Here is a 57,671-nt window from a genome sequence, read left to right as displayed (position 1 = left end):
TAGAAGTGGGTTTAGGTGGGCGTTTCGATGCTACCAATATTGTTACCCCGTTTGCTAGTGTGATCACCACCATAGATCTAGATCATAAAGAGTACCTTGGTGATACGCGCGAGCTTGTGGGTTATGATAAAGCAGGAGTTTTCCGTACTGGCACTCCTGCCATTGTCGGCGATTTAAATATACCACACACAGTGACCGACTACGGTCATGAAATTAATGCGGTGATGCATTTATCAGGGCGAGACTTTAGATTTAAAGAGCATACGCAAAGTTTTAGTTGGCAATATCAAGCTCATCACTTTGAGTTTGCTAAACCATCAATCCCATGCCAAAACGCGGCAACGGCACTAACCACATTAGCTGTGTTAGATTTATTACCTAGTGAGGCGGTGATCCGTAATTGTTTAGCTAATTTAGTCGTTGAGGGGCGTTTTCAGCAACTAAGCAGCGCACCTATGGTCTATACTGATGTGGCACATAATGCTGAATCTGCACGCTATTTAGCGCAAAAGTTAGCAGGGCTTCGTGATCAAGGCTTTAAAGTTCATGCGTTAGTCGCTATGCTGGCTGATAAAGACAAAGTCGCTGTATTAAATGAAGTTAGCCCAGTAATTGATGCGTGGTGTTTAGCCGGACTTAATTGTTTTCGTGGCGATAAAGTAGAGAATTTAGCTAAATCTATTGCTGCGGTCGATACAGATGCACCGATTGCACACTATCAAACTGTTGATATTGCGCTGGATTGTGTATTACCCGAGCTCGACGATGAAACGGTGCTCATTATATTCGGCTCCTTTTTTACTGTTGCAGCGGCCATAAATTATTGGAAAAAATAGAGAGGGATCAGGTGAACTCAGGCTTTATAAATCGTTTAGTCGGCACAACTATTGTGGTGATTGCAGCTATCGTGTTTATTCCTAATATTCTTGATGGCGAAAAAGTACATTACAAAGAAGGCTTTAAAGCCATTCCGGAACGTCCTGAATTCACAACTATTGACTTGCAAGATTCAATTGATGATCAAGTGGCTAACGCACAGCAGCCAAATGAAGAGCCTGAGGAAGATATATTGCCAGATGATGGCCTACTCTCAAGTTCTTCTGAAGCGGTTGTAGAGACGACGCCAGTAGCGCAAAAAATGGTTGAAGCATCGACTGAGCAAACTACTGTAGCAAAGACTAAAGCACAGCCTGTTGAAAAAAAGTCTGAGCCAGCACGTAAGCCTGAAGAAAATTTATCGAAAATGGCGTATGTAATTCAGTTGGGGAGCTTTTCGCATAGTGCTAACGTCAAATCACTACAAGCGAAACTAAGTAACAAAGGGTTTAAAACCTTTACCCGTCCAGTTAAAACACCAAATGGTACTTTAACCAAAGTTTTTGTGGGTCCGTCGCTTGATAAAGCACAGCTTGAGAGCAAACTCCCTGAATTAAAAGCGCTTACTAAACTGAACGGAAAAGTTACCCAATTTGAAGTCGCAAAATGATCTGGCATTTAGTGCTGACCTCTTATAGAATGCGCCCCAAATTAACGACTAGTTGGTTCATATGATCTGGGTTGATTACGCCATCTTTGGCATTATTGCACTGTCTACTATTATCGGTTTAATTCGTGGCTTTATAAAAGAAGCAATGTCTTTGGCTGTGTGGGCTGGTGCATTTATCATATCTAGCTTATTTTACCAATATTTAGCATCATTCCTAACCAGTATTTCTGAACCCCTTTTAAGAAATGCAGCGGCCATTGCCATATTATTCTTTGCGACGCTATTGTTAGGCGGATTGTTAAACTACCTTCTAGGTGAGCTTGTACAACGTACTGGTTTGTCTGGCACAGACCGTGTCTTTGGCATTGTCTTTGGTGCACTTCGTGGCGTGTTGGTCGTGAGCGCGTTACTCTTCTTTCTTGATGCTTTTACTGGTGCACCCAATACGCACTGGTGGGGTAACTCTATTTTGATCCCAGAATTTGGCTTTGTTGTTGAGTGGTTTTTTTCATACCTCGAAAACAATTCTAGCTTTTTAAATTCGGTCAACCGTTAATCGGCGAGGAAAAATTTCATGTGTGGTATCGTTGGAATAGTCGGAACATCTCCTGTAAATCAGGCGATTTATGATGGCTTAACTGTTTTGCAACACCGTGGCCAAGATGCCGCGGGCATCATTACCATTGAAAACAACACCTTTAGTTTACGCAAAGCAAATGGCTTAGTGAAAGATGTATTTCACACCCGCCACATGAAGCGTTTACAAGGCACTATTGGTATCGGCCATGTACGCTATCCGACAGCTGGTTCTTCTAGCTCGTCTGAAGCGCAGCCGTTCTATGTTAACTCACCGTTCGGTATTGCTTTAGCACACAACGGTAACTTAACCAATGCAGAGCAGCTTAAAGAGCAATTGTTCTGTGAAGCACGTCGCCACGTTAACACAACCTCAGATTCTGAAATTTTACTTAACATCATGGCTCATGAATTAAGTAAACCAAATAAACTGTATCTTGACCCTGAAGATATTTTTAACGGTATCACCGAAGTTATAAATAAAGTTCAAGGCGGTTACGCAACCATCGCTATGGTAATCGGCCATGGTATTATCGCGTTTCGTGACCCAAATGGCATTCGTCCATTGGTGTTTGGTAAACGTGAAACTGCAAATGGCACTGAGTATATGTTTGCCTCTGAAAGCGTTGCGTTAAAAACCGATGGTTTTGAATTTGTGCGTGATGTAGCCCCTGGTGAAGCGATATATGTTACTGAAGGCGGTGAGTTTTACTCACAAACATGTGCCGATAAAGCATCGTATTCACCGTGTATTTTTGAGTTTGTATATTTTGCTCGTCCAGATTCAAACATTGATAATATGTCTGTTTACGCTACACGCGTAAATATGGGCACTAAGCTTGGCGAAAAAATAGCTCGCGAATGGGCTGATAAAGACATTGATGTTGTTATTCCGATCCCAGAAACATCATGTGATGTGGCATTGGAAATCGCGCGTGTACTTGATTTGCCATATCGCCAAGGGTTTGTTAAAAATCGTTATATTGGCCGTACGTTTATCATGCCTGGTCAGGAAATGCGTAAAAAGTCAGTACGTCAAAAACTCAATGCAATTGACCGTGAGTTTAAAGGTAAAAACGTATTACTCGTTGATGACTCGATTGTACGTGGCACTACGTCAGCGCAAATCGTTGAAATGGCGCGTGAGTCTGGTGCTAAAAACGTTTACTTTGCTTCTGCTGCACCTGAAATTCGTTTCCCTAATGTCTATGGTATTGATATGCCATCGGCGGCTGAGTTGATTGCTCATGGGCGTGAAGTTGAAGATATTAATGCAAGTATTGGCTCTGATGGTTTAATCTTCCAGTCGTTACCTGATTTGATTGCTGCCGTAGCGCTGGAAAACCCAGAAATCACCAGATTTGAAACGTCAGTATTTGATGGTCAATATATTACCGGTGGTATCGATCAAAATTATTTGAATCGTATCGAACAGCTGCGCAATGATTCGGCAAAAAGTAGTCGTGAAAGTGCCATGTCTGCTGGTTTAGAGTTGCATAACCAAGAAGAAAACGGCTCAGATTAATTTCTGCCTAGCGAAATAAAAAAAGGAGCTAAATTTAGCTCCTTTTTTGCGAAGGAAAGAAAATAATAACACTACTTTATACTACATTTACAGCTTCTAACGTTGAACTAGGTATTATGTAAAGGTTGGACTTACAATACCGTTGGTCCACAATATGGCGGTGACAGCTAAAATAATCACCAGTAAAATTAATCCGCAAGTTACCACAGAGCTTGCGTAAATAAAGCCACGCTCTTGCGGTATATGCATCAAAATGGGCACGCCGGTATAGAGTAAGTAGACCGAGTAGCCTAATGCGATCAAACCCGCACAGACAACAAACCATAACTCTGGCCAAAATGCCGCCAATGCTGACATAAATACTGGTGTTGAAGTATACGCTGCAAGCTCTAAGGTTTGGGTAAACGTTGGTTCTGCACCAAAAGTCACAGCCATCCAATGCGCTAAATAAGCCAGCGCAAACACACCTACAATCAAAGCGGCATACATAGCAGCGGCAATCAGTATTGCACTATCGTGGGTTAAAAATACCGGGTTGCCAGCCCCGATGCTCCAGCCTAAATAAACGGACGAATAATAGCCCATTGCTGAAGGAAATAACGCTATCAGTAATATATGTGACAGGCTATATGTTAAGCTTTCGTGGCGGTTATCTATTGTTTGCCACTCTTCGAGTGGATGGGCGTATAAGCCCCATAGGTGATTTAGTATCATTGCGTGCTCTCCATAAAAGGATAAATTACTGTTTGGTTATAGTTGGTTTGTTTTTTATACAGTCTATTTATTTATGGTTCAGTAATAGGCGCTTGTCAAGAAGCCGCAATGTGTAGTGTATTATTAAGTGTTGGCACTTTTTTAATTATTTCCTTCATATAAGATGCTCTTACTTGATATGTGCTGCGCTCTGGGTAGTTTTTAGCTTCGTTATCTGATTGTTTTGAGCTCGTTGTTAAGTACTCTTTTATGTTGATTTTTTCATCAGGATCTACATTACCTCCGCCAAAAGAAAGAATATTAAGTTTCGACTCTAAATTAAGCATTTCTTCTCTTTTTCTAGATATGATCGGATTACCAGCTTGATCTCGTCTTACTGGTTCTTCACTGCCGAATTTTTGTGTGTATTCACGATCCATATCGTTAGCAGTTTTAACAATGTAATGTAGTTCATTGGTACTCATGTTAGTAAAATCAAATTCATCATTTTTAAAGAGTGTAGCGTAAGCACTGCCTTCAATTAACGATAAATTAGAGAGTTGCTCTTGTTTTTCTATCGTTTTTTTAGGTGGTGCCTCAATATTTACACTGAGTTTTACACCTGTCTCTTTAGTATTTTTTTGCTCAGAGATATTCCCATTATCAGTTTTTGTAAAAGTAGTGGCTTTATTAAAGAAATTAGGTAGAGGTAGATACAGCAACGCTGTACCCGCCAGCAACCTTTTTACCATCGCTATCAATTAACGTGACACTAAATTTATGCCCTTCATAGTTTCTTAAAATGGCAAAACTTTGAAAATTTCACTACTAACTATTCCTTTATGAAAATTATTTTAAAAGCGATATAAACTTGAATATATTGAAGTAATGACAAACTGAAGAAGTTACCAATATATAGGTTAGAACTTTTAGCTTTAACTCAAACAACTTCATTGTGTTTGAAAACTTATAAAAATCAAACCTCTATCATTAAAACTGATTGTTATCAGCCTTAAAAAGTTACCATGTTTTTTACTTTTTGTCTCTAAATTACATCCAAAAGATAAGTTCGAACTTTCCATTTTTAAAGCAAGCTTCTTTAAAGTGTTTTTATACGATGACTAAGTTCAGATTAACAAAAGAATTTCAAATTTAATTAAAGCTTCTAGAGAGCCTTAAATCTGTTTAGCGGTTGTGCTTGATATATTAAACACCAGTACATTTTCGTGTTAAAATTATCGCCATGCTTAAATAGGTTGAACTTAACACAATGTACACAGAATTATTGGCGCCAATTCACTCATTTTTAATGTGTGAAACTCCCGATGAGTGGGTTGAACAGGCGACCAAAAAAGAAAATTTACCCATCATATTAATTGATCATTTAATTTGTGAGCTAAAAGCGGCGCAATCTGCGATGTTTTTAATCCGTAAGTATGTCGTGGACAAAGAAAGCAGTGATGCCTTACTTGAGTGGCTAAAGCCTTTTGAAACGCTGATTTACAAACGTGAGGGGAACTGGCGTGATCTTGCGGTTAAAAACAAACTGACTAAATCAATGATCCCTAAATCAGATTCTACTTACGGGCAAGACTTGGTTGATAAAATGGTGATGTTGATCAAAGAAGAGCTGCACCACTTTTATCAAGTATTAGAGATCATGGATGAATACGCAGTTGAGTATCAAAGTATTACGCCGTGTCGCTATGCTAAGGGTATGCTACGACATGTAAAAACCTTTGAGCCAGATGCGCTGGTTGACAAGCTTATAGTGGGTGCTTACATAGAAGCTCGTTCGTGCGAACGTTTTGCCGCGCTTGCCCCACATGTTGATAAGCGTTTAGGTGATTTTTATATTTCGTTATTGCGCTCAGAGGCACGCCATTACCAAGATTATTTAACTCTTGCCCAAGAAATTGCTGGTTTTGATATCACCGAACGGGTTAAAGAGTTTGGCGAAATTGAGGCGCAGCTAATTACATCTTTGGATAATGATTTTAAGTTTCACAGTGGTACGCCGGTAAATAAAAGCGCTTAACCAACAGCAACATTTTTGCTGCAGCTTTATCATCAAAAGTGTTTTTATGCTCAGTCTTAGCCTTTGAAAAGCCATGGCGTAGAAGAGCTTGTGCAGCCTCACCATTATTTATATTGGATTGACTGTCTTGTTTGCAACTGTGGATGATTGTTTAACCAGTACTCACGACTTTTTGGTGCCTGCGATAAATCAACGCGGCCAAGCGGTATGGCTTGCGTAAAGTAAACAAATAAGTATGAAAAATAACTTAAGCATTACGACTGTTACTAGAAAACGAACAATATCGTAAGCGTAGACAACTTTTTATATTTGTTCGAATGGCTCACTTACTAATTTTTGTGTCTGTGCGGTAACGACTAAATAAGAGCCTTGAGTATACCAATCCCCCAACACTGTGCGAGTGAGTGTTTGCTTATCTACTTCATAATGATGCACATTAGGACGATGGGTATGGCCATGGATCATATGTTTTACTTGGTGTTTTGCAAATGTTGCTAGTACCGCTTGTTCAGTAACGTCTAATATTTCAAGCGCTTTACCGGTTTGATTTTGCTTTGATTTTTCTCTGGCATTTTGCGCAACTTTGCGACGATACCACAATGGCATAGCAAGCATTAATCTTGGCCACCACCAACTGCGGCCTTTTTTACGAAACTTTTGATATGCAATATCCTGTGTGCACATTTCATCGCCATGCAAAATGACGGTGGGAGTGCCATATAAGTCAATTACCAGCTGTTCAGGTAATAAAGTCATTCCTGCTTGTTTGGCGTATTTATCGCGCATAATGAAATCACGATTGCCATGTACAAAATATACTGGGGTGCCGTTATCACTCACTACTTTTAAATGCTTTGCAACTTCAGTTGAGAGTGCAGTTACATAGTCATCACCCACCCATACTTCAAAAAAGTCACCGAGTATATATAGCGCGTCTACATCCTTATTAATAATATGCGTGTCTAAAAACTGATAAAAAGCGGCACTGATATCTGGGCGATTTTCACTTAAATGGAGGTCGGCAATAAAGTAGGTTTGGCGAGTCATAGGTAAGTCTTTTAAAAATAAATAAAGCGGGCATATATGCATAGCATAAATACCCGCTAAAACGCCACGTTACGTGGTTAAGCGTACTATTAGTTTACAGTTACACTTGTGATGATAACGTCATCAAGAGGTACGTCTTGATGAAAGCCTGTGCTACCTGTAGCAACGGCTTTAATTTTTTCTACTACGTCCATGCCTTCAACAACTTCAGCAAATACACAGTAACCCCAGCCTTGAGATGTTTCACTGCTGAAGTTTAAGAAGTCATTGTCGTTCACGTTAATGAAAAACTGGGCTGTTGCTGAATGTGGATCAGGAGTACGTGCCATAGCAAGCGTACCAATCTTATTAGAAAGGCCATTGTTTGCTTCATTTTGAATAGGATCATGCACTTCTTTTTGTGTCATACCAGGCTCAAAACCACCGCCTTGTACCATGAAACCATCAATCACACGGTGAAAAATAGTGCCGTCGTAAAAGCCTGCGTTAGCATACTGTAAAAAGTTTTTAACTGTGTTTGGCGCATCTTCTTTGTGCATGTTAATGGTGATATCACCAAAATTTGTGTGTAGAACAACCATGTGGTTTCCTATTAGCTGATTTATTTAGCGCTATTTTATCTTAGTTAGCTAAGATTAACAAAGTGCTTATTCAATTGATAAAGCGCTAGAGCAGGGGCTTTTCAAGTGTTAACATAGCGATTCAGTAAATAGTCAAGGACTTAAAATAAATGGTAAATATATACAACACACTCACGCGTCAAAAAGAGCAATTTAACCCTATGGTCGATGGCAAGGTCGACATGTATGTGTGTGGTATCACCATTTATGATTACTGCCATATTGGTCACGCTCGTACTTTTGTAGGTTTTGACGTTATTGTGCGCTACTTACGTCATATTGGTTACGATTTAAAATATGTGCGTAACATTACAGATATCGACGATAAAATAATTAAACGGGCGAACGAAAATGGTGAGTCAATAAATGACTTAACTGTTCGTATGACTAAAGCAATGCATGAAGATTTTGATAGCCTTAACATGCTACGCCCAGATATTGAACCAACAGTTACAAGCCATATAGATGAAATTATCGTTATGGTTAAGCGCTTGATTGAAAAAGGCCATGCCTATGTTGCAGCCGACGGCGATGTTTTGTTTGATGTATCAACGTTTGAGCAATACGGTGCACTTTCTCAGCAAGATTTAACGATGTTGCAATCAGGCTCTCGCGTTGAAGTAGCACAAGATAAAGACGATCCACTTGATTTTGTGTTATGGAAAAAAACTAAAGCAGGTGAGCCATCATGGTCATCACCGTGGGGTGAAGGGCGTCCGGGTTGGCATATCGAATGTTCGGCAATGAGTTCAAAGCACCTTGGTGAGCATTTTGATATTCATGGCGGTGGCTCTGATTTACAGTTTCCGCATCATGAAAATGAAATAGCGCAATCGTGCTGTGCAAATAATGGTGAGTACGTAAATACCTGGATCCATACGGGTATGGTGCAGGTAAACAAAGAAAAAATGTCTAAATCATTAGATAACTTTTTTACTGTGCGCGATGTACTTAAAGAATATGACACGGAATCTGTTCGTTACTTTTTAATTTCAGGCCATTACCGCAGCCAACTAAATTATTCGCAAGAGAATTTAGACCAAGCGCGTTCATCACTTGAACGTATTTATACAGCGCTTCGTGATGTAGAACCTGTAGAGTGCGATTTAGAAGGCAATGAGTTTGTTGCTAAATTTAGAAAAGCCATGAATGACGACTTTAATACACCTGAAGCTTTACCAGTGTTGTTTGAATTAGCTAAAGAGCTGAATCGCTTAAAAGACACTGATGCAGCGCAAGCAAGTAAATTAGCATTTGTACTGCGCAGCCTTGGTGAAGTATTAGGAATTGCACAACAAGCACCTGAGGCATTTTTACAAGGTGCCCAAGCAGATGACGAAGTTGCCCAAATAGAAGCGTTAATAGTTAAGCGTAATGAAGCGCGAGCAAGTAAAGATTGGGCTGCGGCTGATGAAGCGCGTGATGCTTTAAATGCGCTTGGGGTGATACTGGAAGACTCTGCAGGTAAAACTACATGGCGTAAAGCGTAATTACCTAACTAGCGCTAGTCAAATAGGTATTACTGAACAAGTCGTTTTTTAGTCAGTATTATATTAGTAAGTTATTATAAAGGGTTGCCTATTTGGCAGCCTTTTTATTTTTTCTAGCTTGACCTCAACTTAACTTTAGGTTTTACCTTTGCGGTTCTTAGTTATTTTGAAAGGAATGAAATGAATATTTTTCTTGCCATGATCCCTGCTTTTTTATGGGGCACCACCTATGCGGTCACTAAATATGCCACCCCTGATTGGCCGCCGATTTTACTTGGTGCGATCCGCGCACTACCAGCCGGTATATTATTATGGTTTATCAAACCATCTTGGCCAAAGCGCAATCAATGGCGCGGCCTCATGGTATTAGCGTCAGTAAATATTGCGCTGTTCTTTAGCTTTATTTTTGTGATGGCGGTTAACTTACCTGCTGCAATAGCGGGAGTGGGTATGGTATCTGTTCCTGTAGTTGCACTTGTATATGCGTGGTTAATTAAAGGGCAACGCCCCGCATTAATACAATCACTTTGTGCAGCGGTATTAGTGATACTGGCTTGGTGTTTATTTGATCCCCAATATGTCGTACTAAACTTCCTCGGTGTGGCAGCTTTACTCGGAGCTTTATTGACAATTGTAGTGGGCAGTACATTAGTGAAAAAAATCACTATACATATCCATTGGTGGACTGTGCTGACTTGGCAATTGATCATTGGCGGGGCGATTTTGACTGCGGCTGCAGCGACTCAAGGTTATTTTATTGCACCAGATGCCTACCATGCTTTAGGCAGTACATTTACTGCAAGCCAATGGTTTGTACTCTTTTGGTTAGTGGTGCCCAATACGGCGATTGCCTATGCGCTCTATGTTTGGTTGCTTGGGAGAATGACGGTGGTTGAATTTACATTCGGCACTATAGCAAATCCAATCGCAGGTATTATTTGTGCTGTGCTGTTATTGGGCGAGCAATATCAATTGTGGCAATACATGTTCATGACATTAATGATTTTCTTCTCTGTGCTACCGCAATTGTTAAAGCTAACACAGCGATGGCGAACAGCTAAATTGACGTAACTTAGTTAACAAAAAAAGGTTGCTAAACAGCAACCCTTTTTTACATAAATAAAATCAAAAATTGATAGTCTCTTAGCTGTGATATTTTTCACAGGCTTCAAGGGTGTTTTCAATCAAGCTTGCGACTGTCATTGGACCTACGCCGCCAGGTACTGGCGTGATGAAATGTGCTTTTTGTTCAGCGATATCATACTGTACATCACCGACTAATTTGCCGCTATCTAAACGATTAATGCCTACATCGATCACAATTGCACCTTCTTTAACCCAATCTCCAGGAATAAACTCAGGTTTACCAACGGCCACAACTAACAGATCAGCACGGCGTACATGAGTTTCTAAATCTTGCGTAAATTTATGACATACAGTTGTAGTACAACCAGCTAATAATAGTTCTAATGCCATAGGTCGCCCAACAATATTAGAAGCGCCAACGACAACCGCGTGCATACCTTTGTACTTAACACCGGTCGAATCAAGTAGTGTAATAATACCTTTTGGCGTACAAGGTCGAAGGGCTGGCATACGCTGTGCTAAACGGCCAATGTTATAAGGATGAAAGCCGTCAACATCCTTGAGTGGAGTGATATGCTCAAGGATTCTTTCAACATCAAGACCAGCAGGAAGAGGAAGTTGTACTAAAATACCATCAACTTGTGTATCGTTGTTGAGCTCATCAATTAAATCTAATAATGCTTGCTCGTTTGTATCTGCTGGTAAATCAAATGATTTAGAAATAAAGCCAACTTCTTCACAGGCTTTACGTTTTGAACCTACATAAACTTGGCTTGCAGGATCTTGCCCTACAAGTACAACTGCAAGTCCAGGTGCGCGCAAACCGTTTGCTACACGCTCACTTACTCTTTGTGCTACTGCACTGCGTACTTGTTTAGCTATTGCCTTACCATCGATGATGTTTGCCGTCATGGGTGACCTTTAATTGGGGTTAGTTAACTTAATACCGATACTTTAAAAACGCATGCATACAGAAATTGGGGTAATATAATGCTAATAAAGAACGCGTTCTCTATTACTCGTTTTTAGTATGCTTACTATTTTCGCAGAAAAGCGCTAATGCGCCAAGTTGCTTTTCTGATATACCCGCTAATTATATAAAACAGTTGGAATTTTAACTGAACCTCACAATATTTAACCATTATGAACTAAAAATGACCGATTGATTTATTTTCTTAAAAAAAGGTTTGACCTGACACGGTCAAATCACTATTATGCACCCCGTTGTTAGCGAGGTCACTTGTTAATAATAGTAAGCATCGGCGATTAGCGCAGTTTGGTAGCGCACTTGGTTTGGGTCCAAGGGGTCGCAGGTTCAAATCCTGCATCGCCGACCACTTTCTTAATTATAAAAAGTTATGATAATTAGTTTGGGTATATCCCATGCAGTCATAGGTTGAATACTGAAAGCAGACCGCTTTCTATTTATAATAGATTGGCTTATTGGTAAACTATGAAGTTTTCGATGCGCCCATAGCTCAGCTGGATAGAGCAACGCCCTTCTAAGGCGTCGGTCGAAGGTTCGAATCCTTCTGGGTGCACCATTTGAAAACATGTAAATATAGCGGTGGTTGTAGCTCAGTTGGTAGAGCCCCGGATTGTGATTCCGGTTGTCGTGGGTTCGAGCCCCATCAGTCACCCCATTTACAAAAAAGAATATCGGCGATTAGCGCAGTTTGGTAGCGCACTTGGTTTGGGTCCAAGGGGTCGCAGGTTCAAATCCTGCATCGCCGACCACTTTCTCAAAAAGTGGTCTCAAATACAAAGTTTGAGTGTTCATTAAAATGAAGTTTATCACCTCAATATCGGCGATTAGCGCAGTTTGGTAGCGCACTTGGTTTGGGTCCAAGGGGTCGCAGGTTCAAATCCTGCATCGCCGACCACTTTCGTTAATTATAAAGTTTAGTGATTTTTGGTTTGGGTATATCTCATGCAGTCGCAGGTTCAAATCCTGCATCGCCGACCACTTTCGTTAATTATAAAGTTTAGTGATTTTTGGTTTGGGTATATCTCATGCAGTCGCAGGTTTAAATCCTGCATCGCCGACCACTTTCGTTAATTATAAAGTTTAGTGATTTTTGGTTTGGGTATATCTCATGCAGTCGCAGGTTCACCCCTTGCATCGCCGACCACTTTCTCAGCATCTAATATCTATATGAATTGTTTATTAACTAAAAGTTTCATTATTCTCTTCCTGATAGCTTAACCGCCTACATTTTACCCATTCCCCTCTATAATCCGTGATCTGACCAAATAATTTCCCCCTAGGCTCGACTATCATAAATATTAGGTTATAATGCCGCGTCTATTGTTTAACATAGTGCCCGAAGGGCAAAGCAGCATTGGTATCTTATAGTGGAGATGGGGTTAATAAGTCGCTTAAATGACTTTAAACGTGCCAAAACGCATAGTGATCACCGTGTTTGTAAGGAAGGCGAACAGTCGCCAAAATTGAAGATTGAGGTATATCATGCAAGTTTCTGTTGAGACGACTCAAGGCCTTGAGCGCCGTCTGACCATCATCGTTCCTGCAGAGAACGTTGAGACCGAAGTAAAAAAACGCTTACAACAACTGTCTAAAACCCAGCGTATTGATGGTTTCCGTCCTGGTAAAGTACCAACGTCTGTAATCAACAAACGTTACGGTGGTGCAGTTCGTCAGGAAGTTGCTGGCGAAGTAATGCAGCGTAATTTTTATGAAGCTATTGTAGCTGAAAAAATTAACCCAGCTGGCGCACCAACATTTGCACCTAAAGCACTTGAAGCAGGTAAAGATTTAGAATTTTCTGCAACATTTGAAGTTTACCCTGAAGTAGAAGTTCAAGGTTTAGACAAAATTGCTGTTGAAAAACCTGCTGTAACTGTAACTGACGAAGATCTAGCTAACATGCTAGAAACTCTTCGTAAGCAACACGCAGATTGGGCTGACGTAGATACAGCTGCTGGCGAAAAAGACCGTGTAACGGTTGATTTTGTCGGTACTATCGACGGTGAAGTATTTGAAGGCGGAAAAGCTGAAGACTTCCCATTAGAGCTTGGTCAAGGTCGTATGATCCCAGGTTTTGAAGATAATATCGTAGGTAAAAAAGCAGGTGAAGAAGTTGTTTCTGACGTAACTTTCCCTGAAGATTACCATGCTGAAAACCTTAAAGGCAAAGCAGCTCAATTCACTATCACAGTGAAAAAAGTTGAAGCGCAAGAACTACCTGAACTTAGCGAAGAATTTGCAACTAAGTTTGGTGTAACTGAAGGCGGCGTTGATGCTCTTAAAGAAGAAGTTAAAAAGAACATGACACGTGAACTTGACCAAGCGGTTAAAGCGAACGTGAAAGACCAAGCAATTAAAGGTCTTTTAGCTAACAACGAAATCGACGTGCCTAAAGCGCTAGTAGATCAAGAAATTGATGCATTACGTCAACAAGCTGCACAACGTTTTGGTGGCGACGCTAAAAACATGCCTGAGCTTCCAGCTGAATTGTTCCATGAGCAAGCAGTAACACGCGTTAAGACTGGCCTATTATTAGGTGAAGTAATTAAAGCGAACGAGATCAAGGTTGATGATTCAAAAGTTGAAGCATTAATTGCAACAGTAGCTTCTGCATACGAAGATCCAACAGAAGTGGTCGAATACTACAAAGCAAATGATCAACTTATGCAACAAATGCGTAATGTAGCAATGGAAGAGCAGGCTGTTGAAGCTATTTTAGCTAAAGCAAATGTGACTGACGTTGAAAAAGCATTTGATGACATCATGAATCCACAGCAAGGTGCTTAATAAGTCATTGACTTAATCCCTCGCTAACGATTAAATGGCTCGTGTTGCTCTGTATTATGCAGTGTGCCCGAGCCATTTTAGGTTGTGGCCTTCAATTTCGCCAAAAAATAACTATGCTTTTCTTAATAGTAAGGATAAGTATAAGCGTATAAGGAATAAGATAAATATGAACACTGGTATTACAGATCCACTCAATGCATTAGTACCTATGGTTGTTGAACAAACAGCGAAAGGCGAGCGCTCGTATGATATTTATTCGAGACTATTAAAAGAGCGAATCATTTTTTTAACAGGTCAAGTTGAAGACAACATGGCTAATCTGATCTTAGCGCAAATGCTATTTTTAGAATCAGAAAATCCAGAAAAAGACATTTTTTTATATATTAATTCGCCAGGCGGCTCAGTGACTGCGGGGATGGCGATTTATGACACCATGAATTTCATTAAACCAGATGTAAGCACAATTTGTGTTGGTCAAGCGGCGAGCATGGGTGCATTCTTATTAACAGCTGGTGCAAAAGGAAAACGTTATTGTTTACCTAATTCACGGGTGATGATCCACCAACCATTAGGCGGTTTCCAAGGTCAAGCTTCTGATTTTGAAATACACGCCAAAGAAATTTTGTCTATTAAAGATAAACTAAACCGTTTAATGGCAGAGCATACCGGCCAACCATTAGATGTGATTTCAAAAGATACAGATCGTGATAACTTCATGAGCGCCAGCCAAGCTGTTGATTATGGCTTAGTTGATGCGGTGTTTACTAGTCGCGACAGCAAGTAAAAATATAAGCTGGTAACTAACAGTACTAGCTTGAGCTGTTTACACTGTGAAAACCACTATTTTTTGGTATAGTTAAGCGTATTGAAATAGCTGCTAAGTAGTTTGGCAGCCAACGAATAAGATGAGGTAGTTGAATGTCTGACACTCCTACAGACGGCGACAAAAGTAATAAATTGTTATACTGCTCTTTTTGTGGCAAAAGCCAGCATGAAGTTCGCAAGTTAATTGCTGGCCCTTCAGTATACATTTGTGATGAATGTGTTGAGCTGTGCAACGACATTATTAGGGAAGAGATCAAAGATATTGCGCCAAAGCACAATACCTCAGATAAACTGCCTGCACCAAAAGAAATTCGTAATCATTTAGATGATTATGTTATCGGTCAAGAGCACGCCAAAAAAGTACTGTCAGTAGCGGTTTACAATCACTACAAACGTTTACGTAATCAAACCGGTAAAACGGATATTGAGTTAGGCAAAAGTAATATCTTACTTATTGGCCCAACCGGCAGTGGTAAAACATTATTAGCTGAAACGTTAGCGCGTTTATTAGATGTGCCGTTTACAATGGCTGATGCAACCACACTAACTGAAGCTGGTTATGTGGGTGAAGATGTTGAAAACATCATCCAAAAGTTACTGCAAAAATGTGACTACGACGTTGAGAAAGCACAACGTGGTATTGTTTACATCGATGAGATTGATAAAATTTCACGTAAATCAGATAACCCATCAATCACCCGTGACGTATCAGGTGAAGGTGTGCAACAAGCACTGCTTAAACTGATAGAAGGGACTGTGGCATCTGTACCACCACAAGGCGGCCGTAAGCACCCACAGCAAGAGTTTTTACAGGTCGATACCTCTAAAATCTTATTTATCTGTGGCGGTGCATTCTCAGGTCTTGATAAAGTGATTGAGCAGCGTAGTCATAAAAATACTGGTATTGGTTTTGGGGTTAACGTAAAAGAGTCTGCGGCGAGCCGATCTTTGAGTGAAACATTTAAAGATGTTGAGCCAGAAGATTTAGTGAAATATGGTTTGATCCCTGAGTTTATTGGTCGTTTACCTGTAGTGGCAACCTTAACTGAACTTGATGAGTCGGCTTTAGTGCAAATTTTAAATGAGCCTAAAAACGCCCTAACAAAACAGTACGGTGCATTGTTTGGTATGGAAGACGTTGAACTTGAGTTCCGTGATGACGCACTGCGTGCTATCGCTCATAAAGCGATGGAGCGTAAAACTGGCGCACGTGGTCTTCGTTCAATCGTTGAGGCGGTATTACTTGATACTATGTACGAACTTCCTTCAATGGAAAGCGTCAGCAAAGTAGTGATTGACGAAACCGTGATAAAAGGTGAATCAGATCCTATTTTGATTTATCAAAGCGCTAGCCAAGATAAAGCAGCATCTGAGTAAAACTCGCTCAGTTTGATAACAAAAAGGAGCCTAGTGCTCCTTTTTTTATAATTTATTTAATCCAGTTGCGTTAAATTGTTGAACTTTACCTAGGTTATCCCCATATACTTGAGTAATCTTTAAAATAAATGAAGAGCGAAGAGAAAAATAATGACGCTTGAGAGAACAGATCGAGTCGAAATCCCGGTGTTGGCATTGCGCGATGTTGTGGTGTACCCGCACATGGTTATCCCGCTTTTTGTAGGCCGTGAAAAATCAATAAAATGCCTTGAAGCGGCAATGGATAAAGACAAACAAATTTTCCTGGTTGCGCAAAAAGACGCAACTGTAGACGAACCTGAGCAAGACGATATTTATCGCGTAGGTACGATTGCCACCGTTTTACAACTACTCAAATTACCAGATGGCACAGTTAAAGTACTGGTCGAAGGCACGCAACGCGCGAAACTAGAAAGCTTTATTGATAATGAAGACTTTTTTGTTGCTAATGCGCAGTTTATTGGCTCAGAAGAAGTAGATGAGCAAGAGCAAGATGTATTTATTCGCAGTGCTATTAGCCAGTTTGAAGGCTATGTAAAGCTTAATAAAAAAATACCACCAGAGGTGTTAACCTCGGTCAGTGGCATTGATGAAGCGCCGCGCCTTGCCGATACTATGGCAGCGCACATGCCACTGAAAGTGCCTGAAAAGCAAAAAGTACTCGAAATCACCAATGTTACAGAGCGTCTAGAATACTTAATGGCGTTGATGGAAGGTGAAATCGATTTACTGCAAGTTGAGAAAAAGATCCGTACCCGGGTTAAAAAGCAGATGGAAAAGTCGCAGCGCGAGTATTACCTCAATGAGCAAATGAAAGCCATTCAAAAAGAATTAGGCGAGCTTGACGATGTACCTGACGAATTTGAAGCACTGAAAAAGCGCATTGAAGGATCAGGTATGAGCAGCGATGCGCAAGAAAAAGCCAATTCTGAGTTAGCTAAACTTAAAATGATGTCGCCAATGTCGGCTGAGGCCACTGTTGTGCGTTCATACATAGACACACTCATTAATGTGCCATGGAAAAAGCGTTCAAAAGTTAAAAAAGACTTAGCAGGTGCGCAAAAGATTTTAGACAGCGACCATCACGGTCTTGATAAAGTCAAAGAACGCATCATTGAATACCTCGCCGTGCAACAGCGTACCAATAAACTCAAAGGTCCAATTTTGTGCCTAGTGGGTCCACCGGGTGTTGGTAAAACGTCACTTGGTCAATCTATTGCTCGCTCAACAGGGCGTAAATACATTCGTATGGCACTAGGTGGTGTACGTGATGAAGCAGAAATTCGTGGTCACCGTCGTACTTATATAGGTTCGATGCCAGGTAAGTTGATTCAAAACATGAGTAAAGTGGGTGTTAAAAATCCATTATTCTTGTTAGATGAAATCGATAAAATGTCAGCAGATATGCGTGGCGATCCAGCATCAGCATTACTAGAAGTACTTGATCCTGAGCAAAATAGCCACTTTGCAGATCATTACTTAGAAGTTGATTACGACTTATCTGATGTAATGTTTGTCGCTACATCAAATAGCTTTAACATTCCTGGTCCGTTATTGGATCGGATGGAAGTGATCCGCTTATCGGGTTATACCGAAGATGAAAAGCTGAATATTGCCAAAGAGCATTTAATTGTTAAACAAGTTAAACGCAATGGCTTAAAAGATGGCGAATTAATCATTGAAGACAGTGCAATTATCGGCATTATTCGTTATTACACGCGTGAAGCGGGTGTACGTAACTTAGAGCGTGAAGTGTCTAAGTTATGCCGCAAAGCGGTTAAAAATATCTTGCTCGAAAAAGGCACTAAAGTAGTGACTATCGACGATAAAAACTTAGAAGAGTTTTTAGGTGTGCAACGCTTTGACTATGGCAAAGCTGAAGACGGTGACCGCATTGGTCAAGTAACAGGTTTAGCGTGGACTGAAGTGGGTGGCGATTTATTAACTATCGAATGCGCTGCTGTGCCAGGCAAAGGTAAATTAAGTTACACCGGTTCATTGGGTGATGTGATGCAAGAGTCGATTCAGGCAGCTATGACAGTTGTACGTAATCGTGCTGATGAATTTCGTATCAATAGTGATTTTTACGAAAAACGTGATATTCACGTTCACGTACCGGAGGGGGCAACTCCAAAAGATGGCCCAAGTGCAGGTGCGGCGATGGTAACGGGTTTGGTATCAAGTCTTACAGGTAACCCAGTACGTGCTGATGTTGCTATGACGGGGGAAATCACCTTACGTGGTGAAGTATTACCTATTGGTGGCTTAAAAGAAAAACTGTTAGCCGCTCACCGTGGTGGTATTAAAACGGTTATTATTCCAAAAATTAACGAGCGTGACTTAAAAGAGATCCCCGACAATGTATTGGCAGGACTCGATATTCACCCAGTTACCTGGATTGATGAGGTTTTAAAACTGGCTTTAGTACACCCAGTTGAGAGTTTTTCAGTCGAAACATCAAAAAACCAGTAAAAAACCGAAAAAAGTGCTTTAAAGGGCTTTTCAAATCTAGATGGTATGATAAGTTAAGCACTGGCTTTCAAGCCGAGGCCTTATGTGGCCTAGGCTGAAGAAAAATTACAATCGTATGGGCATGAAAAAGTTTGCTCTAAAATTTTCAAAATAGTGATGTTAGTTTAAAAAACAATCGCTCTTGATAATAACAATGAAAGAGGATGATATTGTGAATAAATCTCAATTAATCGATCAAATCGCAGCTGATGCTGACATTTCTAAAGCGGCTGCGGGTCGTGCACTTGATTCATTTATCGAGGCTGTTTCTGGCGCTCTTAAAGATGGCGATTCAGTTGCATTAGTTGGTTTTGGTACTTTCTCAGTACGTGAACGTGCTGCACGTTCAGGCCGTAACCCACAAACTGGCGAAACAATTCAAATCGCTGCCGCGACTATCCCAGCTTTTAAAGCCGGTAAAGCGCTTAAAGATGCATGTAACAGCTAATCACTGCTCTTTAGTGAGTTAGTTTGGTAGTGTAAGAAGTTAATCGCTTTTACAGCTTAATTAACTATCTTTCTCGCCAATTGCTTCAAGTAAAAAAGCGTATCTGGTAAGATACGCTTTTTTTACATAAGCAAGGCGATTTCTGCCTCGAATAGAATAGAGATAAATAAATGCTTGAGAAAATCAGAGAAGGTTCACAAGGACCGGTAGCTAAAATTATTTTAGGCGCGGTGATTTTATCTTTTGCCTTAGCAGGGATCGGTGGTTACTTAGGTCAAACCACAGAGCAGCCCGTAGCTGAAGTAAATGGAGTTAAAATTAGCCAAACCGAGTTTAGCCGTGCGTTCCAAAACGAACGTGCACGTTTAGAGCAACAATTTGGCGAATACTTTGCACAAATTACTGCTGATCCAAATTACATGGCACAAATTCGTCAAGGCGTCATTGACCGTCTAGTACAACAAGAATTGCAAACTCAACTAGCGACCGAACTTGGCTTACGTGTTAGTGATGACAGTGTCCGCAAAGCGATTTTAGAATTGCCGTACTTCCAAATTGGTGGCAAGTTTAATAACGATCGTTATTTGCAAGTTATTCGTCAAATGAACTTCCAGCCAGATGCGTTTCGTGAATATTTACGTGCAGAAATGACCCGTAGCCAGTTGATATCAGCAGTCGCTGGGACTGATTTTGCTTTAGAAAGTGAGCTGGCTAGTGCGATTGCGCTACAGCAGCAAACACGTAGTATTGATTACGTTGTGGTTAGCAAAGAATCACTACAAGAAGGAATTGCAGTAACGGAGCAAGAAATTGCTGATTACTATGACCTAAATATGTCGCAGTTTTTAGCGCCTGAGCAAGTATCAGTAAGCTACATTGACTTAAATGCTGCAAACCTAACACTTGAAACTCATGTTAGCGAAGCAGACGTTAAAGCGTATTACGATCAAAATAGTGCACAATATGTTGAGCCTGAAAAGCGTCGTGTATCGCATATCCTAATTGATAACAGTGAAGATGATGATGCAGCAAAAGCCAAAGCTGAAGACTTGTTAGCGCAATTGCAACAAGGTAGTGACTTTGCAGCATTAGCTGAATCATCATCAGATGATATCGTCAGTGCTGAAATAGGCGGTGATTTAGATTGGATCGAACGTGACATGATGGATCCAGCTTTTGAAGATGCGGCATTTGCATTGGCAAATAAAGGGGATTTTTCAGACGTTGTACAATCTGAGTTTGGTTATCATATTATTCAGTTAACTGATATTCAGAGCCAACAAGTAAAAGCGTATGACACTGTTAAAGCTGATTTACGCGCAGAACTTGAGCGTACTGAAAAAGTAAATGCATTCTATGAAAAGCAAACAGAAATGGGCGCTATCGCATTTGAAATTTCAGACACCTTAATTGACGCTGCAGACGTTGCCGGTGTTGAAGTACAAACAACAGAACTGGTTGACCGTAATTCATTACCTGCACCGCTTAACACACCCGCTGTGTTAGCTGCAATCTTCTCACCCGATGTACTTGAAGATAAAATGAACTCTGAAGTTATCGAAGTAGGTGATGAGCATGTGGTATTAGTGCGTGTTAAAGAGCATGTACCAGCTGCAACAAAAGCACTTGCTGATGTATCAGAGCAAATTAAAGCACGTTTAGTTAGTGAAAAAGCATCAGAGCTGGCGAAAGAAAAAGCAACAACGCTGTTTGCTGAAATTGAAGCTGGCAAGAGCTTAACTGACCTAGCGACTGAGCATAGCTTAGACTTACGTCAAGAAGCAGCACTGACTCGTCAAGCTTACACTGTATCGCCTGCGATCGTTCAACATGCCTTTAAAATGGCACACCCAACTGACATGCCAGTAGTTGAAAAAGTTGAACTAAACAACGGTGACGCGGCAATCGTAGCACTTAAAACAGTGACTAACGCTACTGTTGAAGGCGAAATCGACGCACAAATTAAGCAAAATATTACCATGGCCCAAGTAAACAAAAACTACATGGTATTCATTGAAGCTTTAAAAGCAAACGCAGAATTAAACTTACCAGCACAAACAACAGCTGCTGAGTAAGCTTAATTAAGTAAAGCTAAAAAAAGCGTCAATTGGCGCTTTTTTTGTGAGCAAAATATAAAGGTTAAAGGTTAAAGGCACTAGGGGAGTGTGGTGTTGTAGGCTCGAGTTTATCTCGCGCTGCTTTTATGTAACACGCGTAGGTTGGGTAGAGTGCAACTGAAGTAGGGGAGTTAAAATATCCAAATCCTTTAGCTGAAATTAAACCGTTCAAACTACAGCAAACCGAACTTTCATTTTTAATGGAAGACGAGATAATTACTCTACTAAATGAGTTAAAACGCTCTACTAATCCCCATATTTTAATCGTGTCTAAAATCTGTTTAGCTACAGGTTGTAGGATAAGTGAGGCGTGTAATTTAAAAGGGTCTCAAGTTATTAAATCTGGCGATAGCTACCGCATCACCTTTATTAATACCAAAGGTAAAAAGAACCGAACTGTGCCAATTAGTGAAAAGCTGTTTAATGAGATCCCTAAAAAGTCAGGGCCACTATTTGCTGATTGTAGAAAGGCGTTTGAAAGGGCGGTAAATAAAACGGATATTAATTTACCAAAGGGGCAGTGTAGCCATGTTCTACGGCATACCTTTGCGAGTCATTTTATGATTAACGGAGGTAATATTTTAGTTTTACAGCAAATACTTGGGCATGCAAAGATTGAGCAAACCATGGTTTACGCGCACTTTGCGCCAAGTCATTTAGAAGATGCTATAAAGTTAGGTCCGAGAATTTGTTTCTGAAGAAATTCACTTATGCATAGGCCTCTATCCTATCTACTACATTGAGTATCCAATTTAGTGACTTGTTAGTATTTTATTTTCCACAAGCTGGACAAGCACCTGGAGCTGGAGCAAAGTTTATAGTTGTACTACTTGATTCAAGACCAAATGATCTTATAACACGACTTTCATTTATTGGACCAGCATCATTAAGAGCTTTTGCTATTTCTATCACCTGAGCTTTTTCATTAGCAGAAAGTGACTGAAAAGCTTTTACAAATTTTATTACATTTTGGTTCATGGTTTACTCCTTTATTAAAAATTACCGCAACCATCACATTTAGTTGGTTTTGATGATATAGGCGTTTCCTTGCATATATGGCAAGGTTTTTTGTAATACTTTAGCGATATGTGATTAGCATAACGCTTTTCTTTCTCAGTAATATGTTTAGTAATATCTGTTGATTCCCGCCTCTCGTTTTGTTTAATTAATTCAGAAAATTTTATGTCTAGATCGCTGGGTTGCATATCGGCTAGAGCTTTAAACTGATTGTATAAATTCGTGTTGTCTCTAACTGATTCAATAGAATAATCATACTTTTCATCCCATCTAGACACTATTGACCATGCAGACACAACCAACTGTATAATACCGACTGCACCTGCTATAGTTAGTAAATATGGTAGTGCTGTTGTCGAAGTGCCGAAAGATAATACTATTGAGCCAACAGATAAAGGGGTTATAATCCCAAGGAAAGTAATTAAAGTTCTTCGAAATTGAAGAGATCTAGCTCGTTTATCAAAAATACTACTAGTTCCATAAGCATGAAACTCTTTTTCTCTGCAACTATCGATTATCGCTTGTTTATCCATTTTATATAGCTCCCTATTGTTAACCGCTAACACTGTCCACATTGTGCCCAAATACACTAGACGATACAAGACACTAAGAGACTGAACAAGGGCTTAAAATACTGATATTTATGCAACTTATTGTTTTTGTTGAGTAATGATAACAATCGAGGCTTTTCGGACGGGGGTTCAAATCCCCCCAGCCCACCAATATAGGTTTTTAAATTCGTTGATTTAAAAACCCTAAAAAACCTGAAAATTTGAGTAATCAAGTTTGCGGGTTTTTTTATGCAATTCACTTATATAAATAACGGGCTGACTGTACAAATAAAGTTTGCAAGTGTCACTTTATTAACTACGGCTCAATTTAATAACCTAATTAATGACGTGTTTATTAATATTCCTGTTTAAAGCATGGTGCATCAACATCAAGACGACTACTACCTCGCTATTCGCCAAAGCACTCAGCAAACCGATAGTGCTCTATTTATTGAGTTCATATTACAAATGATTTTTGATGCAATAATGGAGGCTAAAACGTCAGAAATTGAGGGTTTAAATGCGGGTTTAAAACTATCTAATGTTGATAAAACCATTTTGGTGTTTATTAAGCAAGATTGCTATATCACCAATGTCCAGCTTGCTAAAATCATTCATTAAGTCTACAATTGTGACATCTTTATATGTTATTAATGATGACTTGAGGTGTGTGTTGAATAAATCTGAAGCTATTAAAAAGTTTACTGAATACGATAAGCGAGGTCATTATATCTTTACTAATTCAGATCTTTCGAAAATTTTCCATCAAGACAATCAGAGAACTCTACGAGCGGGCATCAAACGTTTGCTAGATGATGGTTTGCTTGTACGTATTATTAATGGTGTGTACTTATATACTCTAGCGCAATCTAAAAAAAGTGATACGTTAGAGCAAATTGCCAAAACGATTCGGCGTGGTGAATACAACTACGTTAGTTTGGAATCTGCACTTTCTGAATTTGGGGTGATCTCGCAAATTCCAGTTGATCGTTTAACGGTAATGACAACAGGGCGCTCGGCAGAATATAAAACCCCGTTTGGAACCATTGAATTTACCCATACAAAACGCGCTCCTATGGATATTCTGGAAGGTACAAATTTAGTTGGTAGGCCACTTAGGTTCGCCACTAAGCAAGTCGCTTATAGAGATTTAAAACGTGTTGGCCGCAATACCCATTTGGTTAATATAGATGAATTGGAGGAGCATACGTTATGAAAATTGACCAACAGAACTTCGCAAAGTTAGTAAACCAAGCAATGCAAAGCGACAATGTTTCGCACATGCGCGCAGTTATAGAAAAAGAGCTTCTACATTACGATATTTTATTTGCGTTAGAAAAGGCGGGGTTTCTGGATAAGTTAACTTTTCAAGGAGGTACATGTTTACGGTTATGTTATGGCGGCAATCGTTTCAGCGAAGATTTAGATTTTGCAGGTGGCAAAGATTTCAGTTCGATAATGCTGGCAGATATGAAAACCTGTATTGAAAAATATATCGGCGGAAGATACGGACTTGAAGTCAGTGTTAAAGAACCTAAAGAGTTAAAAACAGACCCAAAATATGCAGAATTAAACATTGACAAGTGGCAAATCGCAGTTGTTACTTTTCCTGAGAGAAAAGATATACCTAAACAAAAAATTAAACTTGAAGTAGCAAATATCCCTGCTTATACAAAGGAGCCGTTACCTCTGCAAGCAAATTATGACTTTTTGCCGGATGGCTATAGCGACACTCTTATCTTAACAGAGACGTTAGACGAAGTGATGGCAGATAAAATTATCTCTTTGCCTGCAACAACCAAATATGTTCGGCATCGAGATATTTGGGATCTCGCCTGGTTACAGCAGCAAGGTGCTATATTGAAAATGGATTTAGTAAAAAGCAAGATCGTAGACTATAAACTTGATCACTATGATGTGTTGCTTGCTAATTTAATTGAGCGCCTAGCTGAGCTTGTTAAAAGTGAAGCATTTATAGCTGAGATGAAACGCTTCTTACCCACTGATGTATTTGACCGCACTCTAGCATTGGAAAAATTTCAGGTGTATTTAGCTGCCACATTAATTAAATTGTTTCAAACAGTACAAGGTGAGTTATCAGGTAAGGTAAGTGCTGTTGAGTTTAAAATGTAGGGATCTACACAGTATCTTTGTTACAAAGTTAATAGCAGATTGTCGAAAGGCGCATTTAGCGTCGAAAAGCACCCTGAATATTGCTGAATGGTCGATTTTCGATGCTAAATGGTTATTTGCTTTAGTCGCACTGTTTCATCCAAGTAAGCGCTAAAAAAGAAGCGATTAACTCACTTTAAATTAAAGCCACAGGAGCTAGGTACAAGGTTAAAGGGGCTAAGTAACTAGGCTCTAGGGGAGTGTGGTGTTGTAGGCTCGAGTTTATCTCGTGTTAATAACAACCGAAAAGTGATCCACCACTCCACCATTTGAACAATGTGTGAGGGTGTAAAATTCGATCTAACATAGTTGATGTTAACGCTTAACTTGAAAAAAGACAGAAATACAGTAGAATGATGACTAAAAGTAGCACACTTAAGATTGAAGTATTGAACCAACATATTACAGATAAATCTTTTCAAGGTTTCTTTACAGATGCCGATGACCTTAGAAATACAATGATTAGTTTATTGGGCGACGTTACAGAACAAAACATTATTGAACCTTGCTTTGGTGAGGGGGCGTTTATAAAAAACCTGATAGGAAAACCCTCTAATATCGATGCAATTGATATTGACGAAAATTATTTTATCAAAGACTTAGATATAGAAAATTGTAATTACTTTCACACAGACTTTATTGATTACTTTGTTCAGCTAAATAATCGAAAGGTTGTTTTACCTGAGACTGAGTATGATTCAACTATTTGTAACCCTCCTTACGGTTTAAAGTTCTCACAAGAATATAGGAAGCTTATAAAAAAGGCATTCCCTGATGTGTATGCCAAAGAGTCTTATGCATTGTTCTTCTATTTTACTTTGCAAAAATTAAAAAAGGGCGGTCGCTACGTTTTTATTATCCCCGATACTTTCCTAACTAGCACACATTTGGGTTATATGAGACAGTTTATACTCGAATCGGCAAAACCAACTCACATTATCCAGTTCAAAAGTAAACGATTCGGTTCCGTAAACTTTGGGTATGGGAATATGTGTATTATCGCAGGTAATGTAGAACCACTTAGCGCAGATCATGAAGTTAATTGGATCGATGCTGTTGAATCAAGTCAGCCGCTTTTACGGTTGGTAGAAACTGATCATACTACTGTAAGTGGTGATTATTTTATTAATAATGTTGACAAAGCTTGGGTCAGCCCAAAATTATTCGATTCAATTAAGATATCTCGTGAAACAGTAACATTAGGTGAAATTGCAGAGTGTAGAACTGGAATTTATACAGGTGATAACCAAAGATTTTGTGGCTATGACGAAGAAAATCCACCTAAAAGAATCAATGGTCACCCAATCGATTGGGATCTAGTAAATCTAACCCCGACAGAACTTGAAAAGAAACAAGGCATAAGTTCAGATATCGCTTATGTTCCTTTTGTTCGAGGAGGGCATAGAAATGTCTTTGAAGCTACTAACAGCTGCATTCGTTGGGATTATGAAGCTGTTACGTATTACGATAAAGATAAAAAGGCACGCCTCCAGAACAAAGGTTTTTACTTTAAAAAAGGGCTTGCAATACCTATGGTGACCTCTGGAAGGTTGTCAGCTTCTGAAATGGATAACTGCATTTTTGATCAAGGCGTCGTAGGGGTTTTCGCTAAAAAGGTAAGTTACCACGACTTTTTATTGATTTATCTAAACCACCCTTTTGCAACTAAACAAAAGTCCCTTGTATCACCAGGAGCAAATAACTCAGCAAACTATTTAAAGAGAATTAACGTTCCTAAGTTGACCGAAGCAGAACTATTAGAAGCAAATAAAATCGTCGAGCTAGCGAAAGTGCAAGGTTGGAAAAATACAGAAGAAGAAAGAGATAACTTTATTTCCTCAGTATTATAAAAAAGTGCACGTTGTGCACCTTTTTAACATTACCAATCTAAATAATGTGCCAGATCGTTATTAACTAAATAGTTCCAAAAACCTGGTGATAGGTCATTTCTAAAATCAATTGCTTCTTCTCTAATTTCACATATACCAGCATTTGTTAGTTCGTCGATTTTTCTGTAAGCCTCATCTCCACAATGAACTTCCCAAAGATTACTTCTACGAATGGTTTCTAAATAGTTGTTATTCTCATTTTGCCTAACGAGAAACAGTAAATTAACATTAGAATCCCAATGTTTGTAAGCACGACCGACGGCTATTAAACGAAGCGTGTTTCCCTTTTCGTTAGAGCTAAATCCACTCTTAAAGTCTATAATATGGTTTCGTCCATTTAGATTGAACATTTCATCTTCAACCATATTAATATCGCCCACAAGTTCAAAAACACTATCTACTTCATCAACGATATTGTTCTGATACGGATCACCTTGGGTATAATTAATTATGCGATCTCTGAAACTATTTCTTACCTCGTTGAAGCTTGGAGCTTCAATTCGGTATAGGTCGGGCAACTGAGAATGATCCCAAGCAGCTTTGCAAAAACGCTCCCACAACTCTCCATTACGTCGTGAAAATGCCATATATTCATATGGCCAAACGATATTTCGATATTCAAAGCTCATAACTGAATAACAGTATTGGAGAAGCATAAATAGCTTTGAGCGGTCTAGCTGTGGATACTTAACAACTAAAATATTGCCTAAGTCATTTTTCATACTTTCAACCGCTTGATTTATGAGCTTTGACTTTACAGTATGTAGGATCTGTCTAGATTGTATATCTCTAGTAATAGCAGCTAAATTTGAGTGGAAATAGGCGAAAATCTCTTGTTTCAACTGAGCGTAGGGCATCAAAAAAGTTCCTTAACTTCTATATTTAAAGCTGAGGCGATCTTGTGGATATTTATGAGGCTCACATTTCTTTCTCCACGCTCTACACTGCCTATATAAGTCCTATCCAAGTCACATAAGCTTGCAAGTTCTTCTTGTGTTAAGTTCTTCTTGTTTCGTAGCTTTCTGACGACTAAACCAAAACGAACTTGATAATCATTCTTTTTCATAACAACCAATTAGGCCTATAAGATGACAATAAGTCTACCGACTATAAGTAGCATTGATGGGCGGGATTGAGGAAGAAGATATGATTAAGAGGTTAAAAAGGTAATAAAAAAGACAAGCTTTAAATAATGGCTCTTAATAAATCAGAGAAGATTTTTTTGAATGTTGTTGAGTTGATTCTCAAAGGTTAGCACACTTACTAAGCACGAGTAAAAACGCAACAATATGACAACCCATAGTAAGAACAATATACGCGATTAATCAAGCGGCAAAAAATTAGTGTGCATAAATATAGTAAGGTCTCGTATTTGCGTGTTGATACTAGTTTATCAACAGCCACTTTTCATGTTAATCCGCCTACCAGCTCGTATGCTTTTAGTTGGGTTTCGTTGCCCTCAATCCAACCTACCTACAACCAAGGGTAAAATTTAACGCCGAGCTGCTCTGGTTTTTCCTAGAACCTTTTGCCTAGCCCCTGTAACCTTTTTCTTCAGCAACTCAACAATTTTTGGGTGACTTTTGATTGTGGATCTTGAAAAATATCTTCGGTTTTGCCGTATTCAACGATTTCACCGTGGTCGAGTACCACTAGTTGGTCGCTAATGTGGCGTACTAGGCTAAGGTGATGCGTGATCAAGATATAGCTTAGGCCGGTGTCTTGTTGTAGCTTTAGTAATAGGTTCACTGTTTGTGCGCGTACAGAAGGGTCTAGTGATGACAGTGCTTCATCAAGTACTACAACCTTTGGATCGAGTATTAATGCGCGGGCGAGGGCGACGCGCTGTAATTGACCGCCACTGAACATGTGTGGGTAATAATGTTGATGGTCGTTGAGTAAACCAACCTTAGATAAGGTTACAGTGATTTTTTCGCCACGGGTTTGTTTATCTAATGACGTATTATATTGCAGGCAATCGTCGAGCATATCGCCGATCGTTAAACCTGGGTTTAGCGAGGCTTCTGAGTCTTGGAAGATCATTCGAATATGGCGGCATTGCTGATCGCGAACGCCTTTGTTTTCGATAATGTTGCCATCGAGTAGAATTTGCCCTGCATCTGCGCTGTCTGCGCCAGCTAGTAATTTTGCGAGGGTACTTTTACCTGAGCCAGTTTCACCGATAATAGCCAGTGTTTCACTTTGCTCTAAGCAAAACGAAATGTTTTTTAATACTTCAAAACGCTTACGTGAAAATATCCCTGCACGAAGGTTAAAGCTTTTTGATAAGGCTTGTACTTTCAATAGAGGTTGCATTATTTCATTGCCTTAATTAAAGGGAAATGACACGCATAACTGTGACCATGCTGTTTAGTTAACTTTGGGGTGACCACGCAGGCTCTTTGTGCTTGTGGGCAGCGAGGGCCAAGACGACACCCAATTGGCAAATGCTGCAACGTTGGGATGGTGCCTTTAAGTGCATAAAAAGGTTCCTTATGGGCAAGCCCTTGCTCATAATCGGGTAAGCTTTTTAATAATGCTTGCGTATAAGGGTGGCGAGGTTGCGCGAAAATATGCTGAGTTGGACCGGCTTCAACCATCTGTCCGCAGTATAGTACGTGCATACCATGTGACCAGTTGACTATTTCTTCTAGTTCATGGGAGATCATTAAAATCGACATATTTTTAAGCTGGTTTAAGCTTTTTAATAATCTAAATACTTGTGCTCGGGTGGTACTTTCAAGTGCTGTAGTCGGTTCATCTGCAATGAGTAACTTAGGAGTACGCGCAATCGCCATGGCGATCATTACTTTTTGACACACACCTTCTGAGAGCTCATGCGGGTAACTAGTCATTACTTTTTCGTGATCTTTAATACCTACTTTATGGATCAAGGCTTTTACACGGTCTTTGCGTTCGCGGTTTCGTTTTAAGAAAAAGCCTGAGTTGGCCATTTCAGGTAAAGTTTCGGCGATTTGCTCAAATATTTTTGCTGTGGGGTCAAGGCAACGACTCGGATCTTGATAAATCATGGCGATGTCGCTGCCAACAATTTTACGTCGTTGTTCATTTGATAAACGCATTAAATCTACACCACGCCAATGCATACGATCAGCGGTAATGTGCCAGCGTTTATTTAATACACCCACAATCGCTTTGGCGATTAAGCTTTTACCTGAGCCAGATTCGCCCACTAATGCATGTACTTCACCTTCTTTGAGACTGAGATTTACTCGGTCAACTACACGAATAACGGAATCTGTGCTGCGCAGCTCTATGGTTAAGTTTCGTATATCTAGTAATTGCATCAGTCAGCCTTACGTGCTTTGAGCACTTGGCGAAGCCCGTCGCCAACTAAATTGGTCGACAGCACAGCTAAAAAGAGTAACACCCCAGGCAAGCCAACAGTCCACGGAGCTAAATAAATTAAACCTAGGTTTTCAGCCAAAATAGCTCCCCATTCAGTGGTAGGTGGCTGCGCGCCGAGCTTTAAAAAGCCTAATGCTGAAATATCAAGAATAGCGGTAGATAGCGCCATAGTAAAAATAACCACAATATGCTCATAAATATTGGGGAAAATCCCACGGGAGAGAATATGCCAATTTGATGCGCCATCGAGTTTAAATGCGGTGATGTAGTCTTTATTTAGCTCAGTAACAATAAGGTTGCGCACGGAATGAATAAATTGTGGCAGCAGTGCTAAAATAATCGCCCAAACGGTATTAATAAGGCCAGGGCCTAATATCGCAATAATAATAATCGCTAATAATAAAGACGGTATCGATAAGGTTATATCAAGTAGGTGATTTAAAAAGCTTGAGCGCATGCCGCGGCTAATGCCGGCAAATGTTCCAATTAATACCCCGATGATAGTGGTGATAAGTGCGGCGATAACAGATAAACCAAAAGTATAGGTTGCGCCATTCATAAGCCGCGAGAGGATATCTCGGCCTAGATCATCGGTGCCGAGTATAAAGCGTACATCGCCCATTTCATGCCATGAAGGCGGGATAAGTAAGGCATCACTGTGTTGCTGATTTACTCCATAAGGCGCAATCAGTGGCGCGGCAGCGGCTAAAATTGCAAAGGCGATAAAAATCCATAACCCCACTAAGGCCGGGTGATTGGATTTAAATTTGCGCCAAAACCGCGCTAATGGCGATTTATTTGACTCTTCTGAAAATAAATTAAACTTTGCCATGCGCTTGATTCCGTGACAGCGGGTCGAACAAGGTATAGGTTAATTCTGCAATAATTGTTGCCAGAATAACAAACATCGATACCGCTAATAAACCACCTTGAATGGCAGGGTAATCTCGTTGATAAATACTATCAATTAACCAACGGCCAACACCGGGCCATGAAAAAATCACCTCGGTGATCATCGCCAAAGTGATCAAGGTACTAAACTGCAAACCAATTTGCTTTATAACCGGTAGTAAGGCATTGCGTAAGGCGTGATGAATAATCAATTGGGCACGGTTTAAACCTTTGGCTCGGGCGGTTTTAATAAAACTTTGCTCAAGCACATGCAACATTGACTCCCGTGTAAAGCGTACTAATACTGTGGTTGGGTACATTGCTAGAACAATGGTCGGCAGGGTTAAATGATGCAGTGCATCCAGCATTGCTATGCCAGAATAGGGAAAGCCCGCTAATGCTATATCAATCAGAATAAAGCCAGTTTGGGAGGGGATCTCGTACAGTAAGCCCATTCGCCCTGACATCGGGAACCAACCTAGTTGTAATGAGAACACCATGATCAGCAGCAAAGCCAACCAAAATACGGGTATTGAGTAGCCCACTAATGTTGTGGAGTTAACCAGTTTATCGGGCCAACGCTTATGGTAGGCCGCCGCTAAGATACCAGCCGGAACACCCACCACAACAGAAATAATTAACGCATAAATACTTAGCTCTAAGGTGGCTGGGAATAACTCGATAATATGAGTAAACACACTGTCGCCGGAAGCGAACGAGACCCCCCAGTCGCCTTGCACAATACGTGCAATAAAAGCAAAGTATTGCATTAAGTAATTATCGTTAAAGTGATATTTGTCTTGTAGTTCAGTGGTTTGTGAAAAATTGGTATTACTGATACCACTTAAATTACTAAGCGGATCGCCGGGAAATAAATAACTGAGTGAAAATGTAAATACACTCAAGGTAAACATCATAAATAATAGTAAGCCTAAGCGGCGCAAAATATAATTCAGCACCATTATTTCTTCCTCGCATTGGCTAAGGAGATTGCGCCAAATGGGCCAAGTGGAATACCTTCTACATCGGCACTACTTGCTTGAAAACGCATACCGTGGGCTAGTGGTAATAAAGGCAGTTCACGTACTATCATCGCTTGTGCTTGTTGATAATAGGCTTTTCGTTTGGCTAAATCGGTGGTGTCTAGCGCTTGTGTCAATAGTAAGTCAAACTCAGGAACACACCAATTCGCAGGGTTTTTACCACTCAATGCCGCTGTGCAACTAAGTAGCGGGCTAAAAAAGTTATCAGGATCCGGTGTATCTGCAGCCCAACCTAATAACACGCTGTCATGGCGGTGTTCACCTATGCGTTGAATAAAGGTGTTCCACTCATACTCAACAATACTGACGTTTACGCCAATTTTACGTAAATCGCTTTGCATTAACTCGGCCATTTTCCGGGCGTTAGGATTGTAAATTCGGCTCACCGGCATAGCCCAAATGGTCATATCAAAGCCATTTGGAAGGCCAGCCTCAACCAGCAGCCTTTTAGCTAGATCAGGGTTAAAGCCGGGTAGCTTAGCTTGTGGTTGATATGCCCATGATGTTGGCGGTACTAACGATTGCGCACGAATACCGTTGCCGTAATAAACTGCTTGCATGATTTTTTCAACGTCAATGGCATGGGCCAGTGCTTGGCGTACTCTTAAATCGTCAAATGGTGGGCGCTGCGTATTAAACGCCCAATAACCTACGTTAAGGTTGGTTTCTTTTTGTACAGTAATGTCGTCGCGTTGGGCTAAAATACTTAATTGCGCGCTACTTGGATGTGCGGTTACATCGCACTCTTTGGTGAGCATTTTTGCAATTCGGGTGGTGCCATTTGGGGTGATGTCGTAAACCAACTGCTCCAGCACTACGTGGTGTTTCCAATAGTCAGGGTTACGATAATAGCGCACTAAGTGATCGCGCCGATACTCTTTATAAATATAGGGGCCAGTTCCAACAGGGTATTGGTCAAACAGATTAACTTGGTCGTGCTGTTTTAATTGCATGGCATATTCGCGAGACAGAACCACTGCAAAATCAGTTGCCATATTGGCTAAAAAGCTGCTTTCGGCATTAAATAGTTCAAAGCGCACTTGGTAGTCAGACACGCGAACAATTTGCCGTATCAGCTGGTCAATGCCAACACTTTGAAAGTAAGGGTAGTTAGCATCCCCAACAAAGTGATAAGGATTATATCCATCAAATAAACGGCTAAAGGTAAAGATTACATCATCAGCGTTAAACTCTCTGCTCGGGGTAAAGTATGCAGTAGTATGAAACTTTACTCCTTTACGCAAGGTAAAGGTAACTGACTTGCCGTCTTTACTTATTTTCCAGTCAGTAGCCAGTTCACTTTTAAATTCAGCGGTCACGGGATCGATACTGATCAAACGGTCATACAATTGATTTGCAATAATATCGATCGTCGAACCTGTGGTCGTCACTTGGGGATTGAACGACACAGGGTTGGCCTCAGCGCAATAAACTAAGCCCTGATTCTTTTCTTCTAGCGTTTTTTCTTTGGTATCTAAGCAACCCGTTAGGCATACCGTTAAGATACCAAGTAATAATTTATACACTCGTTTAGCCTCTGACTATTATTGTTGATCTAACAAGTTGTATTTTTTCAAATAGCCTCGTAGTTGATGATACGTCAAACCAAGTACTTCTGCAGTTTTCTTTTGATTAAATTGGCTATATTCAAGCGCTTTTTTTATTAAATCAATTTCAAATTCATTTGAGAGGTCTTTTAAGCTACATGGAAACTGGAATTGCGGGGTATTTATTGCAACTACTGGTTCATTGGTTACAACTGCAACAGGAGCAGCTTCCATAAGCTTTGTTGGTAGTTTTTTAATTCGCTGTTTTGGTCTAAAGCGGCTTTCAAATGGGTCTAAAATAATCTGGTGAACGGGAATGTGTTCACTGCCATGGCGATATAAACTACGCTCCACTACATTTTTAAGCTCACGAATATTACCCGGCCAGTCATACCCTTGCAGTATTTCCACGGCGCTGCGGGTAAAACCACTGAATAGTTGCCAATCTAAATCACGGGCCATATTCATTGCAAATTGCTCAGCGAGTAACATTATGTCGTCGGTACGTTCACGCAGTGGTGGTAAGGTGATTACATCAAAAGCAAGACGATCAAGTAAGTCGCTTCTAAATTCACCTTGTTCGGCTAAATAAGGCAGATCTTCATTGGTTGCGCAAACTAAGCGAGTATCGACTTTGACGGTTTGTTTACCACCAACACGTTCAAACTCGCCGTACTCAATTACCCGTAATAGTTTTTCTTGCACCATGGCAGAGGTATTTGCTAATTCGTCTAAAAATAGCGTACCAGCATTGGCACGTTCAAACCGTCCTTCGTGGCGTTTACTTGCGCCAGTAAAGGCACCACTTTCATGGCCAAACAATTCGCTTTCAAGCAAATTTTCGTTCAGTGCCGCGCAGTTGAGCTTAATGTAGCTTTGCTCCCAGCGCTTTGATAAAAAGTGCAAACGGGCGGCGATCAGTTCTTTACCTGTGCCACGTTCACCAATAATCAGTACGGGTTTATCTAAATTTGCCAGTTGTGAAACTTGATCAAGTACCGCTAAAAAACTGTCTGATTGGCCGAGTAAATTATCTTGTTGGCGAAATTGACTCATATTCCCTAACTCTTAGTCATTTTTACTAACAGTTAGTGTATTTCATAATCAAGGAGAACTAAAGGAATTTGTATTTTTAGTTTAACATTATGAAAATATTACTGTATTTTATGTTTTATAAAGTTGGCAAGCATATTGTAGCAGTAACAGCAGACCAATTAAGTTAAACACTACAGAGGTAAATGTTATGGGAATTTTTTCGCGTTTTGCAGATATTGTTAATTCTAATATCAATGCCATTTTAGATAAAGCAGAAGATCCTGAAAAAATGGTACGTCTGATCATCCAAGAGATGGAAGACACGTTAGTTGAAGTACGTTCAACCTCTGCAAAAACATTAGCAGAGAAAAAAGAATTAGTACGTCGTGTAGATACATTAAAAGAACAAGTCGCTCAATGGCAAGATAAAGCCGAGCTTGCATTGAGCAAAGATCGTGATGATCTAGCCCGTGCAGCGTTACTTGAGAAGCAAAAGTCAGCAGACGCTGTAGCTGCCGTTGAAGATGAACTTAGTCACATAGAGTCTCACATCGAGAAACTGCAACAAGAAGTAAGCACGTTACAAGACAAGTTAGCGGATGCAAAAGCACGTCAAAAAGCGATTATCTTACGTCAACGTTCAGCTGAGTCGCGCCTAGAGGTGAAAAAAGCACTCGACAGCTCTAAAGTTGAAGATGCATTAAATCGCTTTGAGCGCTACGAAACTAAGATTGATGGACTAGAATCACAAGTAGAATCGTACGACTTAGGTAAAAAGTCATTAGCTGATGAAATTGCTGAACTTCAGCAAGATGAAAAGATTGATGACGAATTAGCGGCTCTTAAAAAGAAGCTGGCTGAAAAATAATAATAAAAGGGGGCTTAGCCCCCAGTGCTTAAACAAATAACGGATTGATAGGAGAATATCATGTTCGATGCAGAAGTTTTAATGCCACCAATCATAATTTTTATGGTTATTGTAGCTCCGCTTTGGCTTATTCTACATTACCGTAGTAAAAAGCAAATTAGTCAGGGGTTGAGCGAGCATGAACATCGCCAACTTGTTGAGCTTGCACACAAAGCTGAAAAAATGGCGGAACGAGTTGAAACATTAGAAGCCTTACTTGATCAAGAGGCCCCACAGTGGAGACGTAAGGTATGAACACTAAACGTGAACTGTTAAGAGACCCCGTACGCGGTAAAATAGCCGGTGTATGCGCAGGGCTCAGTGATTATTTTAATATGGAATTGTGGTTGGTACGTATTATCGTAGTAACGGCAGTGTTACTAGCGGGTGGTCCGTTGTTTGTTGTGGCTTACATCGCAGCGTGGTTTATTTTAGATAAAAAACCAGCCAATGCACAAAGCAAAACTGATGCGCCAAAACACGAAGATCCCCTTGAAGTAAAATTTAAAGTATGGCAAAAAGGTGAGCCACCGCGTCGTGCTTTACAAGATTTAAAAGACCGTTTAGGACGTGTTGATACGCGTTTACAAGAAATGGAACGTTATGTTACTTCAAGCGAATTTACGGTTAGCCGTGAAATCAATAAGCTATAAAGGATTTAATAGCACTTTAGACTAAGTAATTATGTAGCTGAAGTGCTAGCTCATTATGATAACCACTTCATCTGCAAAAAACGCCTTTAATAAATTCAAAGGTAAGGCTGAAAAAGCCGTACACCGTAGCTTAGATCAACATGTAAAATTAGCGGTAACTGGCCTCAGTGGCAGTGGTAAAACCGCTTTTATTACCGCGTTAGTAAAGCATTTAACCAGCCAAGCGACGGATAAAAACTTACCGTTTTTTGATGTTATGCAGCAACAGCGCCATATCGCCACAAAAATAGTACCGCAACAAGCGCTGACCATTCCTACATTCGATTACCCTAAAGCCCTAAGTGCTTTATTGCCGTTAGAAGGCCAACCACACTGGCCTGCCTCAACAGAACGTATAAACACCTTGCGCCTTGCTATTAAATACCGCAGTAACGCAGGCTTACGTGGTCACTTTGCACCGCAATCAACCTTGTATTTAGACATTATTGATTACCCCGGTGAGTGGCTGCTTGATTTACCTATGCTAGAGCAAAGCTATCAACAGTGGAGTGAGCAGCAATATGCATTACTACAATGCTCGCCTCGGGTTGAAAAGTCACAGCCATTTTTAACTGCACTGAGCGAGCTTGATTTAACTGCACCGGTAGATGAAAATGCACTAAGCGCGATTGCTACGCACTACCAAACACTGTTAGTGAGTCTTAAACAAGACACTAAATTGGCGATGCTACAACCTGGACGCATGCTGATGCCTGGTGAATTACAAGGTGCACCGTTATTATTGTTTTTTCCAGTTGCGCAAGCTAATGATAAGGTGGTTGCAGGGTCTAACTTGGCACACTTGCAAAAACGCTTTTATGCCTATGTTAAAGAAGTGGTTAAGCCATTTTATACGCAACACTTTCGCAACTTTGATCGGCAAATAGTGCTTGTTGATGTGCTCAGTGCGCTCAATGAAGGGCCTGAGACGTTGCAAGAACAAGGGGATGTGATCAAACAATTACTCGTGCATTTTAACTATGGAGAAACAGGCTTCTTGAAACGCTTGTTTAAACCTAATATCGATAAACTATTGTTTGCTGCGAATAAATCAGATCATATTAGTAGTGCACACCATAAAGATTTAGCGTTGTTGTTGGACTCCTTAGTACACGAGCAAAGTAATCACTTAAAATTTGATGGCGTTAAAATAGAAACTATGGCGATGTCATCTATAATGGCAACCATGCCAAAACAAGTGGTTGAGCAAGGTAAAACGCTCAATTGTATTTATGGTAAGCCGTTATCAGAGTCACAGTGGTTGACCTACTTACCACCGCAGCCACCGATGCGCATGCTTAATAAAGATGAGTGGCCAAGCCATGGTTTTGAGTTTTTATCGTTTGCACCAATGCCAAGTCCAGACAAGCAACTAAAACACATTCGTTTAGATCATGTCATGCAGTACCTTTTAGGAGATAAACTAACATGAACGAGACTGCATCAGGCTTTCAAGCCGGCAGACGTATTGATACTGCTGAGCAGCCAATAGACAATGAACTTACCTTGATCCCAGCGAAAGTGATCGATCAAGGCGAGTATGAATATGAGCAAGTTATTGATGAGCCCCAAGATGAAGAGATTGATTTAACACCTATTTATAAAAAATCAAAATGGCAAACCCTTAAAGGCGTGTTTGCGGTTAGTTTTGTAACTTTAGTGTTAGCTGAATTTATATTTTCTATGGTTGTGACATTTCAGCAATCCATCATCTTAGGCAGCGTATATTTAATTGCAGTGCTCAGTGGCGTGTTGTTATTGGGGCGCTTGTTATGGCGCGAATATAGAATGTTGCGCAGTTTAAAGCGCAACCAACTACATCGCCATGAGGCAGATCGCTTGCTCAATAGTGAGCAGGTTGGCGGCGCGTTACCTTGGCTTGAAAAACTTAATAAGCATCAACAGTTAACGGGGTTTGATGCATTTAAAGCAAGTATTGATAATCACCATAGTGATAAAGAGATCATGACCTTATACGCCAATAGTTTGTTAGTGAAGCAAGATGTTCAAGCCAAAAAACTGATCAACCGTTTTGCCACTGAATCAGGCTTGTTAGTCGCGCTAAGCCCATTAGCGCTGGTGGATATGATGGTAGTGCTTTGGCGCGGTACTAAATTGATTGAGCAAATAGGCAAAATTTACGGCATAGGTTTTGGTTATGCTAGCCGGATCAAGCTCTATCGGATGTTGATCAAGCAAGTGATGTTTGTTGGCAGTGCTGAGTTAGTATCTGATTTAGCGGCAACAGCACTCAGTGCTGAATTACTAGGAAAATTATCAGGACGTGCAGCACAAGGTTTAAGCGCGGGTATATTTACCGCACGCATTGGCTATAAAGCGATGGAACTAAGCCGTCCTTTACCACGACTGGAGCATAAGCGTAGCTTGCTTAAAGGTACTGCGCAATTGATTGCCAATAAAATTATGAGCCGCAAAGCTTCGCCGTCAGGAGCAGGCACTAAAGAAGCGAGCTGACAATAAATCTGTACAGTGGTGAACAGCCACTGTACTAACTACACCCAAATATATAGCCATCTGAGCATCTGGCATGCTTGTGCTTTATCCTGCGATACGTTTTGATTATGGGATCAATAATAATCAAAAAAGATCAGATAATGAACAAACTCCACATCGACAGCCAATGTATCCATGGGCCTGAAAAAGCCAATGATCCGCATGGTGCACTTACAGCTCCTTTATACCAAACTTCAACGTTTCATTTTAGTAGTGCCGCGCAAGGTGCAGCACGTTTTGCAGGTGAAGAACCTGGCTATATTTATACCCGTTTAGGTAACCCGACGACGACAGAGCTTGAACAAAAAGTCGCACAACTTGAAAGTTGTGAAGCCGCTGCGGCCACCGCAACGGGAATGGGCGCTGTATCAGCATCGGTATTAAGTTTTCTATCGCAAGGCGATCACTTAGTCGCATCAAGCGCTTTATACGGTTGTACGTTTGCGTTTTTCGCGCATATGTTACCGCGCTGGGGGATTGAAGTAACGTTTGTAGATATGACCGATGAGCAGCAATTACACGATGCAATTAAATCGAATTCAAAAATGATTTTTGCCGAAACCCCAGTTAACCCAACTATGGCGGTAATTGACTTAGTGTTAATAGGGCAAGTGGCAAAACAGCACAATTTGATCAGTGTAATAGATAACACCTTTCTCACGCCGTTACTACAAAAGCCCATTGATTATGGCATTGATTTAATTGTTCACAGTGCCACTAAATATTTAAATGGTCACGGTGATGTTGTGGCAGGTTTAGTGTGTGGCAGCCAAGAGCATATTACATTAATTAAAATGACCGTACTTAAAGATATTGGCGCAACAATTAGTCCACACGATGCATGGCTTATTAACCGTGGTTTAAAAACCTTAGCGATAAGAATGCAGCGTCATTGTGAAAGTGCGCAAATTATTGCTGAATTTTTAGAGCAGCATCCCCAAGTTAATACCGTTTATTACCCTGGACTTGCATCTCACTCAGGGTTTAAGTTTATCGGTAAGCAAATGAAAGCCGCTGGTGGCGTGATTGCCTTTGAATTAAAAGGCAGCCTAAAAGATGGCGAGCAGTTCATTAATAGTACCCAGCTGTGCACGCTTGCTGTGAGTTTAGGTGATGCTGAAACACTTATTCAGCACCCAGCATCGATGACCCATTCACCGTATTCACCAGAAGAAAGAGCCGCAGCTGGTATCAGTGATGGTTTGATCCGATTATCGGTTGGTCTTGAAGATGTTAACGACATAATTAACGATCTTAACCATGCTTTTACTTGCGTTGGTTAGTTTGTAATTTTAAGTTTACATGCGTGTATGTTGCAGGCCTTTTAAAATGGAAGCTGTAAACTTTTGGGTTTAAAGGTGTAATTAAATATGTACAATGTTTGGGTCGGAGCCAATTACTGATATTGGCTCAGCTATTAAACTTTGTCTTACATTTGCTTAGTATCCCCTTAACACGTTGACACTGATACCGGTTTAACACCAAGAAGGTTATTATGGCTAAAGCAAGTAAATACACCTCCAAGACACCAGATGAAAATGGCGTGATCCATTGGAGCGAAGCAGAAAATAAAATATGGTCAGAACTAGTCGCACGGCAACTAAAATGCATTACAGGTACAGCTTGCAACGAATACATGGAAGGGCTTGAAAAAATAAACCTGCCTCATGACCGTATTCCGCAGTTAAGTGAGCTTAATGAAGTATTGCTAGCGACTACCGGCTGGCAAGTTACGCCTGTGCCAGCTTTAATCGACTTTGATGAATTCTTTCGTTTATTAGCGAATAAGCAATTTCCAGTAGCAACCTTTATTCGTAGCCGTGAAGAATTTGATTACCTGCAAGAGCCTGATATTTTTCATGAAATATTTGGTCATTGCGCAATGCTTACCAATCCTGATTTTGCCGAGTTTACACATAAATATGGTCAATTAGGTTACGCTGCGCAGAAGAAAGATCGTGTTTACTTAGCGCGTATGTATTGGTTTACAGTTGAGTTTGGTTTAATGCAAACAGATGAAGGCCTACGTATTTATGGCGGCGGTATTTTATCAAGCCCAGGAGAAACTCAGTATGTTTATTCAGGCACGCCTGAGATCAACCCGATGAATGTATTGGATGTATTACGCACGCCGTACCGAATTGATATTATGCAGCCTTTGTACTACACCATTAATTCAATCCATGATTTATTTGATATTTCACAGCTGGATATTATGGCGTTAGTTGAGCAAGCAAAAGAATTAGGGTTACATGACCCAAAGTTTCCTCCTAAAGAAAAATTAGCAAGTTAAGGATTTAAGATGTCATCATTAAGCACACAAAAATGTGAAGCCTGTCACGTAGACGCTCCACAAGTATCAGATACCGAGTTAGCTGAATTAATAAAAATGATCCCAGATTGGGTGCCTGAAGTACGCGACGGTATTATGCAATTAGAGCGTGTTTATAAATTTAAAAACTTTAAACAAGCCATCGCTTTTACTAATAAAGTAGGCGATATGGCCGAAGATGAAGGGCATCACCCAGGCTTATTAACAGAGTGGGGCAAAGTAACAGTAACATGGTGGAGCCATTCAATTAAAGGTTTACATAAAAATGATTTTATTTGCGCTGCCAAAACGGATGACGTTTTCGCTGCGCTATAATAAAACACAGCAATTGTTCTGCCCACAGAACATGAAAGGCGCTTAATTAAGCGCCTTTTTTATTGTTTTAAGCTTTGGTTATTATATTTTATATCGCAGCAAAGTTAACCCCTGGGGTGAAGTTTGCTACAATCGCTCGTCTTTACTCAAATTTTATAAGGTAGTCGCGGGTGGTTAACCTAGGTCAATTGTTTGGTGAACTCAAAACGTGTTTAAGAAAAGATCAATTCATCTTCAAAAAGCGCCTTCATGGCATAAAAAAAATAACCGATGAAACAAAACAAGCGGCCGTGGTTGAAAAAATCACTGCTGATATTGCACGTAGTCAACAATTGCGTGAGCTGCGTTTAGCTCAGCTACCAAAAGTAACTTATCCAGAGCAACTCCCGGTTAGTCAGAAAAAAGATGATATTAAAGAGGCCATTGCCAATAACCAAGTGGTGATCATTGCTGGTGAAACAGGCTCAGGTAAAACCACGCAAATTCCAAAAATGTGTTTAGAGCTTGGTCGCGGTGTTGATGGCTATATAGGTCATACTCAGCCAAGACGACTTGCAGCGCGCAGTGTAGCCGACCGGATTGCTCATGAAATGCAGTGTGAGCTTGGCCAGCAAGTGGGTTTTAAAATTCGTTTTAGCGATCAAGTATCAAATAACAGCTACATAAAGTTGATGACTGACGGTATTTTACTGGCGGAGATCCAACAAGATCGATTTTTAAACCAGTATGACACCATTATTATTGATGAAGCGCATGAGCGCAGTTTAAACATTGATTTTATTTTAGGTTATTTGAAGAACCTATTACCAAAGCGCCCAGATCTAAAAATAATTATTACTTCTGCGACCATTGATCCAGAGCGATTCTCAAAGCATTTTAATGATGCACCGATTATTGAAGTATCAGGGCGAACATTCCCCGTTGATGTACGTTATCGTCCTTTGGTTGAAATTGATAAAAATGATATAGAGGTTGAAAGCGACCAGCTACAAGGTATTTTTGATGCCATTGATGAGCTGTGTCAAGAAGGCCCAGGTGATATTTTAATCTTCTTAAATGGTGAGCGGGAAATACGCGATACCGCTGATGCCCTTAGTAAACGTAATTTAAAAGGGGTTGATGTTTTACCTTTGTATTCGCGCCTTTCTAACGCAGAACAAAACCGTATTTTTTCTCCCCATAGCCGCCGCCATATTATTTTATCTACCAACGTTGCAGAGACCTCACTTACCGTGCCGGGTATTCGATACGTTATTGATCCAGGTACTGCGCGCATTAGTCGTTATAGCTATCGTACTAAAGTGCAGCGCTTACCGATTGAGCCGATTTCTCAAGCCAGTGCTAACCAGCGTAAAGGCCGTTGTGGCCGTGTTGAAGCGGGTATTTGTATTCGTTTATATACTGAGGATGATTTTAATTCGCGCCCAGAGTTTACCGATCCAGAAATACTACGTACTAACTTAGCCTCAGTTAATTTAAAAATGCTCGGCTTAGGGTTGGGCGACATGGCGCAATTTCCGTTTGTACAAGCACCAGATAGCCGTAATATCAACGATGGCTTAACATTACTAGAGGAACTTGAAGCGGTAAAGCCTAGTCGTCATAATAGCAATACACAGCTTACTAAATCGGGTATTGAACTGAGCCGCTTACCGGTTGACCCGCGTTTAGCTAAAATGGTACTAACAGCACAAAAACTGGGTGCGCTGCGCGAAGTTATTATTATTGTGGCGGCGTTATCTATTCAAGATCCACGCGAGCGCCCACAAGAAAAACGCGCTGCAGCAAACGAAAAGCATGGCCGTTTTGACGATCCTGATTCAGATTTTATCGCCTTTTTAAATTTATGGAATTACTTAGAAGAGCAGCAAAGTGAGCTAAGTAACAGCCAATTTAGAAAGCTGTGCCAAAAGGATATGCTCGCCTATATGCGTATTCGAGAGTGGCAAGATATCGTTTACCAACTTAGTACTGTGTGCAATGAAATGGGCATGAAAGCGAGCAGCAATGTTGCTGATGGCGATAAGATCCATCAAGCGCTACTTAGTGGTATGCTTAGTCACATTGGTTTTAAAGATGAAAAGCAAGTATATAAAGGCGCGCGTAATAGTCAGTTTCATATCTTTCCAGGCTCTGGGTTATTTAAGAAAAGCCCAAAATGGTTGATGTCGGCAGAGTTGGTTGAAACCAGTAAATTATATGCACGTATTAATGCCAAAATTAATATCGATTGGGTTGAACCTCTCGCGCAACATTTAGTAAAACGCAGTTACAGTGAGCCGCATTGGGAGAAAAAGCCCGGCGCAGTGATCGCTTTCGAACAGCAGGTACTATACGGGCTGATCATAGTGTCAAAGCGTCGTTGTGTGTACTGTAACATTGATCCGAAAGTTAGCCGTCAGTTGTTTATTCGCAGCGCTTTAGTAGAACAAGATTTAGGTCAAAATGAAGGGTTTTTGCAGTTTAATCGCGAATTGATTGAAGATATTCAAACTCTAGAAAATAAAAGCCGCCGTCGTGATATTTTAGTTGATGAGCAAACCTTATATGAGTTTTACGATAAGAAAATTCCTGCTCAAATAAACAATCGTGCGGCATTTAATAAGTGGTATAAAACCCAAAAGCAGCAGGATAAACATTACTTGCAAATGACGCGTGATGATTTAATGCAGCACGGTGCTGACAGCGTTACTGAGTTTGATTATCCAGATGTATGGCAGCAAGGTAATTTAATGTTGCCGTTGAGCTATCATTTTGATCCTGGCCAAGCGGTCGATGGGGTTGCTGTACAAATTCCGGTGGCCTTACTAAACCAAGTGGAAGAGGCTGGCTTTGATTGGCATATTCCGGCATTTCGTCATGAGTTGATCACCAGTTTAATTAAATCTTTACCTAAATCACTACGTCGTAATTTTGTGCCTGCGCCAAATTACGCAGATGCGGTTCTTGCAGCAATCGAACCTATGCAAGGGAGTTTTATTGAAGCACTCAGTACGCGTTTATTACGTATGACAGGCGTAAAAGTTGCTCCAGAGGCATGGGATTTAACCACCCTTGCGACTCACTTACGACTGCTGTTTGAAGTGCGTGATGAAAAAGATAATGTACTTGCGCGAGGCATGGATTTAGCGAAACTCAAAGCACAATTACAGGGGAAAGTGACGCAAACGCTGTCTAAAGTGGCAGATAAAGGCATTGAAAAAGCTGACCTATTGCAATGGGATTTTGGCAAGTTACCGCTATCCTATGTGAAAAAACAAGGCCAGTATGAAATCAAAGCGTACCCAGCGTTGGTAGATAAAAAATCATCAGCGGCAGTGGAGCTATTTGATAACGAAGGTAAAGCGCAAACCGCCCATCAGCAGGGGTTACGCCGTTTGGTATTACTTAATGTGCCGTCGCCGATAAAATATTTGCAACAAAACTTACCCAATAAGGCTAAATTAGGTCTATATTTTAATCCGTTTGGTAAGGTTGCTGATTTAATTGATGACTGTATTGCCGCAGGCGTTGACAGTTTATTGGTAAAATTAGGTGATGTACGCACTGAACAAGCGTTTGAGCAAGTAAAAGAGCATGTTCGCGGTGAGCTCGGCGATGTGGTTGTTGCTATTGCAACCCAAGTTGAGCAAGTGTTGAGTATTGCGCACGCTTTACATAAAAAAATGAAAGGGCGAGTTGATTTAACCATGATCACCGCCCATGGTGATATTAAAAGCCAATTAGAATCTTTGATATTTAAAGGCTTTGTTTCAAGTCATGGCGCAGATAAACTTAGTGATTTAATTCGTTACTTAAAAGCCATAGAAAAACGCTTAGAAAAGTTGCCAGTTGATCCAAATCGTGACAGATTATGTGTACTTGAGTTAGACAAAGTTGCTCAAGAGTATCAAAAACAGCTGAAAAAAGTGCCGCCAGGAATGCCTGTATCACAACAGTTACAGGATATTTTTTGGATGCAACAAGAGCTTAGAGTATCCTTGTTTGCACAAACGTTAGGTACGCCGTATCCGATTTCAGCTAAGCGTGTATTTAATGCTCTGAAAGAAATTGATTGAGTTTGGTATTTGGTAGGCATTGAATACCTTGGAAGGAAATCTTTGTTAGATGAGAAGGAACTGATATTAACCATGTGCTCACCTGCTAATACACACCCGCGTTTACTAGTTGTAGATGACGAGTATTTTAATTTTGAAATGCTCAAAGTCGCTTTATCAGTTGATTTTGAGCTCAGTTATGCCGAATCAGGTAAGAGCTGCTTATCGTCGGCCATTGCCAATCCACCGGATGCTATTTTACTCGATGTATGTATGCCCGGCTTAGATGGCTACGACACGTGTCGAATGTTGAAGAACACCCCTGAAACTCGTAATATTCCAGTTGTTTTGGTGTCAGGTTTAGAATCCGTACAGGAACAACAAGCTGGTTTTGATGCCGGTTGCGATGCTTATGTCGTGAAACCTTTTTCGGTCGTGAGGTTATTAGAAAAAATCAATACGGTGTTTAGGGTCTGTTGACCTTGCAAGGTTAAATTTGCAAGGTCTGTTTGGTATTTAGGCAAGGCAGAGCCTATGTGGTGTGGTCATTCCCCATAAATAGGCGATAACACAGCATCAATGCCAAACAGGCGCTGCCCGAAGGGTTCTGCCTAGGGGCAATTAACTCTTTGTTGCCTACATGGATGTAGGTAAGGGGCGTGAGCAGGACGCGGAAGCTTTGCTCGGTTTTTACTTAGCCCACTAGGTTACAAACCTCGCGCCGCGATTAAATTGCCCCTAGTTTGAACAAATATTAATCCGCAAAGGTCAACGGACCCTAGGAGTTATTATGCTAAATGAAGATAAACGTAATTTTAGACGTATGCAATTAAATGCACAGGCAAAATTAACCACGCTTGAGCCTATTGCAGATCAACATTTTGATGCTGTCTGTGTGGATTTAAGTGCGACTGGATTGTCACTGCAGTTGGATAAATTACTTGAACTGGGCACTATTGTTCAGGTAAATATTGATTCGACCAGCCCCGCCATTGCACCACTTGATGCAACAGCAAAAGTTATTCGTGCCAGTAAAGAAAGTGATGGCACAGTAACCGCTGGGCTAGAAATAATACAGTTTAATTAGCCACTAAGCGGTGTTAGTAAACTTTACAGATCAGGCCTTTTAGGTAAAAACCTTCAGGGTAACTCCCCGCGATTGGGTGATCAGCAGCTTGGTTTAAACGCTCCATGATCAACAAATCTTTACCGGCATCAAGGGCGGCATCAGCAACTACTTTTTGAAATAAATTTTGTTCCATTAAACCTGAACATGAGAACGTAAGCAACGTACCACCGGGTTTAAGAATTTGCATGGCAATCATATTGATATCTTTATAGCCACGACACGCACCCGTTAGTTGTGCTTTGTTATCAGCAAATTTAGGTGGATCCATAACGATAGTGTCGAATAACACCCCGTCTTCGCGGTATTGGCGTAGTAATTTAAATACATCTTGTTTAATGAAATCAACTTTATCTAAATCAAGATTGTTGTGCTCAACATTACGTTTTGCGGTATCAAGCGCGGGTTGTGATACATCAACATTGGTTACATGTTCGCAGCCGCCACGCAGCGCATATAAAGAAAATGTACCGGTGTAACTAAAGCAGTTAAGTACTTTTTTATCTTTTACAAAACGCTCCAATGCAGCACGGCTATCACGTTGATCAAGATAGAAACCGGTTTTATGGCCTTCTAGAATATCGACTTCAATTTTAAAACCATTTTCTTCAATTAATACTGGCTGCTCAGGCTTATTACCCCATAATACGCCCATGGTTGGCTCTAAGCCTTCTTTGCTGCGCACATCGACATCAGAGCGCTCATACACGTTACAGCCTGGGAAAATGGCGATTAAGGCGCCAACTATTTCACCTTTATGGCGCTCAGCGCCGGCACTTAATAACTGACACACTAAGAAGTTGTCAAATTTATCAATGGTAACGCCTGGTAAAAAGTCAGACTCAGCAGCGCATAAACGAAACCCTGTTAAGCCACCTTCAGTAATTACTTGCTCGCGTGCAGCAAAGGCACGACGCAAGCGACGGTCAAAAAAAGCTTGGTCGATGACTTCTGTTTCATCAAAGCTCCAAACACGCGCGCGAATTTGTGAGTGCGGGCTATAAGCCGCTGTGGCTAAAAATTTACCATTGTTATCGTGAATGGTCACTGTGTCACCTAAACTCGGTTTACCTTTAATTTTTTTGATGGCTTTTGAAAACAACCAAGGGTGTTTTCTTTTTAGTGATTTTTCACGACCAGCTTCTAGGTATACGACAGATGACATTAGGCTTCTCATTACGGATAAATTAAGAGCGTATTTTAGTGAAGCAGGCTCGAACATACAATGAATGTTTTGCACAACCCCCTATAACCGCGGTAAAGTAATGGCAACTCAATGCATTAATTTGAAATTACAGGATTTATGGAACAACGTTTGCCCGTTTTAGCATTATCTGAGCCGTTACAACAGCTAGAAAATCATTGCCGTGCCTTCATTATGTCGTTAGTAAGTGCTGATGTCGCCCACGATATAACTCATATTGAACGCGTGGTGAGAGTCGCTAAGCAGTTATGTGTTGCTGAGCAGGCTGATATGAACATTGTTTTACCGGCTGCATGGTTACATGATTGCGTTGCCGTTGCTAAAAACCACCCAGATAGAGCTAAAGCTTCAACAATGGCGGCAGATAAAGCAATTTCATTTCTAGCGTCAATAGGTTATGGCGCACAATATTTTGATGCCATTCATCATGCTATCGTAGCCCATAGTTTTAGCGCTAACATTGCAATTGAAAGTGTGGAAGCACAAATAGTTCAAGATGCTGATCGTATGGATGCCTTAGGGGCAATTGGTGTCAGCCGCTGTATGAAAGTAGGAGGGGCAATCGGGCGTAATTTATATCATCCTGATGATCCATTTTGTGCTCAGCGCAGCCCTGATGACACCTTGTATACATTAGCTCACTTCTTCATCAAGCTATTACATATTGCACAGAGTATGAATACACCCTCAGCAAAAGCAGAAGCGGCGCGTCGTACTGAATATATGCAGGTATTTATTGAACAACTCAAGTCGGAGATTGGCTAATGGCAATGCCTTGCCTAAATCACTTTTAATTCGACTTAGTCATAGATTAGTCGTTATTTTGCAAGGTATTATAGTCACCTGTTAATTAGTTAAATGACTGTCGGTCAATTACAAGAGTTAGGTTTGTTTGAATATACATTAAAACGTAGTTGCCGCCGCAAAACTGTTGCTATTAAAGTCCAGCAACAAAGTGTCACTGTTTATGCGCCCGTTGGAGTTGCTAAAAAGGAACTTGAAAGCTGGCTGTTAAGTAAAACTGACTGGATAAATGCGCAAATTAATAAGCAAAGTCAAATGCCTGATACTCGCCAATACCCATTACAAGATAATCGCGTACTTGTTTTTTCACAACCTATGATGCTGACTTATGGTGTCAGCTCGCGCAGTGCATGGCAGCTAGTAAAAAATCAGCAGGGGCATGTGTTACAGCTAAATATTTCTGGACGGGTTAAACATCAGCAGCCAATGTATCAAACCTTGCTCGAAAGCTTTTTACATGAGCAATTAGAAAATTATATTGAAATGCGTGTACATGCTTATTGCTTACAAATGGCAGAGGCTTTACCTAGCAGTATTCGCATTCATACTTATAAGCGTCGCTGGGGCAGTTGTAATCGACGAGGAGAATTGACCTTTAATTTGCTATTAGCCTCTGCGCCGCAGACTATTATCGATTATGTGATTGTGCATGAACTAGCTCACTTGAAATATTTAAATCACAGTGCCGCATTTTGGCAGCGCGTCAGTGAGTTTTATCCTGATTATAAGCAAGCAACAAAATGGTTAAAGCAACACGGTGCGAGTTTACAATGGGTGGTTGAATAAGTTAGCGAGAGTAAAGTCAGAAAGAATGAAGTTTTGCTGATAGATAAGTAAAGTGGTGGAGGGAGCTGGATTCGAACCAGCGAAGGCTGAGCCGTCAGATTTACAGTCTGATCCCTTTGGCCGCTCGGGAACCCCTCCACACTAATTTTGTCGCATTTGGCCCCACTTAACCCAGCGGTAAGAAAAGTGGTGGAGGGAGCTGGATTCGAACCAGCGAAGGCTGAGCCGTCAGATTTACAGTCTGATCCCTTTGGCCGCTCGGGAACCCCTCCAATGCAACGGCGCTGATAATAGCAAAGTGAGTATTTAAGTAAAGAAAAAAGCTAAAGAAATCTTAAATAAAGCCGATAAATATCTATTCCCAACTGCAATCGGCTAAAGTCTATGCAAATCGATGATTTGTTGATCACAGAGAGTCAACTTAACAACCGTCTTGCCAAAAGTGTCTCAGAACACCGTCGTGGCGAGTTCGCGTTGTTATTGGCTATGCTTTCTCATGATGCATTAGATTTTAGTCAGTTTCATTTACCAAAAACCCCTTTTGATGCACATGCTGCAACAGCAGATGAAGCACAATTACGTGAACAATTAGGGGCTGGGCCTAAGCAAGCATTGGCTCCAGATGAATTTGATATACTGATTGGCCAACATAATGCACAGTTATTACAACAAGGTAGCATGGCAGATATTCGCTTGCGTTCATGCCTTGTGCCAGAGCCTCTTGTGATCCGAGATGATAAAAATCATATTCCACTAATCGTAATTGATAACTGTGAGCTGGTTGTGCGAAAACGTCATTTAGATAAGGAGACACAGCTGGATCATCCGCAAATGGATGCGGCTGCATTTTACGATAGCCTTAATAATGTAGATCTTCATCAACCCTTACACCTTGCCCAAGCGTGATATTAAGCTGGAATAATTATAGGTAAAAATATTTATTTATTTTAGTGTAAAAAAAGCATCCACAAACTAAATGCAGTTGCTATAATGACCTCAAATGGCACTCCCAATTTACTTGGTATTATTGCCATCATCATTAAATCAAGGTAATTAGGAACGCAATGAAGAAAACATTCACGCTGAATCACGAGAAAATCAAATACCCTCGTATGGTAGATGCTGCAAAGCATGAAGTAAAAAAGTATTTGAAAAGAGAGCGTAACAAAACGTTGCCAATTGATGCTGATTACTGGGCATTTGATTGTAAATTTGGTAATACAGCTGAAGATGCCCAAGTGGTGCATGTTGCTGAAATTAGCAACTCAATCAGCGAAATTGAAAAACAAGGCTTAGAGTCGTTTTATGTTGAAATCATTGCTAGAGCTGCGCAACGTCAAGTACAAAACTCTGATAATGAAGTTTAAAAGTACTTGATTTAATGACAGAGTGAGCTACATAGCCCATTTTTTGTGTTTGCAAAAAAGTAAGTCAACCACCTTATTTTGCACCTAATTGGTGCGAAATAGATTTTTATCTTCTTTAAATAATGTAACCTTAGCGTTATTTTTATCACCCTCGTATTAGCAATATTCGATTTCGGCACAGCTCAATGCGGCGCACTATCACACGGTTTATTTCGACTATTTTAATTGCAGTGTCTATTGAAGCGTTATTAACGATGTTTAAGGTAGCACAGGGGTTGCCGCAGTAATTATTACCGGGTGTACAACGCAATCAGTAGGGGGATTAATAAAGCGAGGTAGGCAATCAATGCCTACCCCCTACTTAAGTTATTTATTCTACGCGGTCTTGGGCACGACGAGTTTTAAAATCTGAATCGGCTTGCCATTTTGGCCAATCACCGTTGTTTGCTAACTGTGATGCGATATCAACAATTAACTCGATGTCTTGTTTTACACCACCTAATGACCATTGAGCAGAGTAATCATCAGCTTCTTTATGGTATTTATGGGCAATATAATCAGGATCCGTATCACCTAAGCTCATAAACAGTAAACCAGGTACGCCTTGTTTAGCTAGTGAGAAGTGATCTGAGCGGAAGAATAGGCCGTTTTGTGGCACGGGATCCATTTTTATATGACGGCCTTGTTTGCTCGCGGCTCTGCTAAGGTAGTCTTCCATTTGTGATAAACCTTTACCGTATTGCAGTATGTAATCGGTGCCATCTAGCACATTCATACCATCAATATTTAACAGAGCGACCATCTGCTTAGTAGGGATAAGTTCGCCACTGGCAAATTGCTCTGAGCCAATTAACCCTGTTTCTTCGGCGGTAAAGTTTGCAAAAATAATCGAGCGTTTAAACGGTTTTTGTTTATGCATGTTACTTAATATACGAGCGATTTCAATTGTGGCAGCAGTGCCTGAGGCATTATCAACCGCACCATTAAAAATTTTTGGCCCACTATCAGTTTGTTTAGTACCAAAATGATCCCAATGTGCGCTGACCACAATATATTCATCAGGCGCTTCACTGCCCGTTAATTGCGCAACAACATTGTGCGATTTAGCGTGTGATACTTCATTTTTAAAAGCAAGATTCGCTGTTAAGTTAAGCGCAGTAGCTTTAAAGTCGTCGTTAAGTGCTTGTTGCTTTAATTTCTGATAGCTCAAGTTTGCTGATTTAAATAACTGCTCGGTTGCATCGAGTGTTAGCCACCCCATAACTGGTAGTTCTGATGCGTTTAGGTTGTTATCCATCAAGGTGTATTTTGTGCCTGTATTTGAGCTTTCAACTACGCCCCAAGGATATGCAGCTGGCGCTGTTTCGTGCACAATAAATACTGCGGCTGCGCCTTGGCGAGCGGCTTCTTCGTATTTGTAAGTCCAGCGACCATAGTAGGTCATAGCGTTACCGGTAAATAGCGCATCATTTTGCGTAGCAAACCCTGGATCATTTACTAATACAACAACCGTTTTACCCGTTACATCAATACTCTTATAATCGTTCCAATTATACTCGGGCGCATTAATGCCATAACCAACAAATACTACCTCTGAATTATGAACATCAATAAGTGGCTGCAATTGTTTTGTTCGCGCCGTAAAATCTTTACCAGCGGTAAAGCTCAAGTCGCCAATTTTTAATTGCATGTTTTGAGCAGCGGTTACCATCGCCATTTTTACCGGCTGTAAAAACTTATCATTATATGCACCAGTTAATCCAAGCGCTTGGTATTGGTTAGTTAAGTAACCCACAGTTTTTACTTCACCGCGCGTTAATGGACCGCGTCCTTCAAATTCGTCTGAGGCAAGGGTTTTAATATGTTGTTTAATATTGCTTAAATTTACACCGGTTGTATTATCAAGCGTTGCTTGTTCTTGAGCCGGCTCTGAGCAGCCAGTTAAGCCCAATAACAAAGTTATACCGAGCGATTGAAAAAGAGGAGTCATAATTGCAGATTTTTAAGGATACATACAGTGACTATATGGGGTGTCGGTTTTACTGTCTAGTTTTTTGCCATGAAGCGCAGATGCTTTTATAAAATACAATTAGTTGATTTTGGGTACTATGATTTAGGGGCTGAATTAAATTTCGTTGGGTGAAAGGAACTGGCGCAGAAGTTGTGTGGGGAAAGCTAAAAGCCAGCGAAAAGTGCCGGCCTTTTGCAACAAAATAACACGTTTAAGCGTCCGCTTTCTTTACGCGGATCTTGCTTTTATCAACCGTGCTTTGATTCAATGCTTTGATTGCTACAGCAGCTTCTGCATCGCTGGGCATTTCTACAAAGGCAAAGCCTTTCGATTGACCGGTTTCTTTATCTAGTACTAAATTACAATCGGTTACTTTACCGTGTTCAGTAAAAAGTATACGGATTTCATGTTCAGTAATAGTACGTGATAAGTTTCTAACTAATAGTTTCATAAAGAACCATGTTTTAAAAATAACAGGGGTGATTGTCTCAAGGAAAAGCCGTTTGACCTAATGATTAATTGCAAACCGCAAAAATAGTTTTTGGCTGATAGCCAAAGAATAAAATAAGTTCTCTTATCATAAACAGTTAAAGCATAAGAATAGTTAGCCGATAACAACTTAGCTATAAAAAAACAAGGACGTAATATGCAAGTTAACTCGCAAGATAGATATCCACTATTGCAACCTACTTCAAACAGTTCGGTGGTCGAAATCAACACTCAAGTGAATAGTAAAGAGCAATTAAAGAGTGAAATGGAGCGCCTAGCGAAGGACATCTATCACAAAGGGCAGTTTAAAGAGCCTGATGCAACATACTATAAGCCTGTAAATAAAGATGCCAATATATTAAGACCTATTGAAGATGTTATGTATGATTTTTGAAACAACACCCAGCTAAAGATAACCCCAATGGTGATGGAGTGCTTGCACCTGTATTATTAGTGCAAGCGCCTCCGGTTCCCGATGAGGGACGTTTTTATAATGCAATACTGGAGTTACTATTTGCGCCATATAGGCCAAGTGAACGAGTTGATAAAAAGCAATTTCAAGTGATCAAATTATTGCGCTACATTGGTACAAAAATTTTGGTCATAGATGAAATTCATCATATCTTGGCGGGTAATTTAAATCGACAACGTGCATTTTTGAATGTACTTAAATACCTTGGTAATGAGTTACAAATATCAATCGTTGGGGTTGGGACTAAAGACGCGTTTAGAGCGTTGCAGTCAGACCCTCAATTAGCTAACCGTTTTGAGCCAGTATTGTTACCTCGATGGGAGTTTAATCAGGATTTTTTAAGGTTACTAGTGAGTTTTGAACGTATGTTGCCATTAAGAAAGCCCTCAAGTTTACATGCTAAAAGCTTAGCTATGCAACTATTCTCAATGTGTGAGGGCTATATTGGAGAGCTTTCACGATTACTTAATGATGTAGCTGTTTATGCGGTTAAAAATAATATAGAAGCAATCACACCAATAGTATTAGATAAAATAAACTGGGTAACACCCTCACAAAGAAAGCGTCAGTTAGACAAGGCAATTTAAATGTTGTCTGGAAAATTATGGCCAGCTCATCCGCACTCATTACCAGGGGAGTGTTTATCTTCATGGATGGTGCGAACTGCACATCACAATGGCCTTAAAGCTTGTTAGAGCAGATGTCAGTAAAAACTGGGGTAACCTTAAGGAAACAAAGAAAACAACGCTAAGTCTATTTGAAGGGCGTTTATTTGAGTCTACAAGCCTGTCAGGTCAGCTACGCTGGATAACACCGCTTAAATTTTATATCATCGCATTTATGCAGGTTTTGGTATGCAATATTGTCCCTTATGCTTAGCTGAAAGTACAGACGCTTATTATCGAATTGCTTGGCGAGTGGCTTTTTATACTTTTTGCCCAAAACACTTAATACTCATGGAAGATAGGTGTAGACATTGTGGAATGGCAGTTGCCTTTCACCGAATAGAGCTTGGCAAATATCACCAGTTAGATGCTCCAGATCTAGCGGTGTGTTGGAAATGCGGGCTAAGCTTAACTGATTTCAATTCTCAATGTGTAATAAGTTAAGTTTTCTTATTAGAAACAACTAAAGTAAGAGAATAACCAGCCGATAACTAGTAATAAATAACGAACAAGGAAAATGATATGAAAGTTAATTCAAATGATACCAATCTAGCATCGCAGTTTATATCGAACAGTTCAGAAGTAAAAATAAATAAACCTGTAAATGGTAAAGAGCAATTAAATAGTGAAATGCAGCGACTAGCTAAGGACACATATCACAAAGAGCAGCCCAAAGAGCCTGATTCGACTTATAATAAACCAATGAGTATAAAAACAAATCACGTTCTAACATCTAGAGCTGCAGAAGAAAAAGCATTAACAAATATTTGGCACGCCACTGTAAACCTTTACATGCCTGGAGGGGAAGTTTCTAAATCTGTAGAGAAAATGTTCAATCAATATAACAGTATTATGGCCGATATAATTGCAGAAGAACCATCATTAGCAAGTACAGATTGGGGAATATCAATAAATAAATCCGGTGAACTAGAAGTAACTGGTACGCTGAGCGATACCGATAAGATGCTAATATCTGATAAGTTAAATAGCAATGATGACTTTGTTAATGCAGCTAACGAGTTTAAATCGAGCTTTCTAGAGCACATTGACTTGGGAGTTAGGGGGTGGTCAAGTTACGACGTAAACGAAGATAATTTCTCAAAAATATTTGATTTAAAAGAAATTCTGGATAATTCACAAGGCGGAGAAAGCTTTAAACAGGCTTGGAATAAGGACTTTAGTTGGCTTGAGTTAAACGATAATATTTTTACACAATTGACAAGAAATGAATAATAACTCATTAATAAGCATATTTAACTTCTGCTTTACTTGCTAATTGGCTGCGCAAATTATCTTGGTATGAAAATATATCAAAACCATTATCAAATGCTTTTGCATTGGGTCCGTATGAACTATCTAAAAGTGCTTTTATATCAATATTGTCTGTGAAGTTCTCTTGGGTAACATCATATTTTCCCCAATATTTCCCTTTCCCATCATACCCACGGTCATACTCTTGACCTTTTATTAAAATATCAGGTAACTCTTTAACTAAACTTACAATATCTTTATCTGCATTTAGCTTGTCCTCAAGATAAAACCTTTCATCTTCAGTAATATCACCAGAAACAACTAATTTATCATCAATATCAATAGAAAACCCCCAATCCTTTTGAGCTAATGATGGAGATGATATTTCTAGTTCATTCAGGAAATTTTCGTATTTAGGTCTAAGTTGACTTAACTTTTTGGGTAATTCACCAAAACTTATTGTATTAGTCATTTTATCTAAAAGTTCAGATTCAGATTTATGCGCACTTATACTAAGGGGCCTATCATAGGTGTTCTGATTTTTTGGGATATGTTCATCTTTATGATAAATATCATTAGCAAACTTTTGTTTTTGCTGTTTATTAATTTTTTCATTTAGGGTGTTATCAGACAATTTTCCCTCATTAATAGGGACCGTTTTATTTTTTAATTGTACTGCTGCAGTATTAGTTAAAGTATCATGAGTTATTTTCATACTTAATTCCATCTGTCGTGAAAAAACAATTTATAACTAGTACCTGTATCGGCACGTAACTTAATAACTTGAGTGATTTTTACTCATTAAATAAAAAGCTAATAATGTCACCATCATTAGCTTTAAAAGTAAAAGTTATGAAGGGTTACTGCTGACTAATTTTTGATCGCACAAATGCCCGAGTACAACGTATTCAACATTATTTCCTCCAATACCTAGATCTAAGTTTCCAGTGTTAGGTATTTCTAATCGCCAAACACCATAAATTAAATCTGTATCCCATATGTTTTTATAGCCTAAACTATATTCCGTATGGCGAAAAGTAATATCGCTATGACAACTTCCTAAATCAACAGAGCCTGAAATATGACCTGAGCCATCACTAATATCTTGGTCAACCCTTAGTTTAGCTTTCGCTCCCTCAACAGGATGCCCTGTAGAGTCTTGTAATGTCACGCTCCAATTTAAGTTACGATAAGCTTGTGTTGTAGCATATAAACTTGAACCAAATCCACTGTACGTTACTCTATTTACATTATGCTCACCCGAAACACTATGATTCGATACGCTAGTAACTTTAGTGCCAATGATTAAGTTGTAGTTATTTGAAGAATTAATGGGTAAGTTAGGGTTTGCTCTTACTCTAATGTTAATATTTTGATTGGGTTGTAAATTGCTTGTTGTTACATCTGACGTGGTTTAATGGATTCGACTACCCCAGTTAAGACATAATAAGCTTAACTGGAGAACAGAAATGACAAAACGTAAAAAATATACCAAAGAATTTAAACTTGATGCAATTTCTTTAGTCAGAGAT

Annotated in this window: 57 protein-coding genes, 7 tRNA genes and 1 pseudogene (1 of these 65 running past the window's edge); 43 read left to right on the top strand and 22 right to left on the bottom strand. The window is 40.1% G+C overall.

Annotated features, from left to right (window positions below):
• From folC to purF, 4 genes are all read left to right on the top strand, one after another.
• Positions 1-836, top strand: partial view of a bifunctional tetrahydrofolate synthase/dihydrofolate synthase gene (gene folC, locus HHO47_RS08740; protein WP_169019945.1) — the 3' portion only. 430 nt of this gene lie to the left of the window's left edge; the window shows 836 of its 1,266 coding nt (coding positions 431-1,266); its start codon lies off the left edge, out of view; its stop codon occupies positions 834-836.
• 11 nt (positions 837-847) lie between these two features.
• Positions 848-1,486 (top strand): SPOR domain-containing protein, encoded by a 639-nt coding sequence (locus HHO47_RS08735; RefSeq protein WP_169019944.1) that lies wholly within the window; start codon positions 848-850, stop codon positions 1,484-1,486.
• Positions 1,487-1,547: 61 nt separating this feature from the next.
• Positions 1,548-2,042: a CvpA family protein gene (locus HHO47_RS08730; protein WP_054206292.1), complete on the top strand. Its 495-nt coding sequence runs from the start codon at positions 1,548-1,550 to the stop codon at positions 2,040-2,042.
• An 18-nt stretch (positions 2,043-2,060) separates the two neighbouring features.
• Positions 2,061-3,587, top strand: a complete 1,527-nt coding sequence (gene purF, locus HHO47_RS08725; RefSeq protein ID WP_169019943.1) for an amidophosphoribosyltransferase — start codon at positions 2,061-2,063, stop codon at positions 3,585-3,587.
• Between the two features lie 114 nt (positions 3,588-3,701).
• Here purF and HHO47_RS08720 read toward each other — a convergent pair whose 3' ends face one another.
• Both HHO47_RS08720 and HHO47_RS08715 read right to left on the bottom strand, forming a co-directional pair.
• Positions 3,702-4,301: a Yip1 family protein gene (locus tag HHO47_RS08720; protein ID WP_169019942.1), complete on the bottom strand. Its 600-nt coding sequence runs from the start codon at positions 4,299-4,301 to the stop codon at positions 3,702-3,704.
• 95 nt (positions 4,302-4,396) lie between these two features.
• A complete protein-coding gene (locus HHO47_RS08715; protein WP_169019941.1) occupies positions 4,397-5,020 on the bottom strand; it encodes a hypothetical protein in 624 nt (207 codons plus the stop codon).
• A 530-nt stretch (positions 5,021-5,550) separates the two neighbouring features.
• Here HHO47_RS08715 and miaE point away from each other — a divergent pair.
• Positions 5,551-6,318, top strand: coding sequence for a tRNA isopentenyl-2-thiomethyl-A-37 hydroxylase MiaE (gene miaE / locus HHO47_RS08710; protein ID WP_169019940.1), 768 nt, complete (start codon positions 5,551-5,553; stop codon positions 6,316-6,318).
• A gap of 303 nt (positions 6,319-6,621) precedes the next feature.
• Here miaE and HHO47_RS08705 read toward each other — a convergent pair whose 3' ends face one another.
• Both HHO47_RS08705 and HHO47_RS08700 read right to left on the bottom strand, forming a co-directional pair.
• A complete protein-coding gene (locus HHO47_RS08705; protein WP_169019939.1) occupies positions 6,622-7,365 on the bottom strand; it encodes a UDP-2,3-diacylglucosamine diphosphatase in 744 nt (247 codons plus the stop codon).
• 89 nt (positions 7,366-7,454) lie between these two features.
• Entirely contained in the window at positions 7,455-7,946 is a 492-nt protein-coding gene (locus HHO47_RS08700; RefSeq protein WP_169019938.1) for a peptidylprolyl isomerase, read from the bottom strand.
• Positions 7,947-8,095: 149 nt separating this feature from the next.
• Here HHO47_RS08700 and cysS point away from each other — a divergent pair, with 149 nt between their 5' ends.
• Together cysS and HHO47_RS08690 are read left to right on the top strand one after the other, a co-directional pair.
• The gene (gene cysS, locus HHO47_RS08695; RefSeq protein ID WP_169019937.1) at positions 8,096-9,475 is read left to right on the top strand and encodes a cysteine--tRNA ligase; all 1,380 of its coding nucleotides are present in this window, start codon (positions 8,096-8,098) and stop codon (positions 9,473-9,475) included.
• A 180-nt stretch (positions 9,476-9,655) separates the two neighbouring features.
• Positions 9,656-10,546 (top strand): DMT family transporter, encoded by an 891-nt coding sequence (locus HHO47_RS08690; protein ID WP_169019936.1) that lies wholly within the window; start codon positions 9,656-9,658, stop codon positions 10,544-10,546.
• 72 nt (positions 10,547-10,618) lie between these two features.
• Here the strand turns inward: HHO47_RS08690 and folD are convergent, their stop codons facing one another.
• Positions 10,619-11,473 (bottom strand): bifunctional methylenetetrahydrofolate dehydrogenase/methenyltetrahydrofolate cyclohydrolase FolD, encoded by an 855-nt coding sequence (gene folD / locus HHO47_RS08685; RefSeq protein WP_169019935.1) that lies wholly within the window; start codon positions 11,471-11,473, stop codon positions 10,619-10,621.
• 348 nt (positions 11,474-11,821) lie between these two features.
• Between folD and HHO47_RS08680 the strand changes: the two genes are divergently transcribed.
• From HHO47_RS08680 to HHO47_RS08625, 12 genes are all read left to right on the top strand, one after another.
• Positions 11,822-11,898 (top strand) — tRNA-Pro (locus HHO47_RS08680).
• A 130-nt stretch (positions 11,899-12,028) separates the two neighbouring features.
• Positions 12,029-12,105, top strand: a tRNA-Arg gene (locus HHO47_RS08675).
• 23 nt (positions 12,106-12,128) lie between these two features.
• Positions 12,129-12,204, top strand: a tRNA-His gene (locus HHO47_RS08670).
• Positions 12,205-12,221: 17 nt separating this feature from the next.
• Positions 12,222-12,298, top strand: a tRNA-Pro gene (locus HHO47_RS08665).
• 69 nt (positions 12,299-12,367) lie between these two features.
• A tRNA-Pro gene (locus tag HHO47_RS08660) sits at positions 12,368-12,444 on the top strand.
• 587 nt (positions 12,445-13,031) lie between these two features.
• On the top strand, positions 13,032-14,336 hold the full coding sequence (gene tig / locus HHO47_RS08655; RefSeq protein WP_169019934.1) for a trigger factor: 1,305 nt from the start codon (positions 13,032-13,034) through the stop codon (positions 14,334-14,336).
• 166 nt (positions 14,337-14,502) lie between these two features.
• Complete coding sequence (gene clpP / locus HHO47_RS08650) at positions 14,503-15,120, top strand: ATP-dependent Clp endopeptidase proteolytic subunit ClpP (RefSeq protein WP_145241466.1); 618 nt, start codon at positions 14,503-14,505, stop codon at positions 15,118-15,120.
• 134 nt (positions 15,121-15,254) lie between these two features.
• On the top strand, positions 15,255-16,538 hold the full coding sequence (clpX, locus tag HHO47_RS08645; protein ID WP_169019933.1) for an ATP-dependent protease ATP-binding subunit ClpX: 1,284 nt from the start codon (positions 15,255-15,257) through the stop codon (positions 16,536-16,538).
• 150 nt (positions 16,539-16,688) lie between these two features.
• The gene (gene lon, locus HHO47_RS08640; RefSeq protein ID WP_169019932.1) at positions 16,689-19,049 is read left to right on the top strand and encodes an endopeptidase La; all 2,361 of its coding nucleotides are present in this window, start codon (positions 16,689-16,691) and stop codon (positions 19,047-19,049) included.
• Positions 19,050-19,233: 184 nt separating this feature from the next.
• Positions 19,234-19,536, top strand: a complete 303-nt coding sequence (locus HHO47_RS08635) for an HU family DNA-binding protein (RefSeq protein WP_301562686.1) — start codon at positions 19,234-19,236, stop codon at positions 19,534-19,536.
• Between the two features lie 170 nt (positions 19,537-19,706).
• Positions 19,707-21,611, top strand: a complete 1,905-nt coding sequence (ppiD, locus tag HHO47_RS08630) for a peptidylprolyl isomerase (RefSeq protein ID WP_169019931.1) — start codon at positions 19,707-19,709, stop codon at positions 21,609-21,611.
• A gap of 242 nt (positions 21,612-21,853) precedes the next feature.
• On the top strand, positions 21,854-22,351 hold the full coding sequence (locus tag HHO47_RS08625) for a tyrosine-type recombinase/integrase (protein ID WP_248290963.1): 498 nt from the start codon (positions 21,854-21,856) through the stop codon (positions 22,349-22,351).
• Positions 22,352-22,424: 73 nt separating this feature from the next.
• Here HHO47_RS08625 and HHO47_RS08620 read toward each other — a convergent pair whose 3' ends face one another.
• Positions 22,425-22,631: a hypothetical protein gene (locus HHO47_RS08620; RefSeq protein ID WP_024608922.1), complete on the bottom strand. Its 207-nt coding sequence runs from the start codon at positions 22,629-22,631 to the stop codon at positions 22,425-22,427.
• Positions 22,632-22,645: 14 nt separating this feature from the next.
• Positions 22,646-23,203, bottom strand: coding sequence for a mobilome CxxCx(11)CxxC protein (locus HHO47_RS08615; RefSeq protein WP_169019930.1), 558 nt, complete (start codon positions 23,201-23,203; stop codon positions 22,646-22,648).
• A 393-nt stretch (positions 23,204-23,596) separates the two neighbouring features.
• Here HHO47_RS08615 and HHO47_RS08610 point away from each other — a divergent pair, with 393 nt between their 5' ends.
• The 4 genes from HHO47_RS08610 to HHO47_RS08595 all read left to right on the top strand — a co-directional run bounded on the left by HHO47_RS08610 (position 23,597) and on the right by HHO47_RS08595 (position 27,243).
• Positions 23,597-23,842, top strand: a complete 246-nt coding sequence (locus HHO47_RS08610) for a hypothetical protein (RefSeq protein WP_169019929.1) — start codon at positions 23,597-23,599, stop codon at positions 23,840-23,842.
• A gap of 49 nt (positions 23,843-23,891) precedes the next feature.
• Complete coding sequence (gene abiEi, locus HHO47_RS08605) at positions 23,892-24,437, top strand: type IV toxin-antitoxin system AbiEi family antitoxin (RefSeq protein WP_348981642.1); 546 nt, start codon at positions 23,892-23,894, stop codon at positions 24,435-24,437.
• Positions 24,434-25,354 carry a nucleotidyl transferase AbiEii/AbiGii toxin family protein gene (locus HHO47_RS08600; protein ID WP_169019927.1) on the top strand — a complete coding sequence of 307 codons (921 nt, stop codon included), beginning with the start codon at positions 24,434-24,436 and terminating at the stop codon, positions 25,352-25,354. The genes abiEi and HHO47_RS08600 overlap by 4 nt, the downstream gene beginning before the upstream one ends.
• A 428-nt stretch (positions 25,355-25,782) precedes the next feature.
• Entirely contained in the window at positions 25,783-27,243 is a 1,461-nt protein-coding gene (locus HHO47_RS08595) for an Eco57I restriction-modification methylase domain-containing protein (protein WP_169019926.1), read from the top strand.
• Between the two features lie 29 nt (positions 27,244-27,272).
• Here the strand turns inward: HHO47_RS08595 and HHO47_RS08590 are convergent, their stop codons facing one another.
• The 8 genes from HHO47_RS08590 to pspF form a co-directional block, all read right to left on the bottom strand.
• A complete protein-coding gene (locus HHO47_RS08590) occupies positions 27,273-28,004 on the bottom strand; it encodes a hypothetical protein (RefSeq protein WP_169019925.1) in 732 nt (243 codons plus the stop codon).
• A gap of 134 nt (positions 28,005-28,138) precedes the next feature.
• Entirely contained in the window at positions 28,139-28,348 is a 210-nt protein-coding gene (locus HHO47_RS08585) for a helix-turn-helix domain-containing protein (protein ID WP_169019924.1), read from the bottom strand.
• A 488-nt stretch (positions 28,349-28,836) separates the two neighbouring features.
• Complete coding sequence (locus HHO47_RS08580; RefSeq protein WP_169019923.1) at positions 28,837-29,598, bottom strand: ATP-binding cassette domain-containing protein; 762 nt, start codon at positions 29,596-29,598, stop codon at positions 28,837-28,839.
• On the bottom strand, positions 29,598-30,590 hold the full coding sequence (locus tag HHO47_RS08575; protein WP_169019922.1) for a peptide ABC transporter ATP-binding protein: 993 nt from the start codon (positions 30,588-30,590) through the stop codon (positions 29,598-29,600). The genes HHO47_RS08580 and HHO47_RS08575 overlap by 1 nt, the downstream gene beginning before the upstream one ends.
• The gene (locus HHO47_RS08570; RefSeq protein WP_169019921.1) at positions 30,590-31,483 is read right to left on the bottom strand and encodes an ABC transporter permease subunit; all 894 of its coding nucleotides are present in this window, start codon (positions 31,481-31,483) and stop codon (positions 30,590-30,592) included. Before HHO47_RS08570 ends, HHO47_RS08575 begins: the two co-directional genes overlap by 1 nt.
• Positions 31,470-32,504 (bottom strand): ABC transporter permease, encoded by a 1,035-nt coding sequence (locus tag HHO47_RS08565; RefSeq protein ID WP_169019920.1) that lies wholly within the window; start codon positions 32,502-32,504, stop codon positions 31,470-31,472. The genes HHO47_RS08570 and HHO47_RS08565 overlap by 14 nt, the downstream gene beginning before the upstream one ends.
• On the bottom strand, positions 32,504-34,111 hold the full coding sequence (locus HHO47_RS08560; protein ID WP_169019919.1) for an ABC transporter substrate-binding protein: 1,608 nt from the start codon (positions 34,109-34,111) through the stop codon (positions 32,504-32,506). Before HHO47_RS08560 ends, HHO47_RS08565 begins: the two co-directional genes overlap by 1 nt.
• An 18-nt stretch (positions 34,112-34,129) precedes the next feature.
• Positions 34,130-35,188 carry a phage shock protein operon transcriptional activator gene (gene pspF, locus HHO47_RS08555; protein ID WP_169019918.1) on the bottom strand — a complete coding sequence of 353 codons (1,059 nt, stop codon included), beginning with the start codon at positions 35,186-35,188 and terminating at the stop codon, positions 34,130-34,132.
• Positions 35,189-35,375: 187 nt separating this feature from the next.
• On the opposite strand from pspF, the gene pspA reads away from it, so the two are divergent.
• From pspA to HHO47_RS08500, 11 genes are all read left to right on the top strand, one after another.
• A complete protein-coding gene (gene pspA, locus HHO47_RS08550) occupies positions 35,376-36,035 on the top strand; it encodes a phage shock protein PspA (protein WP_169019917.1) in 660 nt (219 codons plus the stop codon).
• Positions 36,036-36,095: 60 nt separating this feature from the next.
• Entirely contained in the window at positions 36,096-36,329 is a 234-nt protein-coding gene (pspB, locus tag HHO47_RS08545; protein ID WP_169019916.1) for an envelope stress response membrane protein PspB, read from the top strand.
• Positions 36,326-36,727 carry an envelope stress response membrane protein PspC gene (pspC, locus tag HHO47_RS08540; protein WP_169019915.1) on the top strand — a complete coding sequence of 134 codons (402 nt, stop codon included), beginning with the start codon at positions 36,326-36,328 and terminating at the stop codon, positions 36,725-36,727. The genes pspB and pspC overlap by 4 nt, the downstream gene beginning before the upstream one ends.
• A 58-nt stretch (positions 36,728-36,785) precedes the next feature.
• Complete coding sequence (locus HHO47_RS08535) at positions 36,786-38,198, top strand: YcjX family protein (RefSeq protein ID WP_432651932.1); 1,413 nt, start codon at positions 36,786-36,788, stop codon at positions 38,196-38,198.
• On the top strand, positions 38,195-39,241 hold the full coding sequence (locus HHO47_RS08530; protein WP_169019913.1) for a TIGR01620 family protein: 1,047 nt from the start codon (positions 38,195-38,197) through the stop codon (positions 39,239-39,241). The genes HHO47_RS08535 and HHO47_RS08530 overlap by 4 nt, the downstream gene beginning before the upstream one ends.
• A gap of 140 nt (positions 39,242-39,381) precedes the next feature.
• Positions 39,382-40,563: a methionine gamma-lyase gene (megL, locus tag HHO47_RS08525; protein ID WP_169019912.1), complete on the top strand. Its 1,182-nt coding sequence runs from the start codon at positions 39,382-39,384 to the stop codon at positions 40,561-40,563.
• 212 nt (positions 40,564-40,775) lie between these two features.
• Positions 40,776-41,573, top strand: a complete 798-nt coding sequence (phhA, locus tag HHO47_RS08520) for a phenylalanine 4-monooxygenase (RefSeq protein ID WP_169019911.1) — start codon at positions 40,776-40,778, stop codon at positions 41,571-41,573.
• Between the two features lie 9 nt (positions 41,574-41,582).
• Entirely contained in the window at positions 41,583-41,927 is a 345-nt protein-coding gene (locus HHO47_RS08515; protein WP_169019910.1) for a 4a-hydroxytetrahydrobiopterin dehydratase, read from the top strand.
• Between the two features lie 170 nt (positions 41,928-42,097).
• Positions 42,098-45,985 carry an ATP-dependent RNA helicase HrpA gene (gene hrpA / locus HHO47_RS08510; protein WP_169019909.1) on the top strand — a complete coding sequence of 1,296 codons (3,888 nt, stop codon included), beginning with the start codon at positions 42,098-42,100 and terminating at the stop codon, positions 45,983-45,985.
• Positions 45,986-46,057: 72 nt separating this feature from the next.
• Positions 46,058-46,444, top strand: a complete 387-nt coding sequence (locus tag HHO47_RS08505) for a response regulator (protein ID WP_169019988.1) — start codon at positions 46,058-46,060, stop codon at positions 46,442-46,444.
• A 310-nt stretch (positions 46,445-46,754) separates the two neighbouring features.
• The gene (locus HHO47_RS08500) at positions 46,755-47,051 is read left to right on the top strand and encodes a PilZ domain-containing protein (RefSeq protein ID WP_169019908.1); all 297 of its coding nucleotides are present in this window, start codon (positions 46,755-46,757) and stop codon (positions 47,049-47,051) included.
• Between the two features lie 13 nt (positions 47,052-47,064).
• Here HHO47_RS08500 and HHO47_RS08495 read toward each other — a convergent pair whose 3' ends face one another.
• A complete protein-coding gene (locus HHO47_RS08495; RefSeq protein WP_169019907.1) occupies positions 47,065-48,255 on the bottom strand; it encodes a class I SAM-dependent methyltransferase in 1,191 nt (396 codons plus the stop codon).
• Positions 48,256-48,393: 138 nt separating this feature from the next.
• On the opposite strand from HHO47_RS08495, the gene HHO47_RS08490 reads away from it, so the two are divergent.
• Entirely contained in the window at positions 48,394-49,059 is a 666-nt protein-coding gene (locus tag HHO47_RS08490) for an HD domain-containing protein (protein WP_211183665.1), read from the top strand.
• 93 nt (positions 49,060-49,152) lie between these two features.
• Positions 49,153-49,884, top strand: coding sequence for a M48 family metallopeptidase (locus tag HHO47_RS08485; protein ID WP_169019906.1), 732 nt, complete (start codon positions 49,153-49,155; stop codon positions 49,882-49,884).
• Positions 49,885-49,937: 53 nt separating this feature from the next.
• Here the strand turns inward: HHO47_RS08485 and HHO47_RS08480 are convergent.
• Together HHO47_RS08480 and HHO47_RS08475 are read right to left on the bottom strand one after the other, a co-directional pair.
• Positions 49,938-50,022, bottom strand: a tRNA-Tyr gene (locus tag HHO47_RS08480).
• A gap of 49 nt (positions 50,023-50,071) precedes the next feature.
• A tRNA-Tyr gene (locus HHO47_RS08475) sits at positions 50,072-50,156 on the bottom strand.
• Positions 50,157-50,268: 112 nt separating this feature from the next.
• On the opposite strand from HHO47_RS08475, the gene HHO47_RS08470 reads away from it, so the two are divergent.
• The 3 genes and pseudogenes from HHO47_RS08470 to HHO47_RS08460 all read left to right on the top strand — a co-directional run.
• Positions 50,269-50,790: a VC2046/SO_2500 family protein gene (locus HHO47_RS08470; RefSeq protein ID WP_169019905.1), complete on the top strand. Its 522-nt coding sequence runs from the start codon at positions 50,269-50,271 to the stop codon at positions 50,788-50,790.
• A gap of 158 nt (positions 50,791-50,948) precedes the next feature.
• The gene (locus HHO47_RS08465; protein WP_169019904.1) at positions 50,949-51,251 is read left to right on the top strand and encodes a DUF6172 family protein; all 303 of its coding nucleotides are present in this window, start codon (positions 50,949-50,951) and stop codon (positions 51,249-51,251) included.
• 170 nt (positions 51,252-51,421) lie between these two features.
• Positions 51,422-51,535: pseudogene (locus tag HHO47_RS08460) on the top strand (general glycosylation pathway protein); the annotation flags it as partial.
• 86 nt (positions 51,536-51,621) lie between these two features.
• Here the strand turns inward: HHO47_RS08460 and HHO47_RS08455 are convergent.
• Positions 51,622-53,241 (bottom strand): M28 family metallopeptidase, encoded by a 1,620-nt coding sequence (locus tag HHO47_RS08455; RefSeq protein ID WP_169019903.1) that lies wholly within the window; start codon positions 53,239-53,241, stop codon positions 51,622-51,624.
• Positions 53,242-53,473: 232 nt separating this feature from the next.
• The gene (locus HHO47_RS08450; RefSeq protein ID WP_169019902.1) at positions 53,474-53,713 is read right to left on the bottom strand and encodes an RNA recognition motif domain-containing protein; all 240 of its coding nucleotides are present in this window, start codon (positions 53,711-53,713) and stop codon (positions 53,474-53,476) included.
• A 195-nt stretch (positions 53,714-53,908) separates the two neighbouring features.
• Here HHO47_RS08450 and HHO47_RS08445 point away from each other — a divergent pair, with 195 nt between their 5' ends.
• The 4 genes from HHO47_RS08445 (at position 53,909) to HHO47_RS08430 (ending at position 56,121) form a co-directional block, all read left to right on the top strand.
• Positions 53,909-54,145 (top strand): hypothetical protein, encoded by a 237-nt coding sequence (locus HHO47_RS08445; protein WP_169019901.1) that lies wholly within the window; start codon positions 53,909-53,911, stop codon positions 54,143-54,145.
• Entirely contained in the window at positions 54,142-54,810 is a 669-nt protein-coding gene (locus HHO47_RS08440; RefSeq protein ID WP_169019900.1) for a TniB family NTP-binding protein, read from the top strand. Before HHO47_RS08445 ends, HHO47_RS08440 begins: the two co-directional genes overlap by 4 nt.
• A gap of 267 nt (positions 54,811-55,077) precedes the next feature.
• Positions 55,078-55,332, top strand: coding sequence for a TniQ family protein (locus HHO47_RS19770; RefSeq protein ID WP_169019899.1), 255 nt, complete (start codon positions 55,078-55,080; stop codon positions 55,330-55,332).
• A gap of 78 nt (positions 55,333-55,410) precedes the next feature.
• On the top strand, positions 55,411-56,121 hold the full coding sequence (locus tag HHO47_RS08430; RefSeq protein ID WP_169019898.1) for a hypothetical protein: 711 nt from the start codon (positions 55,411-55,413) through the stop codon (positions 56,119-56,121).
• Positions 56,122-56,128: 7 nt separating this feature from the next.
• Here HHO47_RS08430 and HHO47_RS08425 read toward each other — a convergent pair whose 3' ends face one another.
• Both HHO47_RS08425 and HHO47_RS08420 read right to left on the bottom strand, forming a co-directional pair.
• A complete protein-coding gene (locus HHO47_RS08425) occupies positions 56,129-56,854 on the bottom strand; it encodes a hypothetical protein (RefSeq protein WP_169019897.1) in 726 nt (241 codons plus the stop codon).
• Positions 56,855-56,989: 135 nt separating this feature from the next.
• A complete protein-coding gene (locus HHO47_RS08420) occupies positions 56,990-57,310 on the bottom strand; it encodes a hypothetical protein (RefSeq protein WP_169019896.1) in 321 nt (106 codons plus the stop codon).
• Between the last annotated feature and the right edge of the window lie 361 nt (positions 57,311-57,671).

The organism is Pseudoalteromonas arctica (assembly GCF_012927645.1).
Taxonomy (GTDB): Bacteria; Pseudomonadota; Gammaproteobacteria; order Enterobacterales; family Alteromonadaceae; genus Pseudoalteromonas; species Pseudoalteromonas arctica_A.
The sequence above is the reverse complement of the archived record's forward strand: the minus strand, read 5'-3'. Positions and strand labels throughout refer to the sequence as shown.

What these genes read in the sequence shown, in the direction of transcription:
- HHO47_RS08730 (WP_054206292.1), top strand. Translation starts at nt 1,548, where the DNA reads ATGATCTGGGTTGATTACGCCATCTTTGGCATTATTGCACTGTCTACT.
- purF (WP_169019943.1), top strand. Translation starts at nt 2,061, where the DNA reads ATGTGTGGTATCGTTGGAATAGTCGGAACATCTCCTGTAAATCAGGCG.
- HHO47_RS08720 (WP_169019942.1), bottom strand. Translation starts at nt 4,301, where the DNA reads ATGATACTAAATCACCTATGGGGCTTATACGCCCATCCACTCGAAGAG.
- miaE (WP_169019940.1), top strand. Translation starts at nt 5,551, where the DNA reads ATGTACACAGAATTATTGGCGCCAATTCACTCATTTTTAATGTGTGAA.
- HHO47_RS08705 (WP_169019939.1), bottom strand. Translation starts at nt 7,365, where the DNA reads ATGACTCGCCAAACCTACTTTATTGCCGACCTCCATTTAAGTGAAAAT.
- HHO47_RS08700 (WP_169019938.1), bottom strand. Translation starts at nt 7,946, where the DNA reads ATGGTTGTTCTACACACAAATTTTGGTGATATCACCATTAACATGCAC.
- cysS (WP_169019937.1), top strand. Translation starts at nt 8,096, where the DNA reads ATGGTAAATATATACAACACACTCACGCGTCAAAAAGAGCAATTTAAC.
- HHO47_RS08690 (WP_169019936.1), top strand. Translation starts at nt 9,656, where the DNA reads ATGAATATTTTTCTTGCCATGATCCCTGCTTTTTTATGGGGCACCACC.
- folD (WP_169019935.1), bottom strand. Translation starts at nt 11,473, where the DNA reads ATGACGGCAAACATCATCGATGGTAAGGCAATAGCTAAACAAGTACGC.
- tig (WP_169019934.1), top strand. Translation starts at nt 13,032, where the DNA reads ATGCAAGTTTCTGTTGAGACGACTCAAGGCCTTGAGCGCCGTCTGACC.
- clpP (WP_145241466.1), top strand. Translation starts at nt 14,503, where the DNA reads ATGAACACTGGTATTACAGATCCACTCAATGCATTAGTACCTATGGTT.
- clpX (WP_169019933.1), top strand. Translation starts at nt 15,255, where the DNA reads ATGTCTGACACTCCTACAGACGGCGACAAAAGTAATAAATTGTTATAC.
- lon (WP_169019932.1), top strand. Translation starts at nt 16,689, where the DNA reads ATGACGCTTGAGAGAACAGATCGAGTCGAAATCCCGGTGTTGGCATTG.
- ppiD (WP_169019931.1), top strand. Translation starts at nt 19,707, where the DNA reads ATGCTTGAGAAAATCAGAGAAGGTTCACAAGGACCGGTAGCTAAAATT.
- HHO47_RS08625 (WP_248290963.1), top strand. Translation starts at nt 21,854, where the DNA reads ATGGAAGACGAGATAATTACTCTACTAAATGAGTTAAAACGCTCTACT.
- HHO47_RS08620 (WP_024608922.1), bottom strand. Translation starts at nt 22,631, where the DNA reads ATGAACCAAAATGTAATAAAATTTGTAAAAGCTTTTCAGTCACTTTCT.
- HHO47_RS08615 (WP_169019930.1), bottom strand. Translation starts at nt 23,203, where the DNA reads ATGGATAAACAAGCGATAATCGATAGTTGCAGAGAAAAAGAGTTTCAT.
- HHO47_RS08610 (WP_169019929.1), top strand. Translation starts at nt 23,597, where the DNA reads ATGGTGCATCAACATCAAGACGACTACTACCTCGCTATTCGCCAAAGC.
- HHO47_RS08600 (WP_169019927.1), top strand. Translation starts at nt 24,434, where the DNA reads ATGAAAATTGACCAACAGAACTTCGCAAAGTTAGTAAACCAAGCAATG.
- HHO47_RS08590 (WP_169019925.1), bottom strand. Translation starts at nt 28,004, where the DNA reads ATGAAAAATGACTTAGGCAATATTTTAGTTGTTAAGTATCCACAGCTA.
- HHO47_RS08585 (WP_169019924.1), bottom strand. Translation starts at nt 28,348, where the DNA reads ATGAAAAAGAATGATTATCAAGTTCGTTTTGGTTTAGTCGTCAGAAAG.
- HHO47_RS08580 (WP_169019923.1), bottom strand. Translation starts at nt 29,598, where the DNA reads ATGCAACCTCTATTGAAAGTACAAGCCTTATCAAAAAGCTTTAACCTT.
- HHO47_RS08575 (WP_169019922.1), bottom strand. Translation starts at nt 30,590, where the DNA reads ATGCAATTACTAGATATACGAAACTTAACCATAGAGCTGCGCAGCACA.
- HHO47_RS08570 (WP_169019921.1), bottom strand. Translation starts at nt 31,483, where the DNA reads ATGGCAAAGTTTAATTTATTTTCAGAAGAGTCAAATAAATCGCCATTA.
- HHO47_RS08565 (WP_169019920.1), bottom strand. Translation starts at nt 32,504, where the DNA reads ATGGTGCTGAATTATATTTTGCGCCGCTTAGGCTTACTATTATTTATG.
- pspF (WP_169019918.1), bottom strand. Translation starts at nt 35,188, where the DNA reads ATGAGTCAATTTCGCCAACAAGATAATTTACTCGGCCAATCAGACAGT.
- pspA (WP_169019917.1), top strand. Translation starts at nt 35,376, where the DNA reads ATGGGAATTTTTTCGCGTTTTGCAGATATTGTTAATTCTAATATCAAT.
- pspB (WP_169019916.1), top strand. Translation starts at nt 36,096, where the DNA reads ATGTTCGATGCAGAAGTTTTAATGCCACCAATCATAATTTTTATGGTT.
- pspC (WP_169019915.1), top strand. Translation starts at nt 36,326, where the DNA reads ATGAACACTAAACGTGAACTGTTAAGAGACCCCGTACGCGGTAAAATA.
- HHO47_RS08530 (WP_169019913.1), top strand. Translation starts at nt 38,195, where the DNA reads ATGAACGAGACTGCATCAGGCTTTCAAGCCGGCAGACGTATTGATACT.
- megL (WP_169019912.1), top strand. Translation starts at nt 39,382, where the DNA reads ATGAACAAACTCCACATCGACAGCCAATGTATCCATGGGCCTGAAAAA.
- phhA (WP_169019911.1), top strand. Translation starts at nt 40,776, where the DNA reads ATGGCTAAAGCAAGTAAATACACCTCCAAGACACCAGATGAAAATGGC.
- HHO47_RS08515 (WP_169019910.1), top strand. Translation starts at nt 41,583, where the DNA reads ATGTCATCATTAAGCACACAAAAATGTGAAGCCTGTCACGTAGACGCT.
- HHO47_RS08505 (WP_169019988.1), top strand. Translation starts at nt 46,058, where the DNA reads ATGTGCTCACCTGCTAATACACACCCGCGTTTACTAGTTGTAGATGAC.
- HHO47_RS08500 (WP_169019908.1), top strand. Translation starts at nt 46,755, where the DNA reads ATGCTAAATGAAGATAAACGTAATTTTAGACGTATGCAATTAAATGCA.
- HHO47_RS08495 (WP_169019907.1), bottom strand. Translation starts at nt 48,255, where the DNA reads ATGTCATCTGTCGTATACCTAGAAGCTGGTCGTGAAAAATCACTAAAA.
- HHO47_RS08490 (WP_211183665.1), top strand. Translation starts at nt 48,394, where the DNA reads ATGGAACAACGTTTGCCCGTTTTAGCATTATCTGAGCCGTTACAACAG.
- HHO47_RS08485 (WP_169019906.1), top strand. Translation starts at nt 49,153, where the DNA reads ATGACTGTCGGTCAATTACAAGAGTTAGGTTTGTTTGAATATACATTA.
- HHO47_RS08470 (WP_169019905.1), top strand. Translation starts at nt 50,269, where the DNA reads ATGCAAATCGATGATTTGTTGATCACAGAGAGTCAACTTAACAACCGT.
- HHO47_RS08465 (WP_169019904.1), top strand. Translation starts at nt 50,949, where the DNA reads ATGAAGAAAACATTCACGCTGAATCACGAGAAAATCAAATACCCTCGT.
- HHO47_RS08455 (WP_169019903.1), bottom strand. Translation starts at nt 53,241, where the DNA reads ATGACTCCTCTTTTTCAATCGCTCGGTATAACTTTGTTATTGGGCTTA.
- HHO47_RS08450 (WP_169019902.1), bottom strand. Translation starts at nt 53,713, where the DNA reads ATGAAACTATTAGTTAGAAACTTATCACGTACTATTACTGAACATGAA.
- HHO47_RS08445 (WP_169019901.1), top strand. Translation starts at nt 53,909, where the DNA reads ATGCAAGTTAACTCGCAAGATAGATATCCACTATTGCAACCTACTTCA.
- HHO47_RS19770 (WP_169019899.1), top strand. Translation starts at nt 55,078, where the DNA reads ATGCAATATTGTCCCTTATGCTTAGCTGAAAGTACAGACGCTTATTAT.
- HHO47_RS08430 (WP_169019898.1), top strand. Translation starts at nt 55,411, where the DNA reads ATGAAAGTTAATTCAAATGATACCAATCTAGCATCGCAGTTTATATCG.
- HHO47_RS08425 (WP_169019897.1), bottom strand. Translation starts at nt 56,854, where the DNA reads ATGAAAATAACTCATGATACTTTAACTAATACTGCAGCAGTACAATTA.